Annotated in this window: 55 protein-coding genes (1 of these 55 running past the window's edge); 35 read left to right on the top strand and 20 right to left on the bottom strand. The window is 69.5% G+C overall.

Annotated features, from left to right (window positions below):
- Nucleotides 1–216: 216 nt before the first annotated feature.
- The 3 genes from HNR01_RS16365 to purB form a co-directional block, all read right to left on the bottom strand.
- On the bottom strand, nt 217–534 hold the full coding sequence (locus tag HNR01_RS16365) for a hypothetical protein (RefSeq protein ID WP_017487088.1): 318 nt from the start codon (nt 532–534) through the stop codon (nt 217–219).
- A 56-nt stretch (nt 535–590) separates the two neighbouring features.
- Nucleotides 591–1,463 carry a D-amino-acid transaminase gene (locus HNR01_RS16360; RefSeq protein ID WP_183668648.1) on the bottom strand — a complete coding sequence of 291 codons (873 nt, stop codon included), beginning with the start codon at nt 1,461–1,463 and terminating at the stop codon, nt 591–593.
- A 63-nt stretch (nt 1,464–1,526) separates the two neighbouring features.
- Nucleotides 1,527–2,834 (bottom strand): adenylosuccinate lyase, encoded by a 1,308-nt coding sequence (gene purB, locus HNR01_RS16355; RefSeq protein WP_183668646.1) that lies wholly within the window; start codon nt 2,832–2,834, stop codon nt 1,527–1,529.
- 175 nt (nt 2,835–3,009) lie between these two features.
- Between purB and moaB the strand changes: the two genes are divergently transcribed.
- The 11 genes from moaB (at nt 3,010) to HNR01_RS16300 (ending at nt 13,947) form a co-directional block, all read left to right on the top strand.
- Nucleotides 3,010–3,567 carry a molybdenum cofactor biosynthesis protein B gene (gene moaB, locus HNR01_RS16350; RefSeq protein WP_153875891.1) on the top strand — a complete coding sequence of 186 codons (558 nt, stop codon included), beginning with the start codon at nt 3,010–3,012 and terminating at the stop codon, nt 3,565–3,567.
- Between the two features lie 123 nt (nt 3,568–3,690).
- Nucleotides 3,691–3,897, top strand: a complete 207-nt coding sequence (locus HNR01_RS16345; RefSeq protein WP_183668644.1) for a hypothetical protein — start codon at nt 3,691–3,693, stop codon at nt 3,895–3,897.
- Between the two features lie 67 nt (nt 3,898–3,964).
- On the top strand, nt 3,965–4,327 hold the full coding sequence (locus HNR01_RS16340; protein ID WP_183668642.1) for a TonB family protein: 363 nt from the start codon (nt 3,965–3,967) through the stop codon (nt 4,325–4,327).
- An 84-nt stretch (nt 4,328–4,411) separates the two neighbouring features.
- A complete protein-coding gene (locus HNR01_RS16335) occupies nt 4,412–6,772 on the top strand; it encodes an Orn/Lys/Arg family decarboxylase (RefSeq protein WP_183668640.1) in 2,361 nt (786 codons plus the stop codon).
- Nucleotides 6,772–7,380 carry a GNAT family N-acetyltransferase gene (locus HNR01_RS16330; RefSeq protein ID WP_017487095.1) on the top strand — a complete coding sequence of 203 codons (609 nt, stop codon included), beginning with the start codon at nt 6,772–6,774 and terminating at the stop codon, nt 7,378–7,380. The genes HNR01_RS16335 and HNR01_RS16330 overlap by 1 nt, the downstream gene beginning before the upstream one ends.
- A gap of 251 nt (nt 7,381–7,631) precedes the next feature.
- Entirely contained in the window at nt 7,632–8,315 is a 684-nt protein-coding gene (gene rpe, locus HNR01_RS16325; RefSeq protein ID WP_183668638.1) for a ribulose-phosphate 3-epimerase, read from the top strand.
- On the top strand, nt 8,309–9,070 hold the full coding sequence (locus tag HNR01_RS16320) for an HAD-IA family hydrolase (RefSeq protein ID WP_153875877.1): 762 nt from the start codon (nt 8,309–8,311) through the stop codon (nt 9,068–9,070). Before rpe ends, HNR01_RS16320 begins: the two co-directional genes overlap by 7 nt.
- A 187-nt stretch (nt 9,071–9,257) precedes the next feature.
- On the top strand, nt 9,258–10,403 hold the full coding sequence (locus HNR01_RS16315) for an OpgC family protein (protein WP_183668637.1): 1,146 nt from the start codon (nt 9,258–9,260) through the stop codon (nt 10,401–10,403).
- Nucleotides 10,316–11,311 carry an SGNH/GDSL hydrolase family protein gene (locus HNR01_RS16310; RefSeq protein WP_017487099.1) on the top strand — a complete coding sequence of 332 codons (996 nt, stop codon included), beginning with the start codon at nt 10,316–10,318 and terminating at the stop codon, nt 11,309–11,311. Before HNR01_RS16315 ends, HNR01_RS16310 begins: the two co-directional genes overlap by 88 nt.
- Nucleotides 11,312–11,428: 117 nt before the next feature.
- A complete protein-coding gene (locus tag HNR01_RS16305; RefSeq protein ID WP_183668636.1) occupies nt 11,429–12,805 on the top strand; it encodes a lipopolysaccharide biosynthesis protein in 1,377 nt (458 codons plus the stop codon).
- Entirely contained in the window at nt 12,805–13,947 is a 1,143-nt protein-coding gene (locus HNR01_RS16300; protein ID WP_183668665.1) for a GNAT family N-acetyltransferase, read from the top strand. The genes HNR01_RS16305 and HNR01_RS16300 overlap by 1 nt, the downstream gene beginning before the upstream one ends.
- 10 nt (nt 13,948–13,957) lie before the next feature.
- Here HNR01_RS16300 and HNR01_RS16295 read toward each other — a convergent pair whose 3' ends face one another.
- Nucleotides 13,958–14,278 (bottom strand): hypothetical protein, encoded by a 321-nt coding sequence (locus tag HNR01_RS16295; RefSeq protein ID WP_017487101.1) that lies wholly within the window; start codon nt 14,276–14,278, stop codon nt 13,958–13,960.
- A 185-nt stretch (nt 14,279–14,463) separates the two neighbouring features.
- Here HNR01_RS16295 and HNR01_RS16290 point away from each other — a divergent pair, with 185 nt between their 5' ends.
- The 4 genes from HNR01_RS16290 (at nt 14,464) to HNR01_RS16275 (ending at nt 17,766) form a co-directional block, all read left to right on the top strand.
- Complete coding sequence (locus tag HNR01_RS16290; RefSeq protein WP_183668635.1) at nt 14,464–14,667, top strand: hypothetical protein; 204 nt, start codon at nt 14,464–14,466, stop codon at nt 14,665–14,667.
- Between the two features lie 31 nt (nt 14,668–14,698).
- Nucleotides 14,699–15,511, top strand: a complete 813-nt coding sequence (locus tag HNR01_RS16285; protein ID WP_183668634.1) for an MBL fold metallo-hydrolase — start codon at nt 14,699–14,701, stop codon at nt 15,509–15,511.
- A gap of 439 nt (nt 15,512–15,950) precedes the next feature.
- Nucleotides 15,951–16,697 carry a YebC/PmpR family DNA-binding transcriptional regulator gene (locus HNR01_RS16280; protein ID WP_183668632.1) on the top strand — a complete coding sequence of 249 codons (747 nt, stop codon included), beginning with the start codon at nt 15,951–15,953 and terminating at the stop codon, nt 16,695–16,697.
- Between the two features lie 172 nt (nt 16,698–16,869).
- Nucleotides 16,870–17,766, top strand: coding sequence for a hypothetical protein (locus HNR01_RS16275; RefSeq protein ID WP_183668630.1), 897 nt, complete (start codon nt 16,870–16,872; stop codon nt 17,764–17,766).
- Nucleotides 17,767–17,879: 113 nt separating this feature from the next.
- On the opposite strand, the gene HNR01_RS16270 is transcribed toward HNR01_RS16275, so the two are convergent.
- Both HNR01_RS16270 and HNR01_RS16265 read right to left on the bottom strand, forming a co-directional pair.
- Nucleotides 17,880–18,740: a phosphoribulokinase gene (locus tag HNR01_RS16270; RefSeq protein WP_017487106.1), complete on the bottom strand. Its 861-nt coding sequence runs from the start codon at nt 18,738–18,740 to the stop codon at nt 17,880–17,882.
- 146 nt (nt 18,741–18,886) lie between these two features.
- The gene (locus HNR01_RS16265) at nt 18,887–19,933 is read right to left on the bottom strand and encodes a class 1 fructose-bisphosphatase (RefSeq protein ID WP_183668628.1); all 1,047 of its coding nucleotides are present in this window, start codon (nt 19,931–19,933) and stop codon (nt 18,887–18,889) included.
- Between the two features lie 207 nt (nt 19,934–20,140).
- Between HNR01_RS16265 and HNR01_RS16260 the strand changes: the two genes are divergently transcribed.
- Together HNR01_RS16260 and HNR01_RS16255 are read left to right on the top strand one after the other, a co-directional pair.
- The gene (locus tag HNR01_RS16260) at nt 20,141–21,130 is read left to right on the top strand and encodes a LysR family transcriptional regulator (protein ID WP_017487108.1); all 990 of its coding nucleotides are present in this window, start codon (nt 20,141–20,143) and stop codon (nt 21,128–21,130) included.
- Complete coding sequence (locus HNR01_RS16255) at nt 21,127–22,368, top strand: NAD(P)/FAD-dependent oxidoreductase (protein WP_183668626.1); 1,242 nt, start codon at nt 21,127–21,129, stop codon at nt 22,366–22,368. Before HNR01_RS16260 ends, HNR01_RS16255 begins: the two co-directional genes overlap by 4 nt.
- A gap of 9 nt (nt 22,369–22,377) precedes the next feature.
- Here the strand turns inward: HNR01_RS16255 and HNR01_RS16250 are convergent, their stop codons facing one another.
- On the bottom strand, nt 22,378–22,656 hold the full coding sequence (locus tag HNR01_RS16250) for a helix-turn-helix domain-containing protein (RefSeq protein ID WP_026105932.1): 279 nt from the start codon (nt 22,654–22,656) through the stop codon (nt 22,378–22,380).
- A 487-nt stretch (nt 22,657–23,143) separates the two neighbouring features.
- Here HNR01_RS16250 and HNR01_RS16245 point away from each other — a divergent pair, with 487 nt between their 5' ends.
- The 6 genes from HNR01_RS16245 (at nt 23,144) to HNR01_RS16220 (ending at nt 26,386) form a co-directional block, all read left to right on the top strand.
- Complete coding sequence (locus HNR01_RS16245) at nt 23,144–23,641, top strand: META domain-containing protein (protein WP_026105933.1); 498 nt, start codon at nt 23,144–23,146, stop codon at nt 23,639–23,641.
- 182 nt (nt 23,642–23,823) lie between these two features.
- Nucleotides 23,824–23,997, top strand: coding sequence for a hypothetical protein (locus HNR01_RS16240; RefSeq protein ID WP_183668624.1), 174 nt, complete (start codon nt 23,824–23,826; stop codon nt 23,995–23,997).
- A gap of 415 nt (nt 23,998–24,412) precedes the next feature.
- A complete protein-coding gene (cysK, locus tag HNR01_RS16235) occupies nt 24,413–25,390 on the top strand; it encodes a cysteine synthase A (protein WP_183668622.1) in 978 nt (325 codons plus the stop codon).
- A 90-nt stretch (nt 25,391–25,480) separates the two neighbouring features.
- Nucleotides 25,481–25,864: a hypothetical protein gene (locus HNR01_RS16230; protein ID WP_183668664.1), complete on the top strand. Its 384-nt coding sequence runs from the start codon at nt 25,481–25,483 to the stop codon at nt 25,862–25,864.
- The gene (locus tag HNR01_RS16225; protein WP_017487115.1) at nt 25,854–26,180 is read left to right on the top strand and encodes a hypothetical protein; all 327 of its coding nucleotides are present in this window, start codon (nt 25,854–25,856) and stop codon (nt 26,178–26,180) included. The genes HNR01_RS16230 and HNR01_RS16225 overlap by 11 nt, the downstream gene beginning before the upstream one ends.
- 41 nt (nt 26,181–26,221) lie before the next feature.
- Nucleotides 26,222–26,386 carry a hypothetical protein gene (locus HNR01_RS16220; RefSeq protein ID WP_183668620.1) on the top strand — a complete coding sequence of 55 codons (165 nt, stop codon included), beginning with the start codon at nt 26,222–26,224 and terminating at the stop codon, nt 26,384–26,386.
- A 32-nt stretch (nt 26,387–26,418) separates the two neighbouring features.
- Here the strand turns inward: HNR01_RS16220 and hmpA are convergent, their stop codons facing one another.
- On the bottom strand, nt 26,419–27,663 hold the full coding sequence (gene hmpA / locus HNR01_RS16215) for an NO-inducible flavohemoprotein (RefSeq protein WP_183668618.1): 1,245 nt from the start codon (nt 27,661–27,663) through the stop codon (nt 26,419–26,421).
- A gap of 94 nt (nt 27,664–27,757) precedes the next feature.
- On the opposite strand from hmpA, the gene HNR01_RS16210 reads away from it, so the two are divergent.
- A complete protein-coding gene (locus HNR01_RS16210) occupies nt 27,758–28,243 on the top strand; it encodes an Rrf2 family transcriptional regulator (protein WP_183668617.1) in 486 nt (161 codons plus the stop codon).
- A 233-nt stretch (nt 28,244–28,476) separates the two neighbouring features.
- Here the strand turns inward: HNR01_RS16210 and HNR01_RS16205 are convergent, their stop codons facing one another.
- Entirely contained in the window at nt 28,477–29,850 is a 1,374-nt protein-coding gene (locus HNR01_RS16205; RefSeq protein ID WP_017487119.1) for a PleD family two-component system response regulator, read from the bottom strand.
- Between the two features lie 55 nt (nt 29,851–29,905).
- Complete coding sequence (locus tag HNR01_RS16200) at nt 29,906–30,286, bottom strand: response regulator (RefSeq protein WP_003599942.1); 381 nt, start codon at nt 30,284–30,286, stop codon at nt 29,906–29,908.
- A gap of 77 nt (nt 30,287–30,363) precedes the next feature.
- Between HNR01_RS16200 and HNR01_RS16195 the strand changes: the two genes are divergently transcribed.
- A complete protein-coding gene (locus tag HNR01_RS16195) occupies nt 30,364–30,660 on the top strand; it encodes a DUF3572 domain-containing protein (protein ID WP_183668616.1) in 297 nt (98 codons plus the stop codon).
- Between the two features lie 17 nt (nt 30,661–30,677).
- Here the strand turns inward: HNR01_RS16195 and ruvA are convergent, their stop codons facing one another.
- A complete protein-coding gene (gene ruvA, locus HNR01_RS16190) occupies nt 30,678–31,304 on the bottom strand; it encodes a Holliday junction branch migration protein RuvA (protein WP_183668615.1) in 627 nt (208 codons plus the stop codon).
- A gap of 87 nt (nt 31,305–31,391) precedes the next feature.
- Between ruvA and HNR01_RS16185 the strand changes: the two genes are divergently transcribed.
- Nucleotides 31,392–32,021, top strand: a complete 630-nt coding sequence (locus HNR01_RS16185; RefSeq protein WP_183668614.1) for a YceI family protein — start codon at nt 31,392–31,394, stop codon at nt 32,019–32,021.
- Between the two features lie 86 nt (nt 32,022–32,107).
- A complete protein-coding gene (ruvC, locus tag HNR01_RS16180; RefSeq protein ID WP_153875862.1) occupies nt 32,108–32,677 on the top strand; it encodes a crossover junction endodeoxyribonuclease RuvC in 570 nt (189 codons plus the stop codon).
- Between the two features lie 100 nt (nt 32,678–32,777).
- Here ruvC and HNR01_RS16175 read toward each other — a convergent pair whose 3' ends face one another.
- The 5 genes from HNR01_RS16175 to ubiG form a co-directional block, all read right to left on the bottom strand.
- Complete coding sequence (locus HNR01_RS16175; protein WP_153875861.1) at nt 32,778–34,430, bottom strand: methyl-accepting chemotaxis protein; 1,653 nt, start codon at nt 34,428–34,430, stop codon at nt 32,778–32,780.
- A 60-nt stretch (nt 34,431–34,490) separates the two neighbouring features.
- Nucleotides 34,491–35,474: a cytochrome-c peroxidase gene (locus HNR01_RS16170; RefSeq protein WP_183668663.1), complete on the bottom strand. Its 984-nt coding sequence runs from the start codon at nt 35,472–35,474 to the stop codon at nt 34,491–34,493.
- A 342-nt stretch (nt 35,475–35,816) separates the two neighbouring features.
- Nucleotides 35,817–36,797: an NADPH:quinone oxidoreductase family protein gene (locus HNR01_RS16165; RefSeq protein WP_183668662.1), complete on the bottom strand. Its 981-nt coding sequence runs from the start codon at nt 36,795–36,797 to the stop codon at nt 35,817–35,819.
- 179 nt (nt 36,798–36,976) lie between these two features.
- Entirely contained in the window at nt 36,977–37,549 is a 573-nt protein-coding gene (locus HNR01_RS16160; protein WP_183668613.1) for a YbhB/YbcL family Raf kinase inhibitor-like protein, read from the bottom strand.
- Nucleotides 37,550–37,606: 57 nt separating this feature from the next.
- Nucleotides 37,607–38,353 carry a bifunctional 2-polyprenyl-6-hydroxyphenol methylase/3-demethylubiquinol 3-O-methyltransferase UbiG gene (gene ubiG, locus HNR01_RS16155; protein WP_183668611.1) on the bottom strand — a complete coding sequence of 249 codons (747 nt, stop codon included), beginning with the start codon at nt 38,351–38,353 and terminating at the stop codon, nt 37,607–37,609.
- A 169-nt stretch (nt 38,354–38,522) separates the two neighbouring features.
- On the opposite strand from ubiG, the gene HNR01_RS16150 reads away from it, so the two are divergent.
- The 5 genes from HNR01_RS16150 (at nt 38,523) to HNR01_RS16130 (ending at nt 45,993) form a co-directional block, all read left to right on the top strand.
- Nucleotides 38,523–39,758 carry an aspartate kinase gene (locus HNR01_RS16150; protein ID WP_096484081.1) on the top strand — a complete coding sequence of 412 codons (1,236 nt, stop codon included), beginning with the start codon at nt 38,523–38,525 and terminating at the stop codon, nt 39,756–39,758.
- A gap of 71 nt (nt 39,759–39,829) precedes the next feature.
- Complete coding sequence (gene ptsP, locus HNR01_RS16145) at nt 39,830–42,091, top strand: phosphoenolpyruvate--protein phosphotransferase (RefSeq protein ID WP_183668610.1); 2,262 nt, start codon at nt 39,830–39,832, stop codon at nt 42,089–42,091.
- Between the two features lie 74 nt (nt 42,092–42,165).
- Nucleotides 42,166–43,251: a peptide chain release factor 1 gene (gene prfA / locus HNR01_RS16140; RefSeq protein WP_017487130.1), complete on the top strand. Its 1,086-nt coding sequence runs from the start codon at nt 42,166–42,168 to the stop codon at nt 43,249–43,251.
- 93 nt (nt 43,252–43,344) lie between these two features.
- On the top strand, nt 43,345–44,235 hold the full coding sequence (gene prmC, locus HNR01_RS16135) for a peptide chain release factor N(5)-glutamine methyltransferase (RefSeq protein ID WP_183668608.1): 891 nt from the start codon (nt 43,345–43,347) through the stop codon (nt 44,233–44,235).
- 546 nt (nt 44,236–44,781) lie between these two features.
- Nucleotides 44,782–45,993 (top strand): DUF4167 domain-containing protein, encoded by a 1,212-nt coding sequence (locus tag HNR01_RS16130; RefSeq protein ID WP_183668606.1) that lies wholly within the window; start codon nt 44,782–44,784, stop codon nt 45,991–45,993.
- A 155-nt stretch (nt 45,994–46,148) separates the two neighbouring features.
- Here the strand turns inward: HNR01_RS16130 and HNR01_RS16125 are convergent, their stop codons facing one another.
- From HNR01_RS16125 to HNR01_RS16115, 3 genes are read right to left on the bottom strand one after another with little or no spacing between them, the layout of a single operon-like run.
- Nucleotides 46,149–47,942: a flagellin gene (locus HNR01_RS16125; protein ID WP_183668604.1), complete on the bottom strand. Its 1,794-nt coding sequence runs from the start codon at nt 47,940–47,942 to the stop codon at nt 46,149–46,151.
- A 14-nt stretch (nt 47,943–47,956) separates the two neighbouring features.
- Nucleotides 47,957–49,849: a flagellar hook-associated protein FlgK gene (gene flgK / locus HNR01_RS16120; RefSeq protein WP_183668602.1), complete on the bottom strand. Its 1,893-nt coding sequence runs from the start codon at nt 49,847–49,849 to the stop codon at nt 47,957–47,959.
- 26 nt (nt 49,850–49,875) lie between these two features.
- The gene (locus HNR01_RS16115) at nt 49,876–51,261 is read right to left on the bottom strand and encodes a flagellar hook protein FlgE (RefSeq protein WP_017487135.1); all 1,386 of its coding nucleotides are present in this window, start codon (nt 51,259–51,261) and stop codon (nt 49,876–49,878) included.
- A 227-nt stretch (nt 51,262–51,488) separates the two neighbouring features.
- Here HNR01_RS16115 and HNR01_RS16110 point away from each other — a divergent pair, with 227 nt between their 5' ends.
- From HNR01_RS16110 to HNR01_RS16100, 3 genes are all read left to right on the top strand, one after another.
- The gene (locus tag HNR01_RS16110; protein ID WP_017487136.1) at nt 51,489–51,956 is read left to right on the top strand and encodes a BLUF domain-containing protein; all 468 of its coding nucleotides are present in this window, start codon (nt 51,489–51,491) and stop codon (nt 51,954–51,956) included.
- A gap of 60 nt (nt 51,957–52,016) precedes the next feature.
- A complete protein-coding gene (locus tag HNR01_RS16105; protein ID WP_017487137.1) occupies nt 52,017–52,469 on the top strand; it encodes a response regulator in 453 nt (150 codons plus the stop codon).
- Nucleotides 52,470–52,859: 390 nt separating this feature from the next.
- A complete protein-coding gene (locus HNR01_RS16100) occupies nt 52,860–54,908 on the top strand; it encodes a putative bifunctional diguanylate cyclase/phosphodiesterase (protein WP_375373200.1) in 2,049 nt (682 codons plus the stop codon).
- 40 nt (nt 54,909–54,948) lie between these two features.
- Here HNR01_RS16100 and dusA read toward each other — a convergent pair whose 3' ends face one another.
- Nucleotides 54,949–54,998: the 3' end of a tRNA dihydrouridine(20/20a) synthase DusA gene (gene dusA, locus HNR01_RS16095; RefSeq protein ID WP_183668598.1), read on the bottom strand. Its footprint extends 973 nt past the window's final position; 50 of the gene's 1,023 nt are visible here — the last part of the coding sequence; its start codon lies off the right edge, out of view — the gene reads right to left on this strand; it ends in the stop codon at nt 54,949–54,951.

Raw genomic sequence — 54,998 nt, 5'->3', positions numbered from 1 at the left:
ACCTGTCTCGCAATCGGTGGCGCGGGCGCCAAGCGGTTGCGCCACGCGCGAAAACCCCGGCCGTCAGCCGGGGATCGAGCATACGGGGGCGTCTTCGGCGATATGGGCAGGCAGGTCAAGCGAAGCAGGCCCCGACCACTGGGGACCGCGCCGCATGGCTGATGCGTCCGCGCGAATGCGCCCGCCCGCCACCCTGCCTCGGACGACTCGCCTGGGTTACTTGGCGTTGCCCGGCGGCTTGATCACCGGGGTGGAGTTCGGGGTCGGCTCCGGCGCGATCGTCTTGATCTCGGGATCGACGCCGGCGGGCGGCTTGATCACGCCGTCCGACTTCTCGAGCTTTTCGCTGAGCGTGCTGCCGGTGGTGTCGCTCTCCGGCCGGACCTTTTCCGGCACCTGTTCCTGGGGCGCGGGCAGCTTCGGATCGCTGTCCTGCCCGCGCTGCGGCACGGTCGGATCCTGGGCGAAGGCCGCCGTGCTCATCAGTCCAGCGAGCAGCGCGGCGGCGCGGAGCGTGGTTTTCGTGAAAGTCATCGCGTCCTCGGATGGTCCTTTCGGGACCAACGGACGCGCGCGCCCTCGCGTTCCTGTCAGGCTAAGCCCGTCGAAGCCTCCGATTTCTCGGCGAAGGCGAAGTACAGCTCCCGCATTCGCCGGGCCACCGGACCGGGGCGACCGTCGCCGAGAGCCTTTCCGTCGATCTCCACCACCGGCATCACGAAGGCCGAGGCCGAGGTGTAGAAGGCTTCCGCCGCCTCGGGCAGTTCGCGCGCGTTGATGAGCCGCTCCTCGAAGGCGAGGCTGGTCTCCTTGGACAGCGCCAGCACCGCCTTGCGGGTGATGCCCGGCAGGATCGCATGCGAGAGCGGGCGCGTCACCAGCGCGCCGGCCCTGGTGACGATGAAGACGGTGGAGGAGGAGCCCTCCGTCACCACGCCGTCCTCCACCATGAAGGCTTCGGCCACGCCGGCCTCCGCCGCCTGCTGCTTGGCGAGAACCTGGGCGAGAAGCGCCACCGACTTGATGTCCCGCCGCTTCCAGCGCAGGTCCGGCACGGTGATCGCCCGGGCGCCGGTCTCGGCCATCGGGTTGTTCACGATGGATTTCTCCTGCGTGAACATCACCACGGTCGGGGCCACGTCCCCTTTCGGAAACGAGAAGTCCCGCTCGGCCACGCCCCGCGTCACTTGGATGTAGACGAGACCCTCCCGGACCGCGTTCTTCTCCACGAGCTGCGTTTCCAGCCGCTCCCACTCCTCGGCGGTGTGCGGGTTGCGGATGCCGATCTCGGCGAGGGAGCGGTCGAGCCGGGCCAGATGCCCGGCATTGTCCACGAGACGGCCGTGCAGCACGGCGGCGACCTCGTAGATCCCGTCGGCGAACAGGAAGCCGCGGTCCATCACCGGCACGCGGGCTTCGTCCAGGGGCAGGAATTGGCCGTTGAGATAGGCGGTGCGGCTCATCGGTTCTCTCGATCGTCCGTCGTCAGCATCGGCCCGAAGCAGGTTCCGTGCACGAAGCCCTGATCACGCCTCGCCGAACACCCGCTTGAAGATCGTATCGACGTGCTTGAGGTGGTAGTCGAGATCGAAGCACTCCTCGATCTGCTCCGGCTTGAGCACCGCCGTGACCTCCGGGTCGGCCTTGAGAAGGGTGAGGAAGTCGCCCTCGCCACGCCAGACCGGCATCGCATTGCGCTGGACCAGCCGGTAGGAATCCTCCCGCGAGACGCCACCCTGCGTCAGCGCCAGCAGCACCCGCTGCGAGTGGACGAGACCGCCGAGCCGGTCGAGGTTCTTCTGCATGTTGGCCGGGTAGACCAAGAGCTTGTCGATCACGCCGGTGAGCCGGGCCAGGGCGAAATCGAGCGTCACCGTGGCGTCCGGGCCGATCATCCGCTCGACGGACGAGTGCGAGATGTCCCGCTCGTGCCAGAGCGCGACGTTCTCCAGCGCCGGGGTCACGTAGCCGCGCACCATGCGGGCGAGCCCGGTGATGTTCTCGGTGAGCACCGGATTGCGCTTGTGCGGCATGGCCGAGGAACCCTTCTGCCCCTCGGAGAAGAACTCTTCCGCTTCCAGCACCTCGGTGCGCTGCAGGTGGCGCACTTCCGTCGCCAGCCGCTCCATCGAGCTGGCGATCACGCCGAGCACGGCGAAGAACATGGCGTGGCGGTCGCGCGGGATCACCTGGGTCGAGACCGGCTCCGGCTGAAGCCCCATCTGTTCGGCGACGTATTCCTCCACCCGCGGGTCGATATTGGCGAAGGTGCCGACGGCGCCCGAGATCGCGCAGGTCGCAACTTCCTTGCGCGCCGCGATCAGCCGTTCCTTGGCGCGGGAAAACTCGGCGTAGGCCTGGGCGAGCTTGAGGCCGAAGGTGACGGGCTCGGCGTGGATGCCGTGCGAGCGGCCGATGGTCGGGGTGAGCTTGTGCTCGAAGGCGCGCCGCTTCAGCGCGGCGAGCAGGGCGTCGAGATCCTTGATCAGGATGTCGGCGGCGCGGGTGAGCTGCACGTTGAGGCAGGTGTCGAGAACGTCGGACGACGTCATGCCCTGGTGGACGAAGCGCGCCTCCGGCCCGACGATCTCGGCCAAATGGGTGAGGAAGGCGATGACGTCGTGCTTCGTCACCGCCTCGATCTCGTCGATGCGGGCGACGTCGAACACCGCGTCGCGGCCCTTCTCCCACACCTTGTCGGCGGCTTCTTTCGGCACGACGCCGATCTTGGCGAGCGCCGTGGTGGCGTGAGCCTCGATCTCGAACCAGATCCGGAACCGGCTCTCCGGCGACCAGATCGCGGTCATCTCGGGACGGGAGTAGCGGGGGATCATTGTTTCCAGAGCCTCAGACAGGTCGCGATATCGCGAAATCGTTCCGCGCGTAGCACGGCGCAGCCCGGCGCCTCAACGCGCCGCGCTGTCGGGATGTGCATCCGGAATGTGAATGGCTCGCCCGCGACGTCGGGCGACGGTTGACCAACCCGGCTCCCGGGACAACATCGTCGGCATGACGAGCGAGCCGACACCCCGCGCCTTCATTCCCCTCTCCATCGCCGTGCTGACGGTGTCCGACACCCGCGTGCTTGCCGACGACCGCTCCGGCGACACCCTGGCCGCGCGGCTCAGCCAAGCCGGGCACCGGCTCGCGGACCGGGACATCGTGCCGGACGAGATCGTGGCCATCCGCGAAAAGGTCGAGGGCTGGATCCACGATCCGTCCATCGACGTCATCATCACCACCGGCGGCACCGGCTTCACCGGGCGCGACGTGACGCCGGAGGCGATCGAACCGCTGTTCGAGAAGCGCATGGACGGCTTCTCGGCGGTGTTCCACCGGATCTCCTACGACAAGATCGGGACCTCCACGCTGCAGTCGCGGGCGACCGCCGGGGTCGCTGGAGCGACCTACATCTTCGTGCTGCCGGGCTCGCCCGGCGCCTGCAAGGATGCCTGGGACGGCATTCTGGTGCAGCAGCTCGACTACCGTCACCGGCCCTGCAACTTCGTCGAGATCATGCCCCGCCTCGACGAGCATCTGCGCCGGGGCGCCTCGGTCGTCCTCTGAGGCCCGCCCTCGACGCTCGCTGCGCCGCATCGACGAAGGGACCGCCGGGAACAGGAACCGCGGCCACAGCCGTCGGTTGATGTCGCGGTCAAGTATGAAACGATCAAGTTTCGGGAGACGCTCATGAAACAGATGATCGGCCTCACGGCGGCGCTTCTCATCGGCGCCGCGACCCTGAGCACGGCGGCGATGGCTCAGAGCGCGAACACCACGCAGATGACGGGTTCAAATGCCACCGGCGTGAAGCCCGAGGGCAGCATGAACAAGATGTCCGGCGCTGGCGGCCCGACGAAGTCGAAGAAGATGACGTCGAAGAAGAGCCGGATGTGATCGGCTGAACGATCACGCGTTCCGAGGGCGCCGCAGGGCGCCCTTTTTCGTTGCGGAGTTCCTCGTCGTGGTTGCGTCACTCCTCCGGTCGGTCCTCCTTGCGGCGCTGATGCTGGCTGCTTCGCCCGGGAGCGGCGCCGCCGCGCCGCGGGTCGATGCGCGGGCGAAGGCTTGGGTCGCCGGGGTCGTCAATCGCATCGGCATGGCGGATCGCGCTCCGGCACCGGGACGCGGCGGGCAGGTGACGATCCGGGTGCGGATCGACGCGAAGGGCGCGCTCGACGGCGTCGAGGTCGAGGACGGGCCGGCCGCGCTCGGCGAGCGGGCGATCCGTGCCGCTCAGGCGGCCGCTCCTTTCCCGCCGCCGCCGGCCGGGCTGCTCACGTTGGAGGGTTTCACGGAGCTCAGCTTCCCCCTCACATTGCGGTGACGCCGCGACGCGGGCGCCTGTCATCGAATCGTCGCGGATGGATCGGAAAGGCAGGCGTTCCGATCGCGAGGAGAGCCCCGCTCCATGGACTTCCACCGCCGCTTTACCGTGCTGATGTGTACCCCCGCCTTCGATCCGGATGATCTGGAGGGCGCGCGCGTCAACCAGATCGTCGCGGCGGTGGAGCAGCGCGGCTTCGAGGTGGTGCGCGCCCGGCGCGTCGAGGACGCCTCGATCGCGGTGCAGACCGACGCGGCGGTCGGCTGCCTCGTAGTGGATTGGGGCAAGCGCGGGCTCGACGGCAAGGCGGCGGCCCTCATCGACATGATGCGCCGGCGCGGCCTGGAGATGCCGATCGTCATCATGGTCCGCCGCAAGCGGCTGGAGGACATTCCCGTCGAGCTGCTCGACTTCATCGACGGCTACATCTTCCTGGCGGAAGAGACCCCGGAATTCATCGCCCGCAACCTCGTCTCCCGCGTGACGCAATACGCCGACACGCTGAAGACGCCGTTCTTCGGCGCGCTGGTCGATTACGCCGAGGAGGGCAATCAGCTCTGGACCTGCCCCGGCCATAACGGCGGAATCTTCTACAACCGCTCGCCGATCGGCCGCATCTTCGTCGAGCACCTCGGCGAGGCGATCTTTCGCGACGATCTCGACAATTCCGTCCTCGATCTGGGCGATCTCCTCACGCACGAGGGCCCCGCGCTGAAGGCGCAGAAGGAGGCCGCGAAGATCTTCGGGGCGGAGAAGACCTACTTCGTCCTCAACGGCACCTCGGCCTCGAACAAGGTCGTGCTGGGCTCGCTGGTGGCCGAGGACGACCTCGTCCTGTTCGACCGCAACAATCACAAGGCCGCCCATCACGGCGCGCTGCTGCTCGCCGGCGGCATTCCGATCTTCCTGGAGACGGACCGTAATGCCTACGGCCTGATCGGGCCGATCTACCATGAGGCGCTCGACGAGGGGCGCATCCGCGAGAAGATCCGCGACAACCCGCTGGTCAAGGACCGCGACGCGTGGCGCAAGGAGCGCCCGTTCCGCTGCGCCGTGATCGAGCAATGCACCTATGACGGCACGATCTACGACGCGCAGGCCATCGTCGAGCGGATCGGCCACCTCTGCGACTACATCCTGTTCGACGAGGCCTGGGCGGGCTTCATGAAGTTCCACCCGCTCTACCAGCGCCGCTTCGCCATGGGCCTGACCGGGCTCGACGAGACCTCGCCGGGCATCATCGCCACGCAATCGACCCACAAGCAGCTGGCGAGCTTCTCCCAGGCCTCGCAGATTCACACCCGCGACGGGCATATTCGCGGCCAGACACGCCGCGTCGAGCACAAGCGGCTCAACGAGAGCTTCCTCGTCCACGCCTCGACCTCGCCGTTCTATCCCTTGTTCGCCTCGCTCGATGTCGGCGCGCAGATGATGAAGGGCCGCTCCGGCGTCGTGCTGTGGGACGACACGATCCGGCTCGGCATCGAGTGGCGCAAGAAGGCGCGCGCCATTCGCAAGGAGTTCGAGGAGCGCGAGGCCGACCCCAAGCGGCGCTGGTTCTTCGATCCCTTCGTGCCCGACGTGGTGACCGGCCCCGACGGCGCCGAGACCCCGTGGGAGTCGATCCCGACCGACGCGCTGGCCTCCGACGCCCGCTACTGGGAACTGACCCCGGGCGCCGCCTGGCACGGCTTCACCCATGTCGGACCCGCCGCCGCGGCGCCGGGCTTCGCCATCACCGACCCCAACAAGCTCACGGTGCTGACGCCCGGCTTCGACCGGAAGACCGGCGCCTATACCGAGCACGGCGTGCCGGCGCCGATCGTCGCGCAGTACCTGCGTGAGAACCGGATCGTGCCGGAGAAGAACGACCTCAACTCCCTGCTCTTCCTGCTGACGCCGGGCGTGGAATCGTCGAAGGCCGGCACGCTGATCTCCGGCCTCGTCGCCTTCAAACGGCTGCACGACGACAACGTGCCGCTGGAGGAGGCGATGCCGGAATTCGTGGCCCGGCGGCCCAGGCGCTACCGCGGCGTCGGCCTGCGCGACCTCTGCGCCGACTACCACGCCTTCCACCGCGAGTCGGGCACCTCGGCGCTCCAGCGCAAGCAGTTCATGCCCGAGCACCTGCCGGAGATGGTGATGGCGCCGAAGGCCGCCGCGCAGATGCTGACCCGCAACCGGGTCGATTACGTGCCGATCGCGCAAGCCGAGGGCCGCATCGCCACGACCCTGATGCTGGTCTATCCCCCCGGCATCGGCACGGTGCTGCCCGGGGAGCGTCTGGATGAGCGGGCGAAACCCATGCTCGACTACTTCAAGATGTTCGAGGCGGCCGCCAACCTGTTCCCTGGCTTCGAGGCCGAGATTCAGGGCGTCTACCGCGAGACCGACCCGGACGGGCGCATCCGCTTCCACACCTATGTCGTGCGCGAGGGCGCCTGATGGCATCGGGTGCGGCGGCGATCTCGCCTCACGCCGACGTGGTGATCCGTCCCTCGTCGGATGCCGACGTGGCGGCGATGATCGCGATCTACGAGCGTCACATCCGCCGGGGCGTCGGCGATACCGGCGATTTCGAGGAGGAGCGTCTGCTGCCCGACGAGCTGCGGCGGCGGCGCAAGAACATGCGCAGCAAGCGCCTGCCCCATCTCGTCGCCGAGCGGGGTGGGCAGATCGCCGGCTACGCCTACGCCGTGCCCTTCCGCAAGCGCCCGGCCTACCGCTACGCCCTCAAGCACTCGATCTACGTCCATCCCGACCACCTGCACGCGGGAATCGGGCGCCGCCTTCTGCCGGCGCTGATCGAGGCCTGCGCGGCGGGCGGCTACCGGCAGATGATCGGCTACATCGACGCCAGCAACGAGGCCAGCTTGCGCCTGCACGAGGCGTGCGGGTTCGCTCGCGTCGGCTACCTGCCCGCCATCGGCTACAAGTACGGGCGCTGGAGCGACAGCGTCATCGTGCAGTGTCCGCTGGGGACCGGCGCCGACGACCAGCCCTCTGCCTGGAGCCGGCCGGAGCGGGCATTCTCGTTTCCCTCGACGTCCTGAAGGTTCGTCATCGCGAGGCGGAGCCGAAGCGATCCAGGGCTCCGCTCTCTGCGAAAAAGGTGCGCTGCCGGATCGCCTCGCTGCCGCTCGCGACAACGGCGGATGCGTCCCGCCCTCACTGCGCCCGCTTTTTTGCGTCGAGCCGGCGCGCAACTTTCCGCCCGATGCACTAGATCGATGACAGAAAGTCTCTCCCAGGGCCGCCCGCATTTTTTCCGCGGGGCGGCGCATCGTTGCTCCGAGCTGTTCCCATGACCATCCTCGCACCCTCGATCCTCGCCGCCGATTTCTCCAGGCTCGGCGAGGAGACGCGGGCCATCGCGCAAGCCGGTGCCGATTGGATCCATCTCGATGTGATGGACGGGCATTTCGTGCCCAACATCAGCTTCGGCCCGGCGGTGGTGAAGGCCTTGCGGCCCTGGACCGACAAGTTCTTCGACGTCCACCTGATGATCGCCCCGGCCGACCCGTACCTTGCCGCCTTCGCCGAGGCCGGAGCCGACGCGATCACGGTCCACGTCGAGGCGGGCCCGCACATCCACCGCTCCCTCCAGACGATCCGATCCCTCGGCAAGCGCGCGGGCGTGGCGTTGAATCCCGGCACGCCGGCCTCGATGATCGAGCCGGTGCTCGACATGGTCGATCTCGTGCTGGTGATGACGGTCAATCCCGGCTTCGGCGGCCAGAGCTTCATCCACTCGGCCCTCGAGACGATCTCGCGCGTCAAGGCGATGACCGCGGGCCGCGGCATCGACATCTCGGTCGATGGCGGCATCACCCCGGAGACCGCCGGGCCGGCGGCAGGCGCCGGTGCCAACATCCTCGTCGCGGGCTCCGCCGCCTTCAAGGGCGGCACCGACAAGTACGAGAAGAACGTCGCGGCGATCCGCGCCGCGGCCGATGCCGCCGCCGGGCGGGACGGCGTGCGATGCTGAAGGCGCTGATCTTCGACGTCGACGGGACCCTCGCCGAGACCGAAGACCTCCACCGCCAGGGCTTCAACCGCGCCTTCGAGGCGCTCGGCCTGCCCTGGCACTGGTCGCCGGAGCTCTACGCCGAACTCCTCAAGGTGATGGGCGGGAAGGAGCGGCTCGTCCACTACATCGAGCGCTTCCACCCGGAGGAGGCGGACGGCCTGAAGCGTCGGATGCCGGAGATCCACGATCTCAAGACGCGCTTCTACGGGGAACTGGCGGAGAGCGGCGGCCTCGCCCTGCGTCCCGGCGTGCGGCGCCTCGTCGAGCAGGCGCGGAAGCAGGGCGTGCGGCTGGCGGTGGCCACCACCACAAGTCGGCCGAACATCGACCTGCTGCTCAGGCTCAACTTCCCGGACGGCGCGCAGCCCTTCGACGTGATCGCCGCCGGCGATGAGGCGGCGCAGAAGAAGCCGGCCCCCGACATCTTCGCGCTCGCCGTCCATCGCCTTGGCATCGATCCCTCCGAGGCGATCGCCTTCGAGGATTCGGCGGCCGGCATCCGCTCGGCGCTGGCCGCGGGCCTGCCGGTGCTCGCCACCCGGAGTCGCTACACGAAGAGCCACCGGCTCGACGGCGCCTTCTCCGCCGTGTCCGATCTCGGCGAACCCGACGCGCCGCACAGCCACCTCCAGGGCCATGTCTGGCCCGACGGCGTCGTCACCCTCGAGGCGTTGCGCGACTGGCATGCGGGGCATCTGCGCGGAGCGGCGTGAAGCCCGTTATCGCGCCCTCGTCACCGCAGTTCCGCTTCCCAATCCGCCCCGGCGCGGTCTATCAGGTCGGCCGCCTTCCGCTCCGGGTCGCGGGTCCCGGAACGGCGCCGCGCCGGGCGTTTCGCGCGCCGCGCGGGAGGCCGGGACCCTGCCGCATCGCCCTCACACCGCCGGACCGTGGAGCCTGATGCGCGAGCCGAACGCGATCGATTTCTGGCGCGGCTTCGCGCTGGTGACGATTTTCATCAACCACATCCCCGGCAACTTCTTCGAGCGCTACACCTTCTCGCAATATGGCATCTCGGATGCCGCCGAGCTGTTCGTGTTCCTCGCCGGCTGGTCGATCGGGCTCGCCACCCGCGGGCGCGACGGCCTGCCGGAGCCGCGCCTCACCACCGTGCTGCGGCTCCTGTCGCGCACGATCGAGGTGTACCGCGCGCAAATCACCATCATGGCGCTGGCGCTCGCGATGATCGCAGGGTGCGCGCTCTATCTCGACAATCCGCTGATCCTCGAATGGCACAATGCCGGCGGCTTCTTCGCCGACCCGATCCAGACCATGGTCGGCGTCGTGCTGCTCACGCACCAGCTCGGCTTCTTCAACATCCTGCCGCTCTACGTGGTGCTCATCGCCATCGCGCCGGCGGTCGTGCTGATCGGTCGCGTCAGCCGGGCGCTGCTGCTGGCGCTCTCGCTCTCGCTCTACGGGGCGAGTCTCGTCTTCGAGTGGAACTTCCCCTCCTGGCCCGGGGAGGGCGACTGGTTCTTCAACCCGCTCTGCTGGCAGCTCCTGCTGGTGCTGGGGTTCCTGTCGAACGAGGCGACGCGGGAATCGGAGCGGCTGCAGCGCCTGTGGCGGCGCCTGATGCCGCTCGGGATCGTCATCGTCGCGGTCGGCGTCGTCCTGGCCGTGCTGGAACTGCGGCCCGATCCGATGCTGGCACCCGAGCCGCGCCTGGTCTTCACCTTCGACAAGACCTACCTCTCGCCCGCCCGGCTGGTCCATTTCTGCGGCATGGTGCTCGCCTTCCAGGGCGTCTTCGCCCTGATCGCCCCGCATGTCGGCCGCCTGGCCCGCTTCCTGTCGGGTTTGGGGCGCAATTCGCTCGCCGTGTTCTCGATGGGATCGCTGTTGAGCCTCGCCGGACAGTTCGTGCGCTTCCAAACCGGCGGCGGTATCTTCGTTGACATTTCGGTCGTAGGCTCCGGCCTGATCGCACTGGGTTTCACCGCATGGTTCGTCGAATGGCGTTCCCGCAGACCGCGGCCGACGCGCAAGGCACCCGACGCCGCCTCGCCCGCCGACGCGCCGTCCTCCTCTCCCTCGGCCTGAGCCTCGCCTCGCCCGCTCTGGGCGAGACGTCGGGCGCCGCGCCGATGCCGGCCGCACCATCGGCGGCCTCGTCACCCGCGCCGGTGGAGGCGCTGGATCAGAGCCTGTCGCCCGAATGCCGTGTGCCCGGCTCGAAGCTCTACACCCTGGCGCGGCTCAAGGCGGTGAAGGCCGCGCTGAAGGAGAAGCGGCCGATCCACGTCCTCTCGATCGGCTCGTCCTCGGCGGGGCTCGGCGCATCCGCGAGCTACCCGGTGAAGCTGGAGAACGCCCTGGAGCAGGCGCTGCCCGACGTTCAGGTCGAGGTCGAGGCCCGCGGCCTGCCCGGTGAGGTGGCGAGCGGGGCGGGCGAGCGGCTGCGCTCCATGGTTGCCGAGATGGAGCCAGACCTCGTGGTCTGGCAGGTCGGCACCAACGACGCCCTCGCCCGCGTCGACATCGAGGCCTTCGGCGAGGCGCTCGACGAATCGGTACAGTGGGTGAAGTCCCACGGCATCGACATCGTGCTGATCGATCCCGTCTTCACCGAGAGCTTGGCCGACGACGCCTACTACACGCAGATGGTGCGCACCGTGCAGGAGGTGGCTCGCCGCGAGGCGGTGCCGCTGGTCCACCGCTACGCGGCGATGCGCTTCCTCTCGACCCAGCGCACCACCGAGGCGCATATGCTGGGCCGTCATTTCCGGCTCAACGATCTCGGTCTGCGCTGCATGGCCGAGCACGCCACGCGGGCGATCACCCTGTCGCTGCTTCAGCCGGAATCGGCCAAGGAGGGCATGAAGGATGGGATCAAGGATCCGGGCAAAGGGGATGCGGTGACGGCCGACCACGCCACGTCGGACACCTCGAAGACCGATCCGGCCCAGACCGGAACGCCCGGTCCCAGTCCGGTCCCGAAGCAGCCGTAAGCCCGCCACGGCTGTTTTGTCAGGCCCTCTTAACCCGCTCGAAATCCCGCGCTTCCTAGGCTGAGACCCGAGCGTGCCGGCCCTTCCCGCGCCCGGCGCCCTTTCGGATGGCGCCCCATGGCAGCGGACAAGGTGATCGCGGGCGGCCTCCCGCCATCCTCGATCGAGACGCTTCTCGTCCGCCTTCGGACGGGGCGAGCCACCGCGGCGGTCGCCGCCCTCGGCGTGTTCGCGGTCCGCATCGGCGCGGCCGGGTTCGCCTACGGGGCGCAGGTCCTGATGGCCCGCATGATGGGCGGGGCGGAGTACGGAGTCTTCGCCACCGTCTGGGTCTGGATCGCCATCCTCGGCCACACCGCGACCTTCGGCCTGTCACAGGGGGCCTGCCGGTTCCTGCCCGCCGATCAGGCGACGGGACGGCTCGACAGCGTGCGCGGCTTCCTCCTCGGCGGGGCGCTGGCCAGCCTCGGCGGCGGGCTCGCCCTCTCGCTCGGCGGCCTTGCCGTCGCCTTCTTGCAGGGCGGCCTGCTCGCCGGCCCCTACGGCACGCCCATTCTTGTCGCGGCCTTCGTCGTGCCGCTCTTCGCCTTCCAGGACTATCTCGAGGGTGTGGCCCGCAGTCAGGGCTGGCCGCTTCTGGCCATCGCGCCGCCCTACCTTCTGCGTCAGGCCCTGATCATGGTGGCGATGATCGGTGCCGTGCTGGCGGGTGCGCCGGCCGAGGCCTGGGTCGCCGTCGCCTGCACGCTCGCCGCGACAGGCCTCGCCGCCGCCGTCCAGGCGGGACTCCTGCTGGCGCGCCTGCGGCGGCATCTGTCGCACGGGCCGCGCCTCTACCGCTGGCGGCTGTGGCTGGCCGCTTGCCTGCCGATCGCGGCGGGCGATCTCGCCGCGAGCGCCTTCGGCTTCGTCGATGTCGTGATCCTCGGCTTCCTCGCGCCGCCGGAAGCGGTCGGCCTCTACTTCGCCGCGACCCGCATCCAGCAATTCGTGGCCTTCGTGCATTACGCGGCCTCGGCCACGACCGCCCAGCGCCTCGCCGCCGCCCGCGCACGCGGCGACGAGGCCGGCCTCGCCGATCTCGTGCGCCTGCAGGCGCGCTGGACCTTCCTGGCGACGGCGGGGATCGGGCTGGCCGTCGTCGCGGTGTCGCCGATGCTGCTCGGCCTGTTCGGCGAGGGGTTTCGCGCCAGCCTGCCGGTTCTGGCGATCCTCGTCGCCGGCAGCGTTGCGGCGAGCCTGTTCGGCCCGGCCGAGGATGTGCTGACGATGCTCGGCGGCGAGCGGCTCTGCGCCGGGGTCACCCTGGCGATGCTGGTCCTGGCCGCCGGGCTCTGCCTCGTCCTGATCCCCTGGCTCGGGGTTGCCGGAGCGGCGGTCGCGGTGGCGCTGGCCCAGACGCTGCGCGGGTTCGTCCTGGCGCTCGGGGCGCGGTCGCTCCATGGCCTCGCGACGCCGGTCGTCGGGTTGTCCCGGCGGAGTGCCGCCCGGTGATCCGCGCCCCTTCCCTGTCAGGATCGCCGCGGATCACTGTCGAGCCCGTCGCCGCGCTCGCTGCGGACGCCGCGGCCTGGGACGCACTGGCCGCCGGGGCCGTCGCGCCCCATCCGTTCTACACGCGGCCCGTCGTCGCGGCGCACCGCGATCACGGCCTGTGCCATCCCCGCCTCTCAGCCGTGATTGTCCGCGAGGACGGGCGGATCGCGGCCCTGCTGCCCTTCGCCCTGCGCCCCGACATCACCGGCCTGGGTGCCGCGATCGCGCAGCCGTTCCACTCGCCCTACGTGACCGCGACCACGCCGCTCGTCGCCGACGGTCCCGGCCTGGAGGGTCGACTCGACGCCCTGGTCGAGGGCCTCGCGCTCGCCTCGGGTGGGCGTCCCTGGCGCTGGCCGCTGCTCGCCACCGAGGGGCGACCCGGAGCCGGGCTCCTCGCCGCCATGGAGCGGGCCGGCTGGCAGGTCGGCACCGTCGCAAGCTTCGAGCGCCCGGTTCTCGACCGGCGCGCCGATCACGACGCCTTCCTCGCCGGCCACCCGCACAAGAGCCGCCTCAAGGATCTGCGCCGCCGCCGCCGCCGGCTGGAGGAGGCCGGGACGCTCACGCTCGAGAGCACGACGGAGGGGCCGGCGCTGGAGCGGGCGCTGGAGGATTTTCTCGCCGTCGAGGCCGCCGGCTGGAAAGGCGAGGCCGGCACGGCCCTGCGCAGCCGCCCGCAGACGGAGGCCTTCGCCCGCGCCCTGTTCCGGCCGCAGGGTGACCCGGTGAGCGTGCGGGCCGACCTGCTGCGCCTCGACGGACGCACCGTCGCGGCCAGCCTCGCCCTGATCTCAGGCGGGACCGCCTATCTGCTCAAGACCGCCTACGACGAGACCCTGCGGGCCCAGGCCCCCGGCCTGGTGCTGGAGGAGGCCATCGTCCGCGCCCTCCACGCGGACGGCTTTGCCGGGCGGCTCGATTCGGCGACGCTGCCGGGCTCGGCGCTGGAAAGCCTCTATCCCGAGCGCGAGACCATCGCCGAGATCGTCGCGCTGCCGCCGGGCGCCGGCTTGATCTCCCTGGAGCGGCGCCTGCGTCTTGCCCGGTTCGAGCATCGCGCCCGGGCCGAAGCCAAGCGGCTGCTGCGGCGGGGCTGACACGCCACCCTCAGCGCGCGGTGTTCTCGCCGTTGTTGCGCTGGACGCAGCGGTAGCCGGCGAAGCAGTTCGGATCGTCGAGAGTCGGTTCGAAGGCGGGCCGGGCGGTCACCTCGTTCCGGCAGTCGCCGCTCTCGAAATGCACCATCTCGTAGGCGTTCGGGCTCGTGGCGAGCACGACACGGCGCTGCCGCGCGACGATGGCCTGCACCGCCGCACAGGTCAGGGACGGGGTGAAGGGCCGCTCCTGCGCCGAGGCCGCAGTCGCGGCAAGGCCGAGGATTGCCGTGCCGAGGCACAGAGCGTGAGGGAGAAGGAGCGAGCGCTGCATCGTCGTGGGGCCTGTCCGGGTTGCGCCTCTTCCGGGCCAGGGGAGAAGAATCCGGCGGAAGATCCTGTGTTCTGCCCCTTGAATCGGGTTCGCGCTAGGTCGGTTCTCCGCTCCCGCGGGCGCCGCCACGAGGGAACCGGATCGATCGCGCGGCTCTTCACCGGGAAAGACCCAGGAGACAGGCCGTGAACTCGAGCGACGCGACCCGCCCCGACGATCCGGTCGAGACACCGAGTGCCCGGACCTACGAGCAGCGCCCGGTCGCCTCGCCGGTTCCGGGGCACCGCTCCCCGGCCCCGACCGAGCCGGGAGACATGGGTGCCGAGCGGGCCGAGGATGGATCCTCGCGCGAAGGCACCGGCTCGGCGGTTGGCCAGGGCGGCGACTGATCACCTTGCCGGCACGAGCGGGGATGAGCCCGTGACGATCCACATCTGCGTCACCTGTGGGACCAGCTTCCCGGACGCGCCGGCCCCGCCCGGCCGCTGCCCGATCTGCGACGAGGAGCGGCAATACGTGCCCGCCTCCGGCCAGGACTGGACGACGCCCGACAGGCTCGCGGCCGCTCACGCCAATGCGTGGCGGCAGGCCGAGCCCGGGCTGTTCGAGATCGAGACGCAGCCCCGTTTCGGCATCGGCCAGCGCGCCTTCCTGCTGCGGACGCCCCGGGGCAACTTTCTCTGGGACTGCCTCGCGCTTCTTGATCCGGCCACGGTTGCGCTGGTGCGGTCGCTCGGCGGCCTTGCCGGCATCGCCATCTCCCACCCCCACTATTACACCGCGATGCCGGACTGGGCCGCCGCCTTCGACGCGCCGGTCTACCTTCACGCCCGCGACCGCGAATGGGTGATGCGCCCCGACGACCGCATCGTGTTCTGGGAGGAGGACGAGCGCGATCTCGCGCCCGGCCTGACCCTGATGCGCCTCGGCGGCCACTTCCCCGGCGGCGCCGTACTGCACTGGCGGGACGGAGCGGGGGGACGTGGCGCGATCCTCGCCGGGGACATCGTGCAGCCCGGCGCCGATCGGAAGAGCGTCTCCTTCCTGTGGAGCTATCCGAACCGGCTGCCGCTCTCCGGCGGCACCGTGGCCCGCATCGCGACGCGGCTCGAAGCGAAGGCGTTCGCGCGCCTCTACGGCGCCTTCGGCCTGCATATCGCGGAGGAGGCGGGCACCGTCGTCAGCCGTTCGGCGGCACGCTATCGGGCCCTGCTGGAGGAGGATCAGGCCTGAGATCGTCCCTCGCGCCGCCCCTGGCGGGTCTCGGGAACAGCGTCGCGCCGGCGAGCGTCCCCAGCAAGGCGGCGAGGACGAAGCGCCAGGGCTTGCGAGGGTCACCGGCCGTGCCCGTCTCGGTCGTCGGCATTGCAGACGTTCCACTTGAGGTCGGGAAGAGACGTCGGGTCTTCGCGTACGCCTTTTAACATCTCCACCGCGATCCCGGCCAGGGACGGCGCGAGGGGAAGAGAGGAGGCGATACGCCGATCCCGATCGCCTCCATGCTGCAGAAGCGGGTGACGCCGGAGGGCTCGATCGCCGTGACCGCCTCGCGTTGCGCCAGGGGGCGGCTGCGGCCTATAAGCGGAGCCCCCGACACAATCCCGCGCGACGTCGAGGATCCTTTCTCTTCGAAGGAGCCCTCCGCCCGCACGAACGAGAAGACGAACCCGCCATGGCCGGGCATTCCCAGTTCAAGAACATCATGCACCGCAAGGGCCGCGTCGACGCGGTCCGCTCGAAGGTGTTCAGCAAGCTCGCCCGCGAAATCACGGTGGCGGCCAAGCTCGGCACGCCCGACCCGTCGATGAATCCGCGCCTGCGCGCCGCCATCCTTGCGGCCCGGGCCGAGAACATGCCCAAGGACAACATCGAGCGCGCCATCAAGAAGGCGGCGGGCAACGAGGGCGAGAACTACGAGGAGATCCGCTACGAGGGCTACGGCCCCGGCGGCGCCGCCCTGATCGTCGAGGCGCAGACCGACAACCGCAACCGCACGGCCTCCGACGTTCGCTCGGCCTTCACCAAGTCGGGCGGCAGCCTCGCCGAGACCGGCGCCGTCGCCTTCATGTTCGACCGGGTCGGCGTCATCGCCTTCGCTCCCGACGTCGCCGACGCCGACACCATGCTGGAGGCCGCCATCGAGGCCGGCGCCGACGACGTGCGCTCGGATACCGACGGCCACGAGGTCACCTGCGCCCAGGATGCCTATGGCGAGGTCTCGAAGGCGCTGGAGGCCCGCTTCGGCGAGCCGCGCCGCACCGGCTTGATCTGGAAGGCGCAGAACACCATCGACGTCGATGACGAGACCGGCGAGAAGCTGATCCGCCTCGTCGAGGTGATCGAGGACCAGGACGACGTGCAGAACGTCTACGTCAACTTTGCGCTCTCCGATGCGCTGGTGGAGAAGATGGGCGCGTAGCGCCCGCACGTCCTCAGCGATCGCTCCCTACCGCTGACGGTGAGGAGATTTCCCGCAGGGGAACCTTGCTGCCGATTTGTCGCGCGGACCGCCGAGGTCCGCGCGCTATATGCCCTGCGACGCTGGCCCTGAGCCGGCAACCGACGACGCGCAAGGCCCCCCTTCCCGACCGATGCAGGACCGTCCGCTCATCCTCGGCATCCATGGCCTCGCCAACAAGCCGCCGAAGGAGGAGAAGCAGGCGTGGTGGGCGGCCGCGATCCGCGAGGGTCTGCGGCGCAATCTCGGGGAGGATCCGGGGGATCTGTCCTTCGAATTCGTCTACTGGGCCGACCTGCGCTACGACGCGCCGCTCTCCGAGGACCACAACCGGGAGCCCTACTACCCCGCCCGGGGGAGGGGGCCGTTCCCGAGTGCCGATGGCGCCTGTGCCCCGACCCTGACCGACCGGCTCTACCGCATCGTCGAATGGGCGCAGGAGAAGACCGGGCACCTCGTTCTCGACGATTTCATCATCGAGCACCGGCTCGACGACCTGTGGGGCTATTACGAGGACGGCACGTTTCGCGAGGCCGCGCGCGAGCGGCTGCGGGAGGCGCTGATGCAGCATGCGGACCGGCCGCTGCTGATCGCGGCCCATTCCATGGGTTCGCTGATCGCCTACGATGTGCTGCGGCAGCTCGAGCGCGACGGGCGCTGTCCGCGGATCGCCCACTTCGTCACCATGGGTGCGCCGCTGGGACTCGCCGAAATCAAGCATCGGCTGGCCGAGGAGCACGGCGCCTTGCAGGTGCCGTACGCGGTCGCCCGCTGGAGCAATCTCGGCGACCGTGAGGATCTGGCGACCGTCGGCACGACCTTGGCCGAGGCCTATGTCCCGAACGCGGCGGGCGTCGGCGTCACCGATTGCCCGGTGGTCAATGCCTACCGGCGCCCGCGTGGCGGCGTGAACCCCCACAAGTCCTACGGCTATCTGCGCACGCCGGAGTTTTCGCGAGCTGTGGCGGCGTTTCTCGATGGGGAGCGGGGGGCTGCACCCGTCGAGCTGTCGGGTGTCGAGGGCGCCTGAGGGGCGTGGTCCCGCCCGTCATCGCGAGCGTCGGCGAAGCGATCCAGCGGCGCGACCTCCCCGAAGAGCGCGCTCTGGATGGCTTCGGTTTCGCCCCGCGAGGACGGGAAGCTTCAAGCCAATCGCCGCCGTCGTTCCACCAACTGCATGATGATCGGTGTCAGGATGAGCTGCATCGCCAGATCGAGCTTGCCGCCGGGAATGACGATGGAGTTGGCCCGACTCATGAAGCTGTCGTGGATCATCGAGACGAGGTAGGAGAAGTCGATCCCCTTCGGATCCTTGAAGCGGATCACCACCATCGACTCGTCCGCCGTCGGGATCCAGCGGGCGATGAACGGGTTCGAGGTGTCGACCGTCGGCACCCGCTGGAAGTTGATGTCCGTCCACGAGAATTGCGGGCAGATCGTCTGCACGTAGTCCGGCATCCGGCGCAGGATCACGTCGGTCACGGCCTCGGTCGAGTAGCCGCGGGTCGAGCGGTCCCGGTGCAGCTTCTGGATCCATTCGAGGTTGATCACCGGCACCACCCCGATCTTGAGATCGGGATAGCGGGCGAGATCGACGTTGTTGTCGACGACGCAGCCGTGCAGGCCCTCGTAGAACAGCAGGTCCGAGCCCGGCTGGAACGGCTCCCAGGGCGTGAAGGAGCCCATCGGCACGCCGTAGCGGGCCGCGTCCGCGTCGTCGTGGGCATAGTGCCGGGTGCGGCCGGTGCCGGACTCGCTGTAGCTGCGGAACACCTCCTCCAGCTCGGGCAGGAGGTTGGCCCGCGGCGCGAAGTGGCTCAGCGTCGGCTCGTGCGCCATCATCGCGCGCATGGTGTCGCGATCGTAGGCGTGGAAGCCGTCGCCCTCGATATAGACGGCGCTGACGTCCTCCCGGCGGAAGATCTGCTCGAAGGTGTTGCGGACGGAGGTGGTCCCGGCCCCCGAGGAGCCGGTGACCGAGATGATGGGGTGACGCGCCGACATGGCTCTTCAGATGAATCGGGCCGAGTGCTTGGTTCCAGAAGGCGATGATCCCGCGTCATCGCCTTCTGCTCGCGCGAATGCGCGGCGGCGGTCGTCCGCCGGACGCTTCGTCTCCGACCATAGGCCGGGGACTATGCACCCATTGATCAACTCCGCATCAGGCCGCGCTGGCCGAACAGCGGCGAGCGGCCGGCGCTGGGCTGGCGCCCGTCATAGTACTTGGCCACGCACTCGACCTCCTCGGTGGATCCGAACACCAGCGGCGAGCGCTCGTGGATCTTGGTGGCGACACGCTCCAGAATGCGGTGCTGGCCGTCGGTGGCGGCGCCGCCGGCCTGCTCGATCAGGAAGGCGATGGGGGCGGTCTCGTAGAGGAGGCGCAGGCGCCCCTGCGCGTAGCCCTTCCGGTTGTCGCCCGGATACAGGAACACGCCGCCGCGGATCAGCACGCGCTGCGCGTCCGCCACCAGGGCGGCGGTCCAGCGCATGTTGAAGTCGCGGTCGCGCGGGCCTTCCGTGCCGCGCAGGCAATCCTCGATGAAGGATTTCACCGGCCCGTCCCAGTGCCGGACGTTCGAGGCGTTGATCGCGTATTCGTTGGCGGTCGGCACGATCTTCATCGCGTCGTGGGTGAGGCGGAAGACCTTCTCCGCCCGGTCGAGGGTGAAGATGCGGGTGCCGTTGCCGAGCGTGACCACGAAGGTGGTGGCCGGGCCGTAGACGACGAAGCCGGCGGCCGTCTGGGTGGTGCCGGGCGTCAGGAACGAGGCGTTCGGATCCTCGCCCCGTGTCACCGGTCGGATGCCGAAGATGGTGCCGACCACCATGCCGACGGCGATGTTGGAGGAGCCGTCGAGCGGGTCGATCGCCACCGCGAGCGGCGCGTCGCGCTTCAGCTCGACCACGTCCTCGGCCTCCTCCGAGGCGACCTGCGCCACGGGGGCCTGTTCCAGCGCCTGCATGAAGCGCTTGTGGGCGATCACGTCGAGCGCCTTCTGCACGTCACCGTCGCTGTTATGCTCGCCCTGGGCGGCGAGGTCGCCGGCGAGCGATCCGCGGCCCACGGTCTCGCTCACGTCGATCGCGGCGGCGGCCAGCGCCCGGATCGTGGCGGCGGTGTCGGCCAGCGAGGCGTCGCGCGCGACCTCGGCGTCGAGATGATCGTCGAGGGATGACCCGTTGGGCTTCGTCATCGTTCTAAGGCTCGCTCCCGTCGAGGCCGCGTGACACGTTCAGGTCCTGCGCAGCGTTCTTGCCGGCCATGCGCGCGCGGAGGCATGCAGGCCCGTTGGAGACTATGATACTCTGCGGCGAGGCGGCAGCGCCAGACGGCAGGGGAGTGCTGTCGAAGGTTTTCTAAAAAAACTTGTGGTGCCCCGCAAAAAAACTAAAAACGAGGCATGCGCAATCTCTCGCTCAAGCAGCTTCAGGCGGTGGCCGCGGTGGCGCGGCTCGGCACCATGACGCGGGCCGCGCAGGAGCTGAACGTCACCTCCGCCGCGCTCTACGCCCGTATCCGCCAACTCGAGGAGGAGGCCGGCCTCCTCCTGTTCGACCGCACGCCGACAGGCCTCAAGCCGACCGATGCCGGCCGCGAGATGCTGTGGGCGATCAACAGCATCAACACCGTGCTGGAAACCTGCACCGACCGCCTGCGCACCCTGAAGGGCGGCGGCGGCGGAAGGGTCGGCCTCGGGGTGGTCTCGACGGCGAAGTACTTCGCGCCGCAGGTGATCGCCGGCTTCATGGAGAGCCACCCGAAGGTCGAGATTTCGCTCACCGTCGGCAACCGCCAGGACACGATCGAGGCCCTGCGCAACTACGACATCGATTTCGCGATCATGGGCCGTCCGCCACGGGACTTCGCCATCGAGGCGGAGACGTTCGGGCCTCATCCGCTGGTGCTGATCGCCGCCCCCGACCATCCGATGGCCGGGCGGCGCGGCCTGACGCGGGCGGATCTGTCGGAGGAATCCTTCCTGGTGCGCGAGGAGGGCTCGGGCACCCGCTCGGTGTTCGAGGAGTTCATGAGCGGCGTGATGATCCGCCGAGCCAAGCTCGGGATCGATTCGGGGTCGAACGAGACGCTGAAGCAGGCGGTGATGGCGGGCCTCGGGATCGCGCTGCTGTCGGGCCACTCGGTGGCGGCGGAGCTGGCGAGCGGGCGCCTCGTCCTGCTCGACGTGGAAGGCTTGCCGATCCGGCGCGACTGGTACGTCGTGCGCCGCGCCGACAAGGTGCTCGGCCCGGCCTCGGACGCGTTCTGGGACTATCTCGCGCAGGAGGGGCGCCGCTTCCTGCCGACTATCCCGGGCGGCTTCTTCGCGGAAGGGTCTCTGCCGGCGCCCGCACCCAAGGCCGTCCGCAGTCCCGCGGAGGCGGGCGAATGAGCGGCTCGATCGAGAGGATCGTCATCGTCGGAGCGGGACAGGCCGGCTTCCAGGCCGCCGCCTCGCTGCGGGAGGCGGGATTTTCCGGGAGCCTGACCCTGGTCGGCGAGGAGGCCGCGCTCCCCTATCAGCGCCCGCCGCTGTCGAAGGCCTACCTCGCCGGCAAGACCGACGCTCGCGGCCTGCTGCTGCGCCAGGAGAGTTTTTTCGCCGAGCATCGCATCGACCACCGTTCCGGGACACGGGTGACGGCGATCGACCGGGCGGAGCGCAGCCTGCTTCTCTCGGATGGCGACCGCCTCGCCTACGACCACCTCATCCTGGCGACGGGCACCCGCAACCGGGCGCTGCCAGTACAGGGCGCCGATCTCGCGGGCGTGCGCCAGCTCCGTTCCCTCGACGATGCCGATGCCCTGCGATCGGCGATCGCCGACAGCCACCGGATCGTCGTGGTCGGCGCCGGTTTCATCGGCCTCGAATTCGCGGCCGTCTGCGCCGCCCGCGGCCTCTCCGTCACGGTGATCGAGGCCGCCGAGCGCGTGATGGCGCGGGCGGTCTCGCCGGAAACGTCGGAGGCGTTCCGCACCTTCCACGAGGAGGCCGGCGTCACGTTCCTGTTCGGGGCGGGCGTGACGACCCTCGAGGGGGAGGCGGGACGGGTCGCCGCCGTGCGGACCGCCGATGGGCAGAGCCTGCCCGCCGACCTCGTGCTCGTCGGAATCGGCGTGGTGCCGAACCAGGAACTCGCGGCGGAAGCCGGGCTGACCGTGCGCGACGGCATCGAGGTCGATGCCTTCTTGGCGACGAGCGATCCGGCGATCTCCGCCATCGGTGATTGCGTGCGCTTCCCGAGCCGCTTCGCCGCGGGGATGCCCGGCGGCGACCGGGTGCGGATCGAGTCGGTGCAGAACGCGGTCGATCAGGGCCGCTGCCTCGCCGCCCGGCTCACCGGACGGCCCGCCGCCTACGACGCGGTGCCGTGGTTCTGGAGCGATCAGGGGCCGCGCAAGCTCCAGATCGCCGGGCTCGCCGCGCCGGGTGACGCCAGCGTCCCGCGCCGGGCTGGCGCCGGATTCTCGGTGTTCCGATTCCGCGACGACGCGCTCAGCGCCGTCGAATCGGTCGATCGCCCCGCCGACCACATGGCCGCGCGCCGCCTTCTCACCTCGGCCAAGCGGCTGACGCCGGAGCAGGCCGCCGACCCGAATTTCGACCTCAAGGCCCTGGCGACGGGGTGACGCCCGCCTTCAGCGGTCGTTCTCGGTGGTGAGCTGATCGACCCGCGTCCCCTCGTTGCCGCCCCGCTGCTGCTCGGAGAGCCGCACGCCCGCCGTGGCACCGTTGGTGAAGACGATGCCGCCCTGCATCAGGGCGCTGCGAAGGGCCTCGACCTGGCCGGAGGCGGGATCGCCCGTACCGGCCTCGAAGCCCTTCACGAAGCCCTCGTCCAACCCGGAACGGCGGGCCAACTCCGTCTCCGACCAGCCGAGCAGGCCGCGGGCGGCCCGGCACTGGGGCGCCGTCATGGTGTTGGGCGAGGCGCCGCTCGACACTCCTTCGTCCGATCCGGTCAAACCGCTCTCCTCACTCATGCCATTGCCTGTGCCGCTCGCGCTCCGGGTTGCTTCGCCTCACGATGCGGCCCGGAAACGCTCAGGCGCTCCATCAACCCTTCGAGAGGCCGGTTCGTTTCGGCAAAGCTTGTGAGAAACGGTCTTTCGGCCCTCACCGCCGACTCGCTCGGCGAAGCGTCCTGGCGCACAAGGCTTGCGGCGCCTGGATCGGGCAGGATCGCCGTCGAACCGGATCCTGAACGGGTCTTGACCATAATTGTGCTTGAATCTGTGTCGATTCCCCCTAGCGCCCAGAACCAGATGCCAGGATCGGGTCCGCGGCCCGAATGTTTCGGAGCCTGCGCGCCGCAATGGGCGAAAGAGTCGAGAGCCGTGTCCGCGCCGCGCGCGGCCAGCCGGGCTCCGGGGTGAGGCAGCCGAGCAGAAAGGGGGCTGAACGATGAACAGGATGCTGACCACCGCGCTGGCCTGCGCGGTTGCCGCGTTCGCGGCCGCGCCGGCTACGGCGCAGATGGGCATGGGCGGCAACTCGTCCGGCTTCGGCGCCGGCAAGCAGCCGGAGAAGAAGCCGCAATACGTCCCCGGGACCAAGCCGCAGGAGAAGATGTTCCCCCTCGGCTCGATGTGGACCGCGGTCAGCATGAACGGCAAGCCGTTCACCGGCGCCGACCGTCCGAGCTTCATCATCGACACGCAGTACCGCGCCCGCGGCTACGGCGGCTGCAACACCTTCACCGCCACCGCATTCCCCCTGCGCGAGCAGCACCTCGCCGTCGGTCCCTTGGCTCTCACCAAGAAGACCTGCGACAAGGGTCTGGCGGCCTCCGAGCAGGCCTTCCTCATCGCCCTGCGCACGGCGGGCAAGTGGGATCTCGACGGCTCGCAGCTCGTCATCCGCAGCCCGAACGGCGAACTGCGCTTCGACCGCGCGCTGTAGCGGCCGCGAGCCCGGACACCGTACCGGCCGCGCCGGCGCCATGTCCTGTCGGCCGCCCGGTTAAGACACCGTTGACGATGATTCGCGGACGAACGTCCGGGTTCACTTTCCGTCAGGCTCCCGGGCCGTTTCCTCGTGCGCCTCGGTCGCGCCCCGCGCGGCCGTCCACGCGGAGAGACGGAATGCGGATCGGCCGGGTTCACAAGCGCGTCGTCCCGAGGGTGCGGTCGGCGACCGCCGCAGCGCGCTACGCCTTCGTCCGCGCCCACCACGAGACAGCCGCGAGCCTGGCGGTCGTCGCGACCGGTTCGGGGATCGTCATCCTGATTCTCGCGACCCGCCTGATCGGGGCCTGAGGCCCGGCGCCGGCTTGTATCCGCCCTGTTCAGTCTGCGCATCGAAGATGACAATACTGTCGTTTGCGCGCGGAAAAAGAAAATAAAATTCTCCGGATAAGCTCAACCGTGCGCTTCACGTGTAAAGGTGGGTATCCGCCGGGCGGGAAGCTCGACGGAGCTTGCGAAATCGGCTACGCGTCGCCGCAGCGGCCACCGCTTCGGCGGGAGCGCTAAGTTTCTGGTTTCGCATCGGCTTTGCCAAGGACCCGGCCAAGGACTGGGTCAAGGACCCGGCCAAGGCCTGGACCAAGGGCCGAGCCCCGTGCCGGTCATCCGCGTTTGGACCGATGCCGAAGCCTCTCGTTTTGGCGCGCGCTCCTGCGCCGGGCCGTTGACCGCATCGGCACGGGAGCGCTCAAGGAGCGGACAGACGATGACAGACACCTCCACCCCGGACGTCCGGAAGCCCGGACACGGCCGCGTCTACGGCTCGATCACCGAGACCATCGGCAATACGCCGCTCGTGCGCCTCAACCGGCTCACCAAGGAGCGGGGCGTCGATGCCGAGATCCTGCTCAAGCTCGAATTCTTCAACCCGATCTCGAGCGTGAAGGACCGCATCGGCGTCAACATGATCGACGCGCTCGAAGCCTCCGGCCGGCTCAAGCCCGGCGGTACGCTCGTCGAGCCGACCTCGGGCAATACCGGCATCGCGCTGGCCTTCGTGGCCGCCGCCCGCGGCTACCGCCTGATCCTGGTCATGCCGGAGACGATGTCGCTGGAGCGGCGCAAGATGCTCGCCTTCCTCGGTGCGCAGCTCGAGCTGACCCCCGGGCCGCAGGGCATGAAGGGCGCCATCGCCCGCGCCGAGGAGCTGCTGCGCGAGATCGACGGCGCGGTGATGCCGCAGCAATTCTCGAACCCGGCGAATCCGGAGATCCATCGCAAGACGACCGCGGAAGAGATCTGGAACGATACGCAGGGCCGGCTCGATGCCTTCGTGGCGGGTGTCGGCACCGGCGGCACGGTGACCGGCGTCGGCGAGGTGCTCAAGCCCCGCTTGCCGAACCTCAAGGTGTTCGCGGTGGAGCCGGTGGACAGCCCCGTGATCTCCGGCGGCCAGCCGGGCCCGCACAAGATCCAGGGCATCGGTGCTGGCTTCATCCCGGACAATCTGCACACCGACGTTCTCGACGGCGTCCTGAAGGTCTCGAACCAGCAGGCGATCGACACGGCGCGGGACCTCGCCAAGTTCGAGGGGATCCCCGGCGGCATCTCGACCGGCGGCAACGTCGCTGCGGCGCTGGAACTGGGGGGCCGTCCCGAGTTCCAGGGCAAGCGCATCGTCACCGTCGCCTGCTCGTTCGCCGAGCGCTACATCTCCTCGGTGCTGTTCGAGGGAATCGGCTAACATTCGAGAGGCGGTGTGGGGCTGCGACGGCCCCGCACCGCAACTCCTCCGATCCCGGGTTGTTGTCCCGGTCAGATCTGGAGGATGATGATGTCGCAGACTGCTCCCGACCGGCCGTCGCTCAGAGAGTTCGATGCCGACGCGGACCGCAACGGCCAGAATTTCGGCACCGATTCTTCGCTCGACCTCGGCGTGCCTTCCCGGACCCAGGCGGACCTGAAGAGCAATCCCGACGGCACGGCCGAGACCGCGCGCATCGCCTCCGGCACGGATCGCTCCGGCGCCTCTCGGGACGCGGTGGATCAGACCGAGGCGGAAACACCCGAAGAAAATCTGCGCCGGATTTCCAATCCGTCCTCCCGGACCGAGCCCGATGCGACGGCACAGGAGGCGATCGAGCGCGCCACCGCCGCCGTCGGCCAGGAAGAACCGCCGCGCCATGGCGGGTCGGAGGGAAGCCGTGATGGGAAATGAGAACCGGCCCGACGAGGACCTGAGCAATACCGGCACCCGCAAACCCGACGAAGCCGTCGGCTCGCGCGGTCCACGTCCGGCCGGCGGCGGTCATCAGACGGCCGAGCAGGCGGCGATCACCGGCCAGGGATCCGGGGGACGCTCGGATGCCGAGCGGCAGGGCGAGTGGAGCGACAGTCGGGGAAGCGAGACGGCGGGACGCACGCCGCCCGCGCTCGGCGGCTCCTCCGGCGGCCATTCCGACCGCAAGGCCTCCGCCGGTCCCCGCGAGGGGGAGCCCGTCGCGGGCGAGCCCGACCGGGCCAAGCGGTCTTGACCGGCTCGGCCCCTGCGCCGGATTCCCGAGGGAGCATGACAATGAACGGGCAAAACGGGGACGACCGCGAGCCGGATCGGGAGCGCCGGGACGGGGCAAAGCCCGCCAACAGCGCCCCCGACGCGGTCAAGGATCCGAACGAGAAGACCGACGGCAAGCCGGGCGTGCCGTCCCAGGGGAACGAGACCGACCCCGGCGCGGGCTGAACCGGCCTGCGGCGGGGGGCCTCATCGGCGCTTCAGGCCGCCTGCTTCGGCGCCTGTTCCAGAAGCTCGTCGGCGGGGCCGAAGAACTCGAACCGGACCCGCTCCGCCGGAACGCCGGCGCGGGTGAGCCCATGCGTCAGCGCGGCCAGGAACGGCTTGGGGCCGCACAGATAGTAGGTTGCCCGCTCCGAAGGCGTGTTCGCCACGAGCCAATCCGTGGTGATCAGCCCCGCCTCGTCGAAATGCGCGCCGGGTCGGTCCTGAGGATCCGGCTCGGCGTAGAAGGTGCGGGCCGACAGGTTTGCCCGGTTCGCGACGAGACCGCGCACATGCTCGCTCATGGCGTGGACCCGCCCGTTCAGGGCGCCGTGGATGAACCATGCCGGGCGATCCGGCGCTTCGGCCGCAATGCTCTCCAGCATGCTGATCATCGGGGTCAGTCCGACGCCGCCGCTGACGAGGACCACCGGCTCGGCACTCTGACGGTCGAGGAAGAAGTCGCCTGCGGGGGCGGCGACCTTGAGAACCGTTCCGGGCCGTGCCTGCGCGTGCAGCCAGTTCGAGACGAGGCCGGCCGGCTGGTCCGTGCCGGCCTCGCGCTTGACCGTGATGCGGTAGGCGCGGGCGTTCGGGGCGCAGGAGATCGAGTAGTTCCGCTTCAGCACGCCCCGGCCCGGAAGGTCGATGAGGAAGCCGAGATACTGCCCCGGCTCGTGACGCAAGACCGGACCGCCATCGGCCGGGACCAGCACGAACGAGCGGATCGTCTCGCTTTCCGGAGTGACGCTCTCGACCACGAAGTCGCGCCACCCATTCCAGCCGCCGGTCTTGGCCGCCTGATCCCGGTAGATCGTCGCCTCGCGGCCGATCAGCAGTTCCGCCAGGAACCAGTACGCCTCGCCCCAGGCCGCGAGGATCTCGGGGCTCGCCGCCTCGCCCAGCACGTCAAGGATCGCCGCGAGCAGGGCGTCGGCGACGAAGGGGTAGTGTTCCGGCAGGATGTTGAGTGCGACATGCTTCTGGGCGATGCGCTCCACGGCGCCCGTCAGCACACCGAGATTGTCGATGTTGCGGGCATAGGCCAGAACAGCGAGGGCAAGCGCCTTCGGCTGCGATCCGGTCTCACCGTGGTGCGATTGATTGAAGAGATCGCGGATTTCGTCGTTCTGGAACAGGCGCTCGTACATGCGCCGCGTGATGGCGAGGCCGTGGGTCTCGAGGGCCGGAACGGTGGCTTTGACGACGGCGATGGTCTGCGGCGAGAGCGAGGCGGGCATGGGCGAGTCCAAAGATCCATTCGACGCGCACCTTTTGCCGTACTGCTCTAAAAGATTCAACTGAAATGTACCTTATGAACCCATCGGATCCGTCATGCGTCTGACCCGCTACACGGACTACGCCCTGCGCACCCTGATCTATGTCGGCATGCGCGAGCCGCGGCAGAGCTCGATCGCCGAGATCGCACGGGCCTACGCGATCTCCGAGAGCCATCTCACCAAGGTGGTGCATCAGCTCGGCCGGCTCGGTCTGATCCGGACGATCCGTGGGCGAGGCGGCGGCTTGCGGCTCGCTAAGCCCCCTGCCGAGATCGTCGTCGGCGCGGTGGTTCGGGCGACCGAGGACGACCTCGCACTGGTCGAATGCTTCGCCGTAGGCGCCTGTGTCATCACCGCGCCCTGCCGCCTGCGGCGGGCATTGGGGGAGGCCCTGGCGGCCTTCCTGGCGGTGCTGGACCGCTACACCCTGGCCGACCTGCTCGGCGGGGCGGAGGGCGACGAGATCGCGCGGCTGCTCGGCTTGGCTCCGCCACCTGCCGCGGCGGGCGGACTGCCGGTACCCGAGCGCGAAGGCGCCTGACGCGACGCTGTATCGGCCCGCCCTCAGAGCCCAAAGGTAGGCCGAATGCGGGATTCCGAAGGGGTTAGCCGCAGCGGAAGCGACGTGATCGGCGCATCAGGTCGCCGCCGGCCCGGCTTCACGGACGACGCACTGGACCCGTGCCCGACCCGGTTGCGTCAGGTCGGTGTCCCAAAGTCATGGCGTCGACGCGCCTTCTCACGGCGAACCGGCCCACTTGGCCGGACAGCGCACTAGGCCGCCGCCGCCTCGACCCGGTTCCGGCCGGAGGACTTGGCGCGGTAGAGGGCGGTGTCGGCGCGCTTGAGCAGGTCGGCCGGGCTGGAATCGGTCGGGCGCCGCACGGAGACGCCGACCGAGACCGTCACCCCGATGTCGCGCGTCCCGCCCTCAATGGCGAAGGGCGTCGCCTCGATCCGCTCGCGGATGCGCTCGGCGATGGCGCGGGCATCGGGCAGTTCCGCGCCCGGCACCACCATCACGATCTCCTCGCCGCCGTAGCGGGCGAGGATGTCGATCGGCCGCACGTACTGGCGGATGCGGTCGGCGAAGGCGCGCAGTACCTCGTCGCCGGCCTCGTGGCCGTAGGTATCGTTGATGGATTTGAAGCGGTCGATGTCGAGAAGCAGGCAGGCGAGGCCCTTCTGCTGCAGCGCCGCCTCGCCGAAGACCGGGCCGAGATGGCGGTCGAGATAGCGCCGATTGTGCAGGCCGGTCAGGTCGTCGGTGATCGCGAGCTCCATCGAGGCCTGGAGCGCGCCGCGCAAGGTCTCCGAGAAGCGCCGCCGCCGCACCTGCGTGCGCACCCGGGCGATCAGCTCGTTGCGGTCGACCGGACGCAGCAGGTAGTCGTTGACGCCGAAGTCGAGGCCGCGGGTGATGCGGGCCCGCTCGTGCATCTCGCCGATCATGATCAGCGCCATGTTGCGGGTCCGCTCCAGCGAGCGGAGCTGACTGCACAGGCGCAGACCGTCGAATCCTTCGAGGTCGAGGCTGACCAGGGCGAGATCGAACCCGCCGTCCGGCGCCCGCACCAGGGCGCGATGGGGATCGCTCTCCACGGTGACCTGATGGTGCTGGGAAAGCGCCGTGCCGATGCGGTCAATGGCGCTCGGCCGGTCCTCGACGAGGAGGATGCGCGCGCCCTCGCCGGTATCGGCAGCGGCGAGAACCAGCGGATCGGGACCGCCGATCTCGCGCGTCGCCAGGGCACGGGAGCGCAGCTCGTCGGTCACGGCCTTCAGCCGCACCAGGCTGCGCACCCGCGTCATCAGCGCGGTGTCGTCGATCGGCTTGGTGAGGAAGTCGTCGGCTCCCGCATCGAGACCCCGCAGGCGGTCGGCGGGCTGGTCGAGGGCGGTCACGATGACCACGGGCAGGTGAGCGGTGGCGGGGTTGGACTTGAGCCGGCGGCAAACCTCGAAGCCGTCCATCCCCGGCATCATCACGTCGAGCAGCACGACGTCGCAGGCACCCTTCTCGCAGATCGCCAGGGCATCGGGGCCGTTCATCGCCACGACCACGTCGAAATACTCGAGAGACAGTTTCGTCTCGAGCAGCCGTACGTTGGGGTAGAGATCATCCACGATCAGGACGCGAGCGGACATCGTTCCTCCGATGCGCGGCCTTCACGACCGCGACGGCATTCAGTCCGTAGAGGTCTCAGGGAGCGCCGTCATCGCCAATGTAGCGGCGGACCGTTGCCAAAAACTTGGCAACCGAGATCGGCTTGGACAAATAAGCCTCGCAACCCCCTTCACGAATGCGTTCCTCGTCGCCTTTCATTGCAAAAGCGGTGATAGCGATCACGGGAATGTTACGAAGGTCGTCGTCGTCCTTGAGCCATTTTGTCACTTCCAGGCCCGAGACTTCGGGAAGCTGGATGTCCATCAGAATCAAGTCTGGGTGGTGCGCGCGCGCCAGTTCAATCGCCTCGATACCGTTGGCGGTCTTGAGGGTCGCGTAGCCGTGCGCTTCCAGCAGATCGTTGAAGAGCTTCATGTTCAGCTCGTTGTCTTCAACGATGAGAACGGTTTTCTTCATGACCTGCTCCGGCCCGGTCGCGATGGCGTTCCAACCCGTGGCCCGGCCCTCGTACTCTCTTAAACTGCCACTCGTTGATGAAACGCAAACTTGATCATAGTGATGGCGCGAGCGAACGTCTCGCGATCGATGTGCTCGGATGGCTCGCCGCCGACGAAGATCGGTTGTTCCGATTCGTGGCCGCCAGCGGCCTGGAGCCCGGAACGCTGCGCGAGAGCCTGCACGATCCCGGCTTTCTCGGCGCCGTTCTCGACCATGTGATGAGCGACAAACCGTCGCTGCTCGCCTGCGCCGAGGCGCTCGGGGTGAGGCCGGAACGGATCGCCTCCGCCTGGCAGCGCCTGCAGCCGCCGCCCTTCGACGAGGGCGGGTGAGGCGGTCTTCTCCGATCCTACCGCGCCAGTTCCCGCAGGCCGAGCCGGATCAGCGTCTTGGCCTCCACAGTGTCGGCACCTTCCCCCAGGCCCTTCAGGGCGGCGGCGATGGCGGCCGAGGCCTGCACCTGGGGATAACCGAGATTGACCAGGGCCGAGATCGCGTCCGCGACCGGCTGCGGTGCGGTCCTGTCCTCGACCGCGCCGGTCAGGGCGACGAGGGCCGGATCGACCGGAGCGAAGGCGGGCGCCTTATCCTTCAGTTCCGCGACGAGGCGGGCGGCCAGGCGCGGGCCGACGCCGGGAGCGCGGGCGACCGCGCCCTTGTCGCCAGTGGCGATCGCGGTCGCGAGGTGGGCCGGCTCCAGCACCGACAGCACGCCGAGCGCCACGCGGGCGCCGACGCCCTGCACGGTCTGGAGCAGGCGGAACCACTCCCGCTCGGCGTCGGAGCGGAAGCCGTAGAGGCGAATCATATCCTCGCGCACATGCGTCTCGATCGCCAGATCCGTGGCCTCGCCAGGCTTGGGCAAGCGCTGCAGGGTGCGGGCCGAGCAGTGAACGACGTAGCCGACGCCGTTCACGTCAAGGATCACGAAATCCTCGCCGTAGGAATCGACGATCCCCTTGAGCTTGCCGATCATTTGAAACCGTCGATCCTCGGAGGGTCCGTTGCCGCGTTCGGCCTAAGGCCATATCCGTCGTGGCGGCACAACCGACAAGGTGACCACATGAAGCGCACGCTCGCCCTCGCCGCCCTCCTGCTGGCAGGCTTCACCCTGGCCGCGCCCGGCGCGGCCCCGGCCCAGGAGGCTGCCCCGGCCCTGACCAAGGATCCGAAACAGGTGAAGGCCGGGCGTTACCGCCTCGATCCCGCCCACGGCAAGATCACTTGGTCGATCAGCCATCTCGGCTTCTCGACCTATTACGGCCAGTTCACCGACGTCTCGGGCGACCTTACGCTCGATCCGGCCGCGCCGGACAAGAGCACCCTCTCGATCAAGATCGGCACCGGCAGCGCCAACGGGCTGAACGACAAGCTCAACGCCCATCTCAAGCAACCGGACTTCTTCGACGTGGAGAAGTTCCCCGAGGCGACCTTCGTGAGCCAATCGGTCGAGCCGACGAGCCCGACCACCGCACGGGTCAACGGAACGCTGACCCTGCGCGGCGTGTCGAAGCCGGTCTCGTTCGATGCCACCTTCAACCAGGCCGGCGTCAATCCGGTCGACAAGATCTACTCCGTCGGTTTCGACGGCCGGACGGAGATCAAGCGCTCCGATTTCGGCGTGAACGCCTTCCTGCCGCTGCTCGGCGACGAGGTGACGCTCCGGCTGGAGGGCGAGTTCAAGCTCCAGTAGGCCTCGGCGCGGCCCGCGGGTTTGCGGCAAGGCTTCGTTCACGGTACGTACCTTATCGGTTCGATGCTCTGAAGGAGGCCGAGGCCATGACCACGGACGTCCGCATACTCGGCATCGATCCCGGCCTCCGCCGCACCGGCTGGGGGCTGATCGCGGCGCGGGGCACCAAGCTGTCCTATCTCGCCTGCGGCGTCGTCACCTCGGACGGGGACCTACCCCTGGCGCTGCGCCTGCGCGAACTGCACGAGGGGCTCACCCGCATCGTCACGACCCACGCGCCCGACGAGGTCTCGGTCGAGGAAACCTTCGTCAACAAGGACGCGCAGGCGACGCTCAAGCTCGGCCATGCCCGGGCCGTGGCGCTCCTGGTGCCGGCGCTCGCCGGATTGCCGGTGGCGGAATACGCCGCCAACCTGGTGAAGAAGACGGTGGCCGGAAACGGTCACGCGGAGAAGGCCCAGATCCAGGCGATGGTGAAGTTCCTGCTGCCGAAGGCGGAGTTCAAGCTCGCCGACGCCGCCGACGCGCTCGCCATCGCCATCACCCATGCGAGCCATCGCGGCGCCATCGCCCTCGATCGCCGCCACGCCGTCGCCTCCGGCGGAGGGCCGGGGGCGGCCCGCATCGCCGCGGCGCTGGCGCGGCTCGACCGCTGACATCGGCGACGATAATTCGGCGACGAAGACTCGATGATCATGCACCGATCAGGACCGGCCGCCCCTGCCGTGGCCGGGCGTCCGATCTTCGGAACGATGCTTACGCGGCTCTGACATCGACGAGGAAGCGGGCGACCTCCTGCCGTAGATGATCGGCCTGGGCCGACATGTCGGAGGCGGCCTGCAGGACGTGGTCGGCAGCGCGTCCCGTCCGTTCGGCGGCCTCCGTGACCTCGGCGACGTGACCGGTCACGGCGCGGGTGTCCTGCGCGGTCCGGCCGACCCGATGCACGATCTCGTTCGTGGCCGCGCCCTGCTCGCCGACGGCACCGGTGATCGAGACGGACACCGTATCGATCTCGCCGATCCGCGTCGTGATGCTGCCGATCGCCGCCACGGCCTGACCGGTCACCCCCTGGATCCGCGTGATCTGCGTCGTGATCTCGTCGGTGACTCGCGTCGTCTGGGTGGCGAGCGCCTTCACCTCCGAGGCCACCACCGCGAAGCCTCGCCCGGCCTCGCCGGCGCGGGCCGCCTCGATGGTGGCGTTCAGGGCCAGAAGGTTGGTCTGGCTGGCGATGTTCGAGATCAGGGCGACCATCTCGCCGATCTGCGCGGTGGCGGCGCTGAGGTCCCGCACCACGCCGGCCGTCCGGTCGGCATCCGTCACCGCCCCGCGGGCGAGGTCGGCCGATGCCTGCATCTGGCGGCCGATCTCGACGACGGAGGTTCCGAGCTGCTCGGTCGCCGCCGCCACCGCATCGACGTTCGCGGCGGCCTCGCCGGCCGCTTCGGTCATCCGGGCGGTGCGCTCGGCCGTGCGCTGGGCGGTGACGCTCATCGTCCGGGCGGTCTCGCGCAGCTCGGCGGCGGAGGTGCCGACCGTGCCGACGATCCGGCCGACCGAGGCCTCGAAGCCGTCGGCGAGGCTGCGCACCATCGCCCGGCGCTCGGCGGCCGCGCCGGCCTGGGCGGTCTCGGCTTCGAGGGTACGGCTGCGGATGAGGTTGTCCTTGAACACCCGCACGGCGGCGACCATCGCCCCGATCTCGTCGCGGCGGCCGGTATCCGGCAGGGCGACGTCGAGATCGCCGCCCGCCAGCCGCGTCGTATCGCGGGCGAGGCCGACCAGGGGCTTCGACAGCGTCCCCGCGAGCCAGAACGCGACGCCCGCACCGGCTCCGACGGTCGCGGTGGAGAGGCCGAGCATCAGCCAGATCTTCCACGACATCGCCGTGCCCGTGGCGTCGATCTGCGCCTGCGCCTCCTGACCGGCCAGGGTCACGGCCTCGTCGAGATCGCGGCCGACCGCCGCGCCGTAGCGCGCCATCACGGCGAGGGTCGGAATTTCGCGCGCCTTGCGCAGCCCCAGAAGGATCTCCGCGCCCGCGCGCCATTGCCGGGCTTCGGCCTCGGCGGCGTCGGACAGGGCGAGCATCCGCTCCGAGAGCGCCGAGGCCTTCAGGCGCCCGAGCCCCGCCTCGAGGGCGTCGGCGTTCGCGGTGAACTCTCCGCCGATCCGGGTGACGTCGAGGAGGTCGGTCATGGCGGTGACCCGCGCCACCAGGGCTTCGGCCCGGCGGAAGCGGTCGCGGGCGGTGCGGCTGGCCTCGCTAGCCTCGACCGCGCGCCCGGCCAGGCCCGAGAGTTCGCCGAAGGCGGAGAGGCCGGTCAGGCCCGTCATCGCGGACAGGAGCCCGCCGAGCAGCATGAAGCCGAGGAGCGGCAACAGGATCTTATGGCGAATCGACATCGCGGGGCCGTCTCGTCGTTCGTCTGAAAGGGGGAGGGCGGGCGTGGGCCGGAAGGCCGGTCAGTTCGGCAGGTTCGGCAGGGCCGTCTCGGTCTGGTCCGCGGTCAGCGAGCGCAGGAAGGCGATCAGGTCCGCGCGCTCGCCGTCGCTGAGGCTGACCGGCTTCATCAGCGGCGACTTCGAGGGACGCGACACGCCGCCGTTCTCGTAGTGCGCGATGATCGCTTCGAGATCCGCGAACTGACCGGCATGGCCGAAGGGCGCCCGGTAGCTGAGGTTGCGCAGGCCCGGCGTCTTGAAGGCGTGCGTCGCGTAGCGGTCGTCGGGATCGAAGGCGGCGCGGCCGATATCCCTGGTCTCCACCCCGATGTCGTGGAACTTGTTGTCGGTGAAGTTCCAGCCGGTATGGCAGCCCGAACAGGCCGCCCTGCCGGTGAAGAGCGCGAAGCCGCGCTTGGCCTCGCTCGACATCGCCGCCTCGTCGCCGTCGATCCAGCGGTCGAACGGCGCCCAGCCGGAGACGACCGTCCGCTCGTAGGTGGCGATGGCGGTCAGGATCGTGTCCTGCGTCACTCCGCGGCCGGGAAACAGCGCGTCGAACGAGGCCTTGTATTCGGGGATGCGCTTGAGGCGGGCGACGATCTCCGGAAACTTGCCGTCCATCTCGGCATCGGCGGTGATGGGTCCCATCGCCTGCGTCTCGAGGTTCGGCGCGCGCCCGTCCCAGAACAGGGTCGGGATCCAGGCCGCGTTGAGCACCGAGGGGGCCTTGCGGGCGAGGGGCCTGTTGGTGGCGCCGATCGCTCCGGGCACCGGCACCTCGAATCCGAAGGACGGGTTGTGGCAGCTCGCGCAGCTCAGGTTCTGCTTCCCGCTCAGGCGGGGATCGAAGAACAGCATCTTGCCCATCGTCGCCAGTTGCGGCGAGTAGGGGGCCTCCTCCGGGAACGGGATGTGCGTCGGGCGCTTGTAGGCGGCCTTGCCGGCTTTAAGACTTTGGGCTCCTGCGGCTGCGGGAACGAGGCAGCCGACCAAAAGCCGCATCGAGACGATGAAGCTGAACTTCGAACGCATGGGAACGACCTGAAAAACTGACCGCTGCTGTTGCGATCACTTATCAAATACAGGTCTTAAGAATTTTTGTTCAGCCGATCTTTTGTAAATATAGTAATATATCTCTGGTTTCATCATGGCGATCGAAAGACAAGAGACGGTTTAAGATGAGTATAATTTCCTAATTTGAACAACAAATGACCGATCATGCGGATTATTTCGGTTGCAGGCTGTCTGATCGGCTCGCTTGAGCATTGAAACCACGCCTGCCTCGAAGGATGGAGTCGGGGAGGCTTGCAGACGTCGCCCGCCCCCGTCCGGTCGAGCGCGATTCTAGCCTCTGAGATCGAGCAACACCTTGCCCACCGCCTCGCGGCGGACGAGAACCCCGAGCGCCTCCGCATAGGCCGCGAGGGGATAGGTGCCGTGCACCTTCACCGTCAGCTTGCCCTCCGCCGCCCAGGCCAGCAGCTGGGCTTGGTTCGCCCTGTGCGTCTCCGGTTCGCGCTCGACGAAGGCGCCCCAATGCACGCCCTGCACGTCGATGCCCTTGAGCATGATGACGTTGAGAGGGAACTTCGGGATCTCGCCCGCGGCGAAGCCGATCACGAGGAAGCGGCCCTTCCAGCCGAGCGAGCGCATGGCGGGCTCGGCGAGGTCTCCGCCGACGGCATCGTAGACGACGTCGACGCCCCGCTCGCCGGTGAGGCGGCGCAACGCCTCCCGCAGGTTGTCCGCCCTGTAGTCGACGAGATCGTCGGCGCCGTGGGCGCGGGCCGTCTCGAGCTTTTCCGGCGAGGAGGCGCAGGCGATGACGCGCGCCCCGAGAAGCTTGCCGAGTTCGACCGCCGCAAGCCCGACGCCGCCCGAGGCGCCGAGCACGACCAGGGTTTCGCCCGGCCGGATGGCGGCGCGGTCCCGCAGCGCGTGGAGCGTGGTGCCGTAGGTGATCGAGAGTCCCGCGGCGACCTCGTCGGAAACCGCGTCCGGCACCCGCGCGAGGCGCATGAGGGGCACCGCGATCCGCTCGCGGGCGGTGCCGTGGCTGAGATGGACCATCACGCGGTCGCCGACGGAGAATCCCTCCGCGCCCGGCCCCAGGGACTCGATCACCCCGCAGGCCTCGCCGCCCGGCGAGAACGGCCGTTCCGGCTTCACCTGATAGCGGCCGGCGATGATCAGCGTATCGAAGAAGTTCAGCGCGGCGACCCGCACCCGCACCAGCGCTTCGCCGGGCCCCGGCACCGGATCGGGAAGATCCTCAAGGCTCAGATCCTCCGGGCCACCGAGCCGGCTGCACACCAGGGCCTTCATGTCCGCGCCGTCTCCCTCGTCTCGCCGGTCATCCCGCAGGGCCGCCCCGACGGACGGGGAGCCGGGCGGAGCGCCGCGTTCGATGACGCTCATGCCCGCTCGCGCGCCGTGAGCGCAAGACGCCCACGGTAGGGCAAGACGCCCACGGTAGGGCAAGACGCTCCCGTAGGGCAGGACGCTCACGGTCGCTCGTAGGTCCCCGTGAGCAGCCCCTTGGCGATCACGTTGCCTTGAAGCGCCTCGAGCAGGGCGCCGCGACCCGGTGAGGCGGGCAGCTCAGCCGGGCGGGCGAGCGCGAAAACCTGAAAGAGGTAGTGGTGCGGACCGTGGCCGGTCGGCGGGTCCGGCGGGAGCCAGCCGTCCTTCAGGAACGAGTTGCGGCCGAGATCGTGCCGGGCTCCCTCGCCCGCCGGGCTCGCGAACGCACCCTCCGGAAGGCTCTGGTCTTCCGGCGGCAGGTTCCAGGCGATGAGATGAACGAGGGGGTGAGGGGAGGGCGCGTCCGGATCCTCCACGAACAGCACCAGGGCGGCGGCAGCGTCCGGCACGCCGGAGACGGCGAGCGGCGGCGAGAGCCCTTCGCCGTCCGCGGTGTAGCGGGCCGGGATCGCCGTGGTGTCGGGGAAGGCCGCGCTCGTCACGCGGAGCGTCGCGGGCGCCTCCGCCGCGACGGTGTGGAACGCGGCCTTCTCCGCGCCGGCCCTGACGCCGGACAGGGCCTCGCCGAGGGCGTGCGGCAGCTTCTCGAGCATGTGCGAAGGTCTCCGCTTCCTCCTGGAGATCCCTCAACGAACACCGCCCGGCTTCGTTCAGGCGGGGCGGTGCGCCGCGATCATGTAGTTCACCCCGGTGTCGCGGCTCGCACGCCAGGAATCGTTGAGCGGGTTGTAGACCACCCCGGTCGTGTCGGTGACGGTGAGTCCGCCCGCCGCGAGGTCGGCGGCGAGTTCCCGCGGCGTCACGAACTTCTCCCAGTCGTGGGTGCCCCGCGGCAGCCAGCGCAGCACGTACTCGGCGCCGACGATGGCGAGCGCGAAGGAGCGCATCGTCCGGTTGAGGGTGGCGGCGAACAGCAGGCCGCCCGGCTTCACGGTGGTGCAGCACGCGTGCAGAAAACCGGCGCGGTCGGAGACGTGCTCGACCACCTCCATGGCGAGCACGATGTCGAAGCGTTCGCCGCGCGCCGCCACCGCCTCGATGGTCTCGTCGCGGTAGTCGATGCTCAGCCCCTCGGCCTCGGCATGGGCGCGCGCGGCCGCGACGTTGCCGGATGCGGGGTCGAGCCCGGTCACGCTGGCGCCGAGCCGGGCCAGCGGCTCCGACAGCACCCCGCCGCCGCAGCCGATATCGATTACGCTGAGCCCTTCGAGGGGGAACGGGGCGGCCGGATCGCGGTCGAAGATGCGGCAGGCCTCGTCGCGGATATAGCCGACCCGGACGGGATTGAACTTGTGCAGAACCGCCATCGGCCCGCGCTCGTCCCACCAGCGCGCGGCCAGGGCGTCGAAGCGCGCCACTTCGTCCCGGTCGATCGAGGCACCCGTCATCCGGCTCACTTTCGCATCGTTTGAACCTGCGGTCCGTCCGATTGACACGGCCGGGGGGCCCTTGTACCCGCCGGGCGCATCCCCGGTACAGCCGCGCCGTGTTGTTTTCCTGAGGCGACGCGGCGCGCCGGCCTCGCGGCCGGCACCGTGGGGACAAGATGAGCAGACCGGACGCGACATGCCCCGTTTGGTGATGAAATTCGGCGGCACCTCCGTCGCCAACGTCGACCGCATCCGCAACGTGGCGCGCCACGTCGCCCGCGAGGTCGCGGCCGGCTACGAGGTCGCGGTCGTGGTCTCGGCGATGTCGGGCAAGACCAACGAACTGGTCGGCTGGGTCAAGGATGCCGACCCGCTCTACGGCGCGGCGGAGTACGACACGGTCGTGGCCTCGGGCGAGCAGGTCACCTCGGGGCTTCTCGCGATCGCGCTCAACAAGGACGGCATCAAGGCCCGCTCCTGGCAGGGCTGGCAGATCCCGATCCACACCTCCGAGGCGCACGGCTCGGCCCGGATCGAGGGCATCGACCCGAAGAATCTCGACGCCGGCTTCGCCCGCGGAGAGGTTGCGGTCATCGCCGGCTTCCAGGGCGTCCATGCCGAGACCGGCCGGATCGCGACGCTCGGACGCGGCGGCTCGGACACCTCGGCGGTCGCCATCGCCGCCGCCATCGGCGCGGAGCGCTGCGACATCTACACCGACGTGGACGGGGTCTACACCACCGATCCCCGCGTGGTGCCCAAGGCCAAGCGCATGGAGCGCGTGACCTTCGAGGAGATGCTGGAGATGGCATCCCTCGGCGCCAAGGTGCTGCAGGTGCGCTCCGTCGAGCTCGCCATGGTGCACCGGGTGCCGACGACGGTGCGCTCCTCCTTCGATCCCCCCGATGCCGCGCGGCCGGGCACCCTCATCTGCGACGAGGACCAAATCGTGGAACAGCAGATCATCACCGGCATCGCCTTCTCGAAGGACGAGGCGCAGATCACCCTGCGCGCCGTGAAGGACAGCCCCGGCATCGCCGCGGCGATCTTCGGCCCGCTGGCGGACGCCAACATCAACGTCGACATGATCATCCAGACCGTGTCCGGCGATCAGTCCACCACCGACATGACCTTCACCGTGCCGGCCGCCGATTACGAGCGCTCCCGCGCCATCCTCGACGCGCAGCGCGACACGATCCAGTTCGGCCAGATCGAGGGCGCCACCGACGTGGTCAAGGTCTCGGCGATCGGTGTCGGCATGCGCTCGCATGCGGGCGTTGCAGCCAAGGCCTTCCGGGCGCTGGCGCAGAAGGGTATCAACATTCGCGCGATCACCACGTCCGAGATCAAGTTCTCGGTCCTGATCGACGCCGCCTACACGGAGCTTGCCGTTCGCACGCTCCACTCGCTATACGGCCTCGACCAGGCCTGACCGTTCCCGTCGGCGCCGGCCCATCGGCTCACAAGCCGGGGTTGCGCCGGCCGACCCGGATTGACGACACGATGCCCGCTGCGCCCGGAGGCCCGCGCCTGCTGCTGCGCCGGCTCCGCGAAGCCATGGCGGAGCCGGTCAGCCCGCAGCAGCGCCTCGACCGGATCGTCGTCCTCATCGCGGCGAACGTGATCGCCGAGGTGTGCTCGGTCTACGTGGTGCGCGATGACAACACCCTCGAACTGTTTGCAACCGAGGGTCTGAACCGAGACGCGGTCCACATCACCCGCATGCGCGCGGACGAAGGCCTCGTCGGCCTGATCGCCAAGACCGCCGAGCCGCTGGCGCTCTCGGACGCGCAGTCGCACCCCTCCTTCTCGTATCGGCCGGAAACGGGCGAGGAGATCTACCACGCCTTCCTCGGCGTGCCGCTCCTGCGGGCCGGGAACACCCTCGGCGTGCTGGTGGTCCAGAACAAGACCTACCGCGTCTATTCCGAGGAGGAGATCGAGGCGCTCCAGACCACTGCCATGGTGCTGGCGGAGCTGATCGCCTCGGGCGAGCTTCAGGCGCTGTCGCCCGGCGCCGGCACCGCGGCGCGCCGCCCGGTGAGCCAGCGCGGCGTGGCGCTCGCCGACGGGATCGGGCTCGGCCACGTCGTGCTGCACGAGCCGCGCATCGTCGTGAAGACGCTGATCGCCGAGAACGTCGAGCGCGAGATGGAGCGGCTCGAAGAGGCGATCGAGGATGTGCGCTCGGCGATCGACGAGCTGGTCGAGCGCGGCGACGGCCTCAGTTCGGGCGAGTCCCGCGAGATACTCGAGACGGTCCGCATGTTCGCCCACGACAAGGGCTGGCTCCGGCGGATGCGCGAGGCGGTCCAGTCCGGCCTCACGGCGGAAGCCGCGGTGGAGCGGGTGCAGTCGGACAACCGCGCCCGGATGCTGCGCCAGAGCGACCCCTACCTGCGCGACCGCCTGCACGATCTCGACGATCTCGCCAACCGCCTGCTGCGCCGCCTCGTCGGCCAGGAGGGACGGAGCGGCGACGGCTTGCCGGAGAACGCGATCCTGGTCGCCCGCTCCATGGGGCCGGCCGCGCTCCTCGACTACGACCGCGCCCGCCTGCGTGGCGTGGTTCTGGAGGAGGGCGGGCCGACGAGCCACATTGCCATCGTCGCCCGCGCCCTCGGCATTCCCGCGGTCGGCGAGATCGCCAACGCCACCGGCCTGTGCGATTCGGGCGACGCGATCATCGTCGACGGCCTCTCCGGCGAGGTGCAGATCCGGCCGACGCCCGAGGTCGAGGCGTCCTATGCCGAGATGGTGCGCCTGCGCGCCCGGCGGCAGGAGCAGTACCGGGCGCTGCGCGACGTGCCCGCCGTCACCCGCGACGGCGTGAAGATCGGCCTGCACCTCAATGCCGGCCTGCTGGTCGATCTCACCCATCTGCACGAGACCGGGGCGGAGGGCGTCGGCCTGTTCCGCACCGAGCTGCAGTTCATGATCGCCGAGCGCATGCCCTCGGCGGCCGAGCAGCAGACGCTCTATGAGGCGGTCTATTCGGCCACCGGTGACCTGCCGGTCACGATCCGCACCCTCGATATCGGCGGCGACAAGATCCTCCCCTATATGCCGGCTCTCGAGGAGGAGAACCCGGCCCTCGGCTGGCGGGCGATCCGCATCGGGCTCGACCGGCCGGCGCTGCTGCGGGTGCAGTTGCGCGCACTCCTGAAGGCCGCGGCCGGGCGCCCGATCAAGATCATGTTCCCGATGGTCGCCACCGTCGAGGAGTTCACCCGCGCCCGCGATATCGTCGAGCGCGAGAAGGCGCACCTGCGCCGCCACGGCTACGTTCTGCCCAGCGATTGCCGCCTCGGCGCGATGGTCGAGGTGCCCTCGCTGCTGTTCCAGATCGACGAGATCGCCCGCGAGGCGGACTTCCTCTCGGTCGGCTCCAACGATCTGATGCAGTTCCTGTTCGCGGTCGATCGCGAGAATCGGCGCGTGGCCAACCGCTTCGATCCCTTGTCCGGGGCGGCGATGCGGGCCTTCCGCCTGATCGCTGACCGCGCCGCCGCGCAGGGCTGCCCCGCCACCGTCTGCGGCGAGATCGGTGGGCGCCCGCTGGAGGCGCTGGCGCTGATCGGCCTCGGCTTTCGCGAATTCTCGATGTCCCCGGCGGCGATCGGTCCGATCAAGGCGATGGTGCTCTCCGCCCATGCCGGCGAGGTCGCGCAACTGATCGAGACCGAACTGAACCGGGTGACCGACGGCGCCTCGGTCCGGCCAGCGCTGGCGGCGTATGCGAAGGCCAACGGCGTGCCTATCTGACACGCTGTCCGGCCGGGCCGGATCTTCCCAACCATCCGTCAACTGTCAGATCCGTCGCGAGTATAGTCAGGGCGATGACCCCCATTCCTTCCGATCGCCTCGACGCCATCCTGGCTCGGCACGCGTTCGTCACCGCGCAGCTCGCCGACGGTTCGGCCGACGCCGAGAGCATCGTGCAGCTCTCCCGCGAACTGTCCGAACTCGACGGCGTCGTGGCGGCGATCCATCATTACCGTGCAGCCGAGGCGAACCTCGCCGGCATCCGCGCGCTGATCGACGAGCCCGGTGGCGATCCCGAGATGCGCGCCCTCGCGGCCGAGGAGAAGCCGGAGGCCGAGGAGGCGCTCGAACAGGCCCACCGCGCGCTGCAGCTCATGCTGCTGCCCAAGGACGCGGCCGACGAGAAGAGCGCCATCCTCGAGATCCGCGCCGGCACTGGCGGCGACGAGGCCGCTCTGTTCGCGGGCGACCTGTTCCGCATGTACGCCAAATACGCCGAGTCGAAGGGCTGGCGCGTCGAGGTGATCTCGGAGAGCGAGGGCACCGTCGGCGGCTATCGCGAGGTGGTCGCCGAGGTGAAGGGCCGCTCCGTGTTCTCGCGGCTCAAGTTCGAGAGCGGGGCGCACCGCGTCCAGCGCGTGCCCGACACCGAGACGCAGGGGCGCATCCACACCTCCGCCGCCACGGTGGCCGTGCTGCCGGAGGCGGAGGAGGTCGACGTCGTCGTCAACGAGGCCGACCTGAAGATCGACACCATGCGGGCGCAGGGAGCGGGTGGCCAGCACGTCAACAAGACGGAATCGGCGATCCGCATCACCCACATCCCGACGGGCGTGGTGGTGTTCGTGCAGGAGGAGCGCTCGCAGCACAAGAACCGTGCGCGGGCGATGGCGCTGCTGCGGGCCAGGCTGTTCGATGCCGAGAGGTCCGCCAAGGATTCGGCGCGGGCCGCCGACCGCAAGGCGCAGGTCGGCTCCGGCGACCGCTCCGAGCGCATCCGCACCTACAACTTCCCTCAGGGCCGCGTCACCGACCACCGCATCAACCTCACCCTCTACAAGCTGGAGGAGGTCATGGCCGGCCCGGCGCTCGACGAGGTGATCGACGCGCTGGTGACCGAACATCAGGCCGAACTGCTGGCGGCCGAGGGAATGGCGTGAGGGGGCGGCGTCTGGCCCTGTCGCGTCCGCGGGGGAGGGCGCCTCGCGGATGCGGGGCGGGAGAGGCGCGGAGGACCTCGCGCGTTGTCCGGCATGTCCCCTGATTTCGCGCCGGCCCTGTCCCGCGACGCCGCTCTGCGCCGTCTCGTCCAGAGCTTCGAGGCGGCCGGCCTGCCCGAGGCCCGCACGGATGCCCGCTTCCTCGCCCTGCACGCCCTCGGTCTCTCGCCCCTCGATCTCACCCTGCGCGGGCGCGACCCCCTCGGCGAGGCTGGCGCGGGAGCGCTCCGGGGCGCCGCGGCGCGGCGCCTCGCGGGCGAGCCGGTGGCGCGAATCATCGGCGCCTGGGAGTTCTGGGGACTGCCTTTCGCCCTCGGACCGGACACGCTGGTGCCGCGGCCCGACACCGAGAGCGTGGTGGAGGCGGCACTCCGCCTGTTTCCCGAGCGGGATCGGCCGCTACGCCTGATCGATCTCGGCACCGGCTCCGGCTGTATCCTCGTGGCGCTGCTGCACGAGCGCGCCAACGCCTTCGGCATCGGTCTCGACCGGGCGCAGGGCGCCCTGGCGGTCGGCCGCCGGAACGCGGAGGCGAACGGCGTCGGGGACCGTGCCGCCTTCCTGTGCGGCTCCTGGCTCGAGGCGCTGACGGGACCGTTCGACCTGATCGTCTCGAACCCGCCCTATATCGCCGCCTCCGTCATCGCGACGCTCCAGCCGGAGGTGCGCCTGCACGATCCGCGCGCCGCCCTCGACGGCGGGGAGGACGGTCTCGACGCCTACCGGGCGATTCTCTCGGGAGTCGCCCAGCGGCCCGGCCTGCTCTCCGCGGGCGGCGCCCTCGTCCTGGAGATCGGCTACGACCAGGCGCCGGCCTTGACCCGCCTCGCGCAGACGGCGGGCTTTGCCGAAGCGCGGGTCGGCCGGGACCTCGCCGGCAACGATCGCGTCGTCACGCTTCGGCCATCCTTGGCGGGCAGGTGACGGGTCGAAGGGGTGGATTCGGGGCCGGGGCGCGGCGCGAAGCACCACCGAACCCGCAGAAATCCGGCATAAGCCGACGTTGCTCCGAAAAAATGCTTGTTGTCGAGGGCGTCAGTCACTAGCTTAGACATGCAGACCGCCAACGGCCCGTTGAGCGTCTCTCACAAAACTCCCGCTGCGCCGTGACGGCCAAAGGGAGCTCCCGAATTCCGGGAGTTTTGTGAGGCACTCTTTAAGACGGTATCGGCAGGATCGGTTTTGACCGTGTCCTCCGGCTTCGGACGGTCTTCCCACCATCGAGCGGACGCGCTCCGGCAGTCGCGGCCAGGCTCGGTGGGATCGAACCTGACAGTCGAGGGATGTCTCGCGGCGCGCCGAACGGAGCGCAGCCACCGGACGAGCGGCAAACATCGCGGGATGTGCGCGCTCGGGCGCCCTGCGCCCGGCCCGTTTCGCCCGCGAGCAGGGCTCCGGCGCTGTCAGTCACGCTGAGCGACAGGTAACGAGGGTCAATCGAGGCCGATGAGACCAAACCAGAATCGACGGATGCGGGGCCGCAATCGGCCCAAGGGTCCGAATCCGCTGACGCGCTCCTACGAGTCGAACGGTCCCGACGTCAAAATCCGCGGCACCGCCCAGCACATCGCCGACAAGTACGCCCAGCTCGCCCGCGACGCTTTGGCGAGCGGCGATCCGATCGCGGCTGAAAACTACTTCCAGCACGGCGAGCACTACTTCCGCATCATCACCGGCGCCCAGGAGCCGGGTCGTCCGCAGGCCAGCCAGGGCTATGCCCGCAACGGCTTCGACGAGGACGAGGACGGCGACGAGGAGGCCGTGCAGGGCCAGACCGCCGAGGGCGGCCGCCCCGGCTTCGGCTACGGAAGCGACGAGTACGGCGATCCGGCCCAGCAGCCGCAGCCGTTCGAGCGCCACGACTTCGACGGCCGGAACCAGGGCCGCGACCGCAACGATCGCAATCAGCGCTTCCAGGGCCGCGACCGAAACGATCGCAACGAGCGTGGGGATCGCAACGACCGCGGCCAGCGCTTCGAGGGCAACCGGCAGGATTATAACCGCGGCGAACCGCGTCAGGATTTCCGCCAAGATCGTCAAGATCGCCAGGACCGGCCCGAGCGCCAGGATCGCCAGGATTCCCGTCAGGACTATTCCCGTCAGGACGGTCACCGCCAGGATTATCGGCAGGACCGGCGCCAAGATTACCGGCAGGATTTCGGCCAGCCGCCTCAGGAGGGCCGTGACGGCCCCCGTGAGAACCGCCGCGATGCGGCGCGGTTCGAGAACGGCCGTCCCGATCTCTCCGAGGCGCCGCGTCAAGAGCCCCGCCAGGAAGCGCGCCCCGAGCCGCGCCAGGAGGCTCGCGTAGCCGAGCCGCGTCCGGAGCCCCGTGCCGAGGCCGCCCCGCGGTCCGAGGGGCCGGTGCGTCCCGACAGCCCTGCGCCGCGGCGCGGGCGCGCTCGTGCGAGCGAAGCCAGTCGCGCCGCGGCGGCCGAGGTCGCCGATCCGTCGGCACTGCCCGCCTTCCTGATGACGGCAACCCGGAATCCGGCACCGCCGCCGGCCGAGGCCGCGGCGCCGCGGTCCGCGCCGGAGCCGCGCGAGGCGGCGCCCGCCGCCGAGCTTCCCTCGGGCGACGAGGCCCCCGCGCCCAAGCCCCGGCGTCGCCGGACGCGCTACAAGGGCGCCGAGGGCGAGGCTGCCCCGGAGAAGGCCGATACGCCGGACGCGGCCGAGTAAGATCGGCCCGCCCGCGCGGTGTTTCAGCAAAGCCCCGATCCACCATCCCACAGGGATCGACCGGATCGGGGATGACGAACGGCCCGAGGGAAACCTCGGGCCGTTCTTGTTTCGGGTGGCTGTGAGCGTGGTATGCCGGCCGCCGAGGGTCTGCCTCAGCGCAGGTAGTTCACGAGGCTCATCTCGGAGAGGATCGAGGTCACCTTGTAGCTCGCCTGCAACTGCGTCTGCAGGCTTAGGAGCTTGGCCGCGACCTCTTCCGTCGACACCGTGTCGACACCGTCGAGGGATGCCTCGAGCGTTGCCTTGGTGGTGTTCGCCACCGATTTCGCGTTGGCCATGCTGCTGGCCGCGAGGCCGAAATCGGTGCCGAGCTGCTCCAGGCTTTGCTGGCCCTCGCTCGCGGTGAGCAGGCTCGCCGACCGGCTGGAGACCGCCTCGAAACGCGCGGTATCGACCGTGCCGGCGGACGTGGTGAAGCCTTCGGCCGCCATCGCGGCGATGCCGGCCAGCGTCCGGCGGATCGCCTCCTCGTTGGCTTGCGCGCCGATCTCCACCGTCCGGCTGGTGCCGGCCTGCACGGTCGCCGTGGCCCGGGGGTCGGCGGCGGTGTCGCCCTTGTACCAGATCACGGTCTTGGCGCTCGCGGTCTCGGCGTAGCCGTTGCCGTCGGCCGCGACACGTCGCGGGCTCAGGCCCTCGACGGGCGACCCCTCGAAGAAGTTGAGCGAGGCGCGCGCCGTCGAGCTCGCCGAGAGTCCGGTGTTGGCGGCCGCCGTCAGGGCGTTCTGGAGCGCCCGCGACAGGTTCGCGGTGGTGTCATCCGGCGTCGCGCCGATGGCGAAGGCCGCCGTGGAGGCGGGATCGGCGGTGGCGGCGGCCGTCAGGGTGATCGTCTTGGTCGTGCCGTCATGCAGGCCGAGCTTGAGCGTGATGGAGTCGCCGGCCGCGACCCCGTTGCCGACCGTGAAGGAGGTCGAGGCGGCCTGCCCGTTGGCGAAGGCGGCCGTCACCCCGGGAGGGTTCGCGCTCTGCACGCTGGCGATGTCGGCTCCGCCGAGCGCCCGCTTCAGGTTCGCCGCGGTCTCGGCCGTGGTGCTGCCGATGGAGAAGGCACCCGCCGCGTTCCCGGCCTCGCCTGCCCGCGCCGTCAGGTCGAGGGTCTTCTGACTGCCGTCGGCGAGCTGCACGACCACCCGCACCTGCGCACCGTCGACGGGCTGCTGCGCGAAGTTCAGGGAGACGTCCGGTTTTGCCCCGGGGATGAAGCTGGCGCCGAGGGTCGCGGCGTTCGAGCTCGACGCGGCCATGAGCGCGAAGCCGAAATTCGCCCGCGCCTCCGGGTTCGAATCCTCGAAAAGGCTGACCGTCCGTGTGCCGATGCCCTGGATCAGGCGTCCGTTCCCCGAGGGGCCGAGATCGGCCTTCTTCTGCTCGGCAATCAGCGCCTTGAGCCCGTCCAGGCCCTCCGCCGGGATGCCGTCCATCATGGCCTGCTGGGACACGACCGGTTGCGTGTCGGTGGCCCGCCCCGAGAAGACGTAGACCCCGCCCGCCTGCTGATTCAGGGCATCGACGGCCGCCGCGAGGTTGTTGGCGGCAAGCTGCACGGTGGTCGCCGGCAGGGTCTGGTTGCGGGAGGCGACGTTGCCGCTGAGATTGGATCGGGTGCTGTCGGAGAGCGACTTGAGCTGGGTCAGGCTGGCGCTCGTGAGCTTCACCCGGGTCTCGGCCGAGGTGATCGCCGCGAGATAGCCGTCCTGGGCGCTGATCGCCGCGTGGGCGCTGAGGCTGGTGGTGCGCGCCACGCCGAGGCCGCCATAGGTCTCGGCGGTGCGCCCCGTCGAGAGCTGCTGGGCCAGCCCGTCGAGCTGGTTCTTCATGCCGACGAGGCTCGCCGACTGGCGGTCGAAGCGATACGTGCCGGCGGCGAAGGCGGAAATGGTCATCGGCGGTTCCGCAGCTAGATCCTGAGCAGGGTATCGATCATGTCGCGGGCGGCGGTCAGCACGCGGGCGTTGGCGGCGTAGGCCTGCTGGAGCGCGATCAGATTCGACATCTCCTCGTCGATATTGACGCCGGAGGCGGAGGCGAAGCGCCCCTGCGCCGTCGAGAGGGCGATGCTCTGCCCCTCGTCGAGATCCTGCGCCGCCGCCGCCGCCGCCCCCTGCACCGAGATGACGCCCTGGACGAAGTCCGCGACGCTCGAACGTGTCGGCGCGTCGATGCCGCTGATGCCGCTCGACGAGGAGAACAGACGCTGCGTGCCCGTCAGCGCGCTGTAGAGGGCCTGGGGCCGGGTCCCGTCCCCGGTGCTCGATCCGGCGCCCGTCCCGGTGATGCCGACGAGGCTGCCGGCGCTGCCGACCACCGCGGGGTTCACGGCGATGCGCTGGGCGAAGCCGGTGAGCTGCGAGCCGCCGTCGAAGGAGCCGGTGTAGAGCGCGGCGGACGCGCCGTCGACGAAGAGCGGAATCTGCGTCGTGGAACCCTTGATGTCGCTCGACGAGGTCACTTGCGTGACGCTGGCGCTCGCGGCCACCAGGGTGGCGCCGCCGGTCGACAGGATCCGCATCGCCCCCGCCGCGCCCCCCGGGGCGCTCGACACGGAGTAGCCTCCCCCGAGGGCGGCGGCGATCGCGTCGCGGACCGTGGCGGGGTCGCGGCCCGGACCGGGCTGGGGGATGGTGAACGGGATCACAGTGGCGTTCGCGTCGTCGGTGTTCCCGGCCGGGATCGCCGGCGGCGGCGATTGATAGGACGGCACCAGGATGATGTTGCGTTGCGTCCCGCTCCCGTCCTGGACCGTCAGAGTGAGGGCATTGCCGGCCGAGAGTCCGGTCAGGTCGATGTCGAAGCCGCCCTTGGTGCCGTCGGTGGGAACCGTGCCGGTGGCGAGACGGTCGGACATCGCCCGCGACAGGCCCGCCGCGAGGTCGTCGAGCTGGCGCTGGGCCTGCGGCAGCACCGTGTCGCGCAGCTCGATCGCAGCGGCGATCGAGCCAGATCGGATCGCTCCGGAGGCGAGCAGGTCGATCTTGCCGCCGCCGGGCGTCGTCGCGACGATGGTGCCGACCCCGCTCTGCGACGGGTCGGGATCGTAGAGCGCATTGGCCGACAGCGTGCCGCGGCGATCGAAGCTGAGCGAGGCGGCGTCGGAGCGGTCGAGCAGGGTGACGCCGGAGCTCGTCAGCACGCTCACGCTGCCGTCGCTCTGTGTGACGGCGTTGATGTCGATGAGGCCCGAGAGGCTCGTGAGCGCTTGGTCGCGCTGGTCCTCGAGATCCGGGCGGCTCGGGTCGCCGGCCGATGCCGCGACGATGCGGGTGTTGAGCTTGGCCAATTGCGCGAGCAGGCTGTTCGCTTTCTCGGTGTCGATGTCGAGTTGCGTCTCCAGCCCCGAGCGCAGGGCCTGAACTCCGTTGGCGGCGCTGCCGATGCGTGTGGCGATGTCGTTGGCCGCGCTGAGCACCGTCGCCCGCGCGGCCGTCGAGGTCGGATTGGCCGCCAGCGTCTGAAGCGAGAGCGTGAAGCTGTTGAACACGCTGTCGAGCGCCGTGCTGTCGCCCGGGCGTCCGTAGAGCGTGTCGAGCTGCGAGCGCGTCTTGGACATCAGGGAGGTGTAGGAAGCGCCCGATGTTTCGGAGCGGAGCTGCTTGAGCGCCGCGGCGTCGAGGGCGCGCCCGATCGTGCCCGTGGCGACGCCCGCATTGCCCGTGCCGGAACTGACGGGCGAGAGCGTGCGCCGGACATATCCCGCCGTGCCGACATTGGCGATGTTCTGCGAGACGACCCCGATCTGGGCCTGCGTGACCCGCAGGCCGGCGGTGGCCGTGCTGAACGCGTCGAGAGCCAAGGCGTCTCTCCTCCCTCAGGGACCGGTCAGCGGATGACGTTCAAGAGGTCGGAAATCATCGTCTGCGCCGTGGACATGACTCGCGTGTTGGCAGAGTAGGCCTGCTGGGTAACGATCATCTTGGAAAATTCCGCAGCAATGTCGGTATTCGATTGCTCGACGTTCGCACCGACCACGGCCGAGTCCTTGAGCCCGATGATCGCCTCGCCCGAGGCGACGGTCTGCTGGTAGTTGCCCAGCGAATCCGGTTTCAGCCCGTCCGGATTGACGAACTGGGCCACTTCGATCCGGGCCAGCCCGATCACGGAACCGTTCGAGTACTTGCCGCTGATGATGCCGTTCTCGCCGACCTCGACGGAGTTCAGCGAACCCGAGGCGTAGCCGTTCTGCTTGAGGTCGTTGGTGGTCACCGTGCCGGAAGCGGCGGCGTATTGCGTCAGGCCGCCGCTGATATCGAGGCCGACCGAGCCGACGTTGACGCCGTCGACCGTGAGGTTGTTGATCGGGACCGTGCTTCCGGTCGGGGCGGTCAACTGCCCGCTGGCGCTGAAGGTGAAGGCCTGGCCCATATTGGACCAGCTCGTCTGGTTGCCGGCGACGCTGGTCTTGTCGGCGATGAACAGGTTCCAGGTGTCGCTGGTGCCGGTCGCCGCGTCGCCGGCGGCCACCTTCGCCCACCGGCTCTGGATGCTCACGGGGGAGCCGGAGGCGGTGTAGACGGTCAGCGCCGGGCCGGCGACGCTGTTGTCGATCAGGCTCTGGGCGTTGCTCTGGGACACGGTGCCCCCGGTCGCGCCGTTGGCCGGCGTCACCCGCGCGTCGGTACCGTCGCTGAAGGCGGAGAGCAGGCCCTTCGATGAGGCGGCCGTGGTGGTGGCGGGCGATTTCGGCAGGTTGGCCGAGTAGGTGATCGTCGTCGTCGGCTTGGCCGGGATGATCGCGTTGGAGATCTTGATCGCGCCGGTCCCGTTGGTCTGGCCCGTGACGGGGTCGAGGCTCGCGCCGACGAGGTAGGAGCCCGCACCGTTGACGAGGTAGCCGTCCTTGTCCGGAGCGAAGTCGCCGCGGCGGGTGTAGAGGTTGGCCGTGGAGAAGCTCTCGCTGCCGCCCGCGTCGGTGGTCTTCTTGCGCACCACGAAGAAGCCCTCGCCGTCCAGGGCCATGTTGGTCGAGACGCCGGTCGAGACCTTGTTGCCCTGGATCGAGTTGGTGAGCTCCGAGAAGGCGCCGACCGAACCCGCGGTCTGGTTCCTGGTGTTGCTGCTGTCGACGAGCATGTCGACGAAGCCCGTATCGATGCGCTTGTAGCCGGTCGTCTGCGAGTTCGCGATGTTGCCGGAAATGTTGCTCAGCGAGAAGGATTGCGCCTTCAGGCCCGAGACCGCGGTCTGAAGCGCGGAAAAGACGTCCATGGCGTTGACTCGCTCCACAAGGCCGCACGGGGCGGTGGATGCGGGGGCGCAATCGCCGTGCCAGGGTTAAGTTGCTGGAATTGTTGGGGTGGCTCCGCGCCGTCTCGGCAGATTTGGCTCATCTCGCCGGGCCGCGCGGCAGTTTCTGCCGGGTGCAAGCGTGTTTACGACCCGTTATCGCTACGGCCGCTAGGGTGGATGCTGAGCTTTCGCGTCGGACGGCATCCATGAAGAACAAGAGGACGAGCCTCGTCCACCTGATCTACTTCTCGCGCCTGACCATCTCGAACGAGCCGGCCCTGCGCGCGAAGCAGATCGGCGACATCACGCGTCAGGCTCAGAAGAAGAACGAATTCGCAGTGATCACGAGCTTCCTGATCATCGATCAGAATTTCGCGATCCAGGTCGTCGAGGGCGAGCGGCAATCGGTCAACGAAACGTTCCAGCGGATCGCCGCCGATTCCCGACATCGCGACGTCCAGATCGTCGAATGGCGCGAAATCGCCAAGCGCGAGTTCGTGAGTTCGTTCACTACGGTGAGCCGGACGGCCGCCAACGAGCCGCACTTCGCCAAATCCGGCCTTCTGCCGATGCTGCAGCGGGGAACGCCGAAGGGCAGCGCCATTCATGGGCTGGCCGTAACGCTTCAAGCCGAATCGATGGCCAAGCAGGGCATCGACCATCTGTTCGTTTGAGCGGGCGGGCCATCTCGGCCCGCCCTCCAGAGTTCCTGTTGAGACACGACCTCGGACGCCATGAGCGACACGCTTCCCATCCTCATCGTCGATGACCAGCCCAAGCTCCTGCGGCTGATCATCGAGTTGATGTCCCGCCTCGGCTTCCCCGACGTCGAGGGTGTGTCCGACGGCCCCGAGGCCCTCAAGCGCATGCGGGAGCGCCGCTACGCCCTGGTGATCTCCGATCTCGCCATGGAGCCGATGGATGGGCTTCAACTCCTGCGGGAGATCCGGGCGGACGACAGCCTGATGAACACGCCCTTCATCCTCACCGAGACCTCGTTCGATTTCGAGGACATCAACCACGCTCACGTCGCGGGGGCCGATGCGTTCATCCTCAAGCCGTTCGACATCAACCTCCTGAAGACGAAGCTGAAACAGGTGCTCAACCGCAAGCCGCGCCGCCGCGAGGCGCCGCTGCCGTCCGAGTCGACGCTGAGCCAGGAATTTCCGTTGCTCGGCAAGTTCTGACCGGCGCGATCACCGCTGTCCGAACGCCTCGGCCGCCCCGACACGGCAGTGTCGGGCTCCGTGATCTCTGCCCGCGTTTCCGCCCATGGTCGGGCCGCGCGGGGCGCGAGCACGGCCCGGATCCGCCGTCCCGAACGGTTCAACCGAATCCGCTCGGCGACGCATCCCGTGCCCGTTCCAGACACTTGGCTGACTCGCCAAATACCCGCGATCCCGAAGAAAAAACGATCTGTGGTTGGCATTCCGTGAGGCCCTCTTAACCCAAGCCGGGCATTCCTGCCGGCAGCGGAGAAGAAGGTCGGATCAGCGATGCAGGCGCGGGCCGTACATCAAGCAATCGCGAGCCGGCAGCCGGTCGTGCGAAGCGGCCGGGCAACGATTTGCGCAGCGGTGCTTCGAGCCGGCCTGTGGCTGTGCCTGATCGTGATCGGATCGCTCATCGGCGTGCTCGCGGCTTCGCTCCCCGCGGATCCGGCCGCGCGTGCTTTGCTCGTCGCGGGCGTCGGCGCCACGGCGCTCGCCCTCGTGCTCCTCGTCGTGTTCCGGCTGGCCCAGTGCCTGACCGCGGCGATGCGTCTGGCCGAGGAGGCAGCCGGGCGCATCGCCACGGATCCGATGCCGGCCGCCGCGGGCACGGGCTTCGCGGAGCTCGACGCCGTCCTTGCCAAGGCGGGCGCGGTGCGGGCCGATCGCGACGCTGCCGCCGAGGGGGCGAAGACGGCCGGCCTCGCCGTCCTGAAGCGCCGTGAGGAGGAGTTGAGCGATCGCATCGCCCGACTGAACGCGGCGCTCGACACCCTGTCACTGGGCTTTCTGCTCTACGACCGCGATCACCGTCTGCTGGTGGTCAACCGCCGCTATCACGAGATCTATCAACTGCCTCCCGGCGCGGTGACGCCCGGCATGCCGGCATCCGAGGTGCTGCGCAGGAACGTCCAGTCCGGCAATCTGCCGGATCGGAGCGAGTCCGAACAACTCGCCGAGATCGGTGCGCTGATCCGGTCGGACGCGGTGCCGACCCAAATCCAGCATCTCGCCGACGGCCGCGTCGTCGCCGTCGAGATCCGGCCGATCGACGGCGGCGGCTTCGTGGCGATCTACGAGGAGGCGACCGAGCGCTGGAACGCCGAGGCCCGCATCGCCCATATGGCTCGGCACGATGCCGTGACCGACCTTCCCAATCGCGTCCTGCTGCGCGAGCGGATCGACGGGGCGATCACTCAGGCACGGCGCGACACCGGTTTCGCCGTGCTCTGTCTCGACCTCGACAACTTCAAGCAGGTCAACGACACCCTCGGGCACGCGGTGGGCGACGAGTTGCTGCGGGCGGTGGCGCACCGCCTCAGGGCCTGCCTGCGCGAGGTCGATACCGTCGCCCGCCTCGGCGGCGACGAGTTTGCCGTCATCCAGGCCGGGGTCGGGGAACCGGCGGATGCCGCGACCCTGGCTCAGCGCATCCTCGACGTGGTGAGCGCTCCCTACGCGCTCACCCATCATTCCGTCATCGTCGGCGTCAGCATCGGCATCGCGCTCGCGCCCGGAGACGGGCTTGAGGCCGAGCGCCTGATGCAATGCGCCGACGTCGCCCTCTACCGGGCCAAGGGCGACGGGCGCGGCGTCTACCGGTTCTTCGAGGCGGAGATGGATGTTCGGCTCCAGGCCCGGCGGTCCCTCGAACTCGACCTGCGCGCCGCGTTCGAGGCGGAAGCGTTCGACCTGCACTACCAGCCGATCTACGACCTCGCGCAGGAGCGCATCTGCGGCTTCGAGGCACTGCTGCGCTGGACCCACCCGACCCGCGGACGGGTCTCGCCCGCCGAGTTCGTGCCGCTCGCCGAGGAGATCGGCCTCATCGTGCCCCTGGGCGAATGGGTGCTGCGCCGCGCCTGCCGCGAGGCCGTCGGCTGGCCCGAGGGCCTCAAGGTCGCGGTCAACGTCTCGGCGGCGCAGTTCACCTCGAGCGCGCTGATCGGAACGGTGAAGGCGGCCCTGGCCGAGAGCGGGCTGCCCGCCCGCCGTCTCGAGCTGGAGATCACCGAGAGCGTGCTGCTGGTGAACGGCAGCGCCACGGTTGCGATCCTGCACGGGCTGCGGGACCTCGGGGTCCGGATCGCCATGGACGATTTCGGCACCGGCTATTCCAGCCTGAGCTACCTGCGCAGCTTCCCCTTCGACAAGATGAAGGTCGACCAGTCTTTCACCCGCGACCTGACGGTGGAGCAGGGCTCAGACTTCATCGTGAGGGCCGTGGTCAGCCTCGCCGCCAGCCTCGGCATGACGACGACCGCCGAGGGCGTCGAGACGCCGGAGCAACTCGCTTGGCTGCGCGAGGAGGGGTGCGACGAGGTGCAGGGATACCTGTTCAGCCCGCCGGTGCCGGCGAGCGCACTTCCGGCCCTGCTCGACCTGTGGAACGGGCGCAAGCGCCGCGCCGCTTAAGGCGCGACCGCAGGGCCGTCCGGCTCCGTCCGGCGGCGCTTCAGGCCGCCGCGGAGGCCGGCGGCCGCTCACGCGACACCTTCGCCGCCG

Origin of the sequence: Methylorubrum rhodesianum, from assembly GCF_014199985.1 — a bacterium.
In the GTDB taxonomy this organism is placed as follows: domain Bacteria; phylum Pseudomonadota; class Alphaproteobacteria; order Rhizobiales; family Beijerinckiaceae; genus Methylobacterium; species Methylobacterium rhodesianum.
This window is presented reverse-complemented; position numbering and strand designations above follow the sequence as displayed.

Excerpts from the sequence above, each read along its gene's own strand:
- HNR01_RS16255 (WP_183668626.1), top strand. The coding sequence starts at position 21,127 with ATGAGCGGCTCGATCGAGAGGATCGTCATCGTCGGAGCGGGACAGGCC.
- HNR01_RS16130 (WP_183668606.1), top strand. The coding sequence starts at position 44,782 with ATGCGGGGCCGCAATCGGCCCAAGGGTCCGAATCCGCTGACGCGCTCC.
- HNR01_RS16365 (WP_017487088.1), bottom strand. The coding sequence starts at position 534 with ATGACTTTCACGAAAACCACGCTCCGCGCCGCCGCGCTGCTCGCTGGA.
- HNR01_RS16175 (WP_153875861.1), bottom strand. The coding sequence starts at position 34,430 with ATGTCGATTCGCCATAAGATCCTGTTGCCGCTCCTCGGCTTCATGCTG.
- prfA (WP_017487130.1), top strand. The coding sequence starts at position 42,166 with ATGACCCCCATTCCTTCCGATCGCCTCGACGCCATCCTGGCTCGGCAC.
- ruvA (WP_183668615.1), bottom strand. The coding sequence starts at position 31,304 with ATGATCGGCAAGCTCAAGGGGATCGTCGATTCCTACGGCGAGGATTTC.
- HNR01_RS16205 (WP_017487119.1), bottom strand. The coding sequence starts at position 29,850 with ATGTCCGCTCGCGTCCTGATCGTGGATGATCTCTACCCCAACGTACGG.
- HNR01_RS16320 (WP_153875877.1), top strand. The coding sequence starts at position 8,309 with ATGCTGAAGGCGCTGATCTTCGACGTCGACGGGACCCTCGCCGAGACC.
- HNR01_RS16280 (WP_183668632.1), top strand. The coding sequence starts at position 15,951 with ATGGCCGGGCATTCCCAGTTCAAGAACATCATGCACCGCAAGGGCCGC.
- HNR01_RS16330 (WP_017487095.1), top strand. The coding sequence starts at position 6,772 with ATGGCATCGGGTGCGGCGGCGATCTCGCCTCACGCCGACGTGGTGATC.
- purB (WP_183668646.1), bottom strand. The coding sequence starts at position 2,834 with ATGATCCCCCGCTACTCCCGTCCCGAGATGACCGCGATCTGGTCGCCG.
- HNR01_RS16160 (WP_183668613.1), bottom strand. The coding sequence starts at position 37,549 with ATGCTCGAGAAGCTGCCGCACGCCCTCGGCGAGGCCCTGTCCGGCGTC.
- HNR01_RS16245 (WP_026105933.1), top strand. The coding sequence starts at position 23,144 with ATGAACAGGATGCTGACCACCGCGCTGGCCTGCGCGGTTGCCGCGTTC.
- HNR01_RS16125 (WP_183668604.1), bottom strand. The coding sequence starts at position 47,942 with ATGACCATTTCCGCCTTCGCCGCCGGCACGTATCGCTTCGACCGCCAG.
- HNR01_RS16170 (WP_183668663.1), bottom strand. The coding sequence starts at position 35,474 with ATGCGGCTTTTGGTCGGCTGCCTCGTTCCCGCAGCCGCAGGAGCCCAA.
- HNR01_RS16240 (WP_183668624.1), top strand. The coding sequence starts at position 23,824 with ATGCGGATCGGCCGGGTTCACAAGCGCGTCGTCCCGAGGGTGCGGTCG.
- HNR01_RS16105 (WP_017487137.1), top strand. The coding sequence starts at position 52,017 with ATGAGCGACACGCTTCCCATCCTCATCGTCGATGACCAGCCCAAGCTC.
- cysK (WP_183668622.1), top strand. The coding sequence starts at position 24,413 with ATGACAGACACCTCCACCCCGGACGTCCGGAAGCCCGGACACGGCCGC.
- HNR01_RS16360 (WP_183668648.1), bottom strand. The coding sequence starts at position 1,463 with ATGAGCCGCACCGCCTATCTCAACGGCCAATTCCTGCCCCTGGACGAA.
- HNR01_RS16275 (WP_183668630.1), top strand. The coding sequence starts at position 16,870 with ATGCAGGACCGTCCGCTCATCCTCGGCATCCATGGCCTCGCCAACAAG.
- hmpA (WP_183668618.1), bottom strand. The coding sequence starts at position 27,663 with ATGCCCGCCTCGCTCTCGCCGCAGACCATCGCCGTCGTCAAAGCCACC.
- HNR01_RS16250 (WP_026105932.1), bottom strand. The coding sequence starts at position 22,656 with ATGACGGCGCCCCAGTGCCGGGCCGCCCGCGGCCTGCTCGGCTGGTCG.
- HNR01_RS16295 (WP_017487101.1), bottom strand. The coding sequence starts at position 14,278 with ATGCAGCGCTCGCTCCTTCTCCCTCACGCTCTGTGCCTCGGCACGGCA.
- HNR01_RS16210 (WP_183668617.1), top strand. The coding sequence starts at position 27,758 with ATGCGTCTGACCCGCTACACGGACTACGCCCTGCGCACCCTGATCTAT.
- moaB (WP_153875891.1), top strand. The coding sequence starts at position 3,010 with ATGACGAGCGAGCCGACACCCCGCGCCTTCATTCCCCTCTCCATCGCC.
- HNR01_RS16310 (WP_017487099.1), top strand. The coding sequence starts at position 10,316 with ATGGCGTTCCCGCAGACCGCGGCCGACGCGCAAGGCACCCGACGCCGC.
- HNR01_RS16165 (WP_183668662.1), bottom strand. The coding sequence starts at position 36,797 with ATGAAGGCCCTGGTGTGCAGCCGGCTCGGTGGCCCGGAGGATCTGAGC.
- ruvC (WP_153875862.1), top strand. The coding sequence starts at position 32,108 with ATGACCACGGACGTCCGCATACTCGGCATCGATCCCGGCCTCCGCCGC.
- HNR01_RS16335 (WP_183668640.1), top strand. The coding sequence starts at position 4,412 with ATGGACTTCCACCGCCGCTTTACCGTGCTGATGTGTACCCCCGCCTTC.
- HNR01_RS16305 (WP_183668636.1), top strand. The coding sequence starts at position 11,429 with ATGGCAGCGGACAAGGTGATCGCGGGCGGCCTCCCGCCATCCTCGATC.
- prmC (WP_183668608.1), top strand. The coding sequence starts at position 43,345 with ATGTCCCCTGATTTCGCGCCGGCCCTGTCCCGCGACGCCGCTCTGCGC.
- HNR01_RS16270 (WP_017487106.1), bottom strand. The coding sequence starts at position 18,740 with ATGTCGGCGCGTCACCCCATCATCTCGGTCACCGGCTCCTCGGGGGCC.
- HNR01_RS16195 (WP_183668616.1), top strand. The coding sequence starts at position 30,364 with ATGAAACGCAAACTTGATCATAGTGATGGCGCGAGCGAACGTCTCGCG.
- HNR01_RS16315 (WP_183668637.1), top strand. The coding sequence starts at position 9,258 with ATGCGCGAGCCGAACGCGATCGATTTCTGGCGCGGCTTCGCGCTGGTG.
- HNR01_RS16220 (WP_183668620.1), top strand. The coding sequence starts at position 26,222 with ATGAACGGGCAAAACGGGGACGACCGCGAGCCGGATCGGGAGCGCCGG.
- HNR01_RS16230 (WP_183668664.1), top strand. The coding sequence starts at position 25,481 with ATGTCGCAGACTGCTCCCGACCGGCCGTCGCTCAGAGAGTTCGATGCC.
- HNR01_RS16185 (WP_183668614.1), top strand. The coding sequence starts at position 31,392 with ATGAAGCGCACGCTCGCCCTCGCCGCCCTCCTGCTGGCAGGCTTCACC.
- HNR01_RS16115 (WP_017487135.1), bottom strand. The coding sequence starts at position 51,261 with ATGGACGTCTTTTCCGCGCTTCAGACCGCGGTCTCGGGCCTGAAGGCG.
- HNR01_RS16345 (WP_183668644.1), top strand. The coding sequence starts at position 3,691 with ATGAAACAGATGATCGGCCTCACGGCGGCGCTTCTCATCGGCGCCGCG.
- HNR01_RS16225 (WP_017487115.1), top strand. The coding sequence starts at position 25,854 with ATGGGAAATGAGAACCGGCCCGACGAGGACCTGAGCAATACCGGCACC.
- HNR01_RS16260 (WP_017487108.1), top strand. The coding sequence starts at position 20,141 with ATGCGCAATCTCTCGCTCAAGCAGCTTCAGGCGGTGGCCGCGGTGGCG.
- rpe (WP_183668638.1), top strand. The coding sequence starts at position 7,632 with ATGACCATCCTCGCACCCTCGATCCTCGCCGCCGATTTCTCCAGGCTC.
- HNR01_RS16265 (WP_183668628.1), bottom strand. The coding sequence starts at position 19,933 with ATGACGAAGCCCAACGGGTCATCCCTCGACGATCATCTCGACGCCGAG.
- HNR01_RS16110 (WP_017487136.1), top strand. The coding sequence starts at position 51,489 with ATGAAGAACAAGAGGACGAGCCTCGTCCACCTGATCTACTTCTCGCGC.
- ptsP (WP_183668610.1), top strand. The coding sequence starts at position 39,830 with ATGCCCGCTGCGCCCGGAGGCCCGCGCCTGCTGCTGCGCCGGCTCCGC.
- HNR01_RS16150 (WP_096484081.1), top strand. The coding sequence starts at position 38,523 with ATGCCCCGTTTGGTGATGAAATTCGGCGGCACCTCCGTCGCCAACGTC.
- HNR01_RS16200 (WP_003599942.1), bottom strand. The coding sequence starts at position 30,286 with ATGAAGAAAACCGTTCTCATCGTTGAAGACAACGAGCTGAACATGAAG.